This window comes from Proteus columbae, from assembly GCF_009914335.1.
Classification (GTDB): domain Bacteria; phylum Pseudomonadota; class Gammaproteobacteria; order Enterobacterales; family Enterobacteriaceae; genus Proteus.
On the sequence record NZ_CP043925.1, the window covers coordinates 2,587,495 to 2,645,165 of the forward strand.

General features: G+C 38.3%; 54 protein-coding genes and 1 tRNA gene (1 of these 55 running past the window's edge). 14 read left to right on the forward strand and 41 right to left on the reverse strand.

Translation table 11 applies throughout. The features are described from left to right. Positions 1-43: 43 nt before the first annotated feature. The 3 genes from F1325_RS12395 to hexA all read right to left on the reverse strand — a co-directional run bounded on the left by F1325_RS12395 (position 44) and on the right by hexA (position 2,905). Positions 44-718, reverse strand: coding sequence for a NuoB/complex I 20 kDa subunit family protein (locus F1325_RS12395; protein WP_004243697.1), 675 nt, complete (start codon positions 716-718; stop codon positions 44-46). Positions 719-735: 17 nt separating this feature from the next. After that, on the reverse strand, positions 736-1,188 hold the full coding sequence (locus F1325_RS12400) for an NADH-quinone oxidoreductase subunit A (RefSeq protein ID WP_036912633.1): 453 nt from the start codon (positions 1,186-1,188) through the stop codon (positions 736-738). 799 nt (positions 1,189-1,987) lie between these two features. Beyond that, positions 1,988-2,905: a transcriptional regulator HexA gene (gene hexA / locus F1325_RS12405; protein ID WP_109374122.1), complete on the reverse strand. Its 918-nt coding sequence runs from the start codon at positions 2,903-2,905 to the stop codon at positions 1,988-1,990. A gap of 860 nt (positions 2,906-3,765) precedes the next feature. Here hexA and F1325_RS12410 point away from each other — a divergent pair. Next, on the forward strand, positions 3,766-4,980 hold the full coding sequence (locus tag F1325_RS12410; RefSeq protein ID WP_109374121.1) for a pyridoxal phosphate-dependent aminotransferase: 1,215 nt from the start codon (positions 3,766-3,768) through the stop codon (positions 4,978-4,980). Positions 4,981-5,114: 134 nt separating this feature from the next. After that, entirely contained in the window at positions 5,115-5,696 is a 582-nt protein-coding gene (yfbR, locus tag F1325_RS12415) for a 5'-deoxynucleotidase (protein ID WP_160230527.1), read from the forward strand. A gap of 103 nt (positions 5,697-5,799) precedes the next feature. Here the strand turns inward: yfbR and F1325_RS12420 are convergent, their stop codons facing one another. The 5 genes from F1325_RS12420 to yfbV all read right to left on the reverse strand — a co-directional run bounded on the left by F1325_RS12420 (position 5,800) and on the right by yfbV (position 11,083). Continuing rightward, the gene (locus tag F1325_RS12420; protein WP_160230528.1) at positions 5,800-7,143 is read right to left on the reverse strand and encodes a hypothetical protein; all 1,344 of its coding nucleotides are present in this window, start codon (positions 7,141-7,143) and stop codon (positions 5,800-5,802) included. A gap of 195 nt (positions 7,144-7,338) precedes the next feature. Continuing rightward, positions 7,339-9,168: an SLC13 family permease gene (locus tag F1325_RS12425; RefSeq protein ID WP_160230529.1), complete on the reverse strand. Its 1,830-nt coding sequence runs from the start codon at positions 9,166-9,168 to the stop codon at positions 7,339-7,341. A gap of 109 nt (positions 9,169-9,277) precedes the next feature. Next, positions 9,278-9,940 carry a sugar phosphatase gene (locus F1325_RS12430; protein ID WP_109374117.1) on the reverse strand — a complete coding sequence of 221 codons (663 nt, stop codon included), beginning with the start codon at positions 9,938-9,940 and terminating at the stop codon, positions 9,278-9,280. Between the two features lie 53 nt (positions 9,941-9,993). Then, positions 9,994-10,488 carry a YfbU family protein gene (locus F1325_RS12435; RefSeq protein ID WP_088495118.1) on the reverse strand — a complete coding sequence of 165 codons (495 nt, stop codon included), beginning with the start codon at positions 10,486-10,488 and terminating at the stop codon, positions 9,994-9,996. Between the two features lie 139 nt (positions 10,489-10,627). Beyond that, positions 10,628-11,083 (reverse strand): terminus macrodomain insulation protein YfbV, encoded by a 456-nt coding sequence (yfbV, locus tag F1325_RS12440; protein ID WP_069367978.1) that lies wholly within the window; start codon positions 11,081-11,083, stop codon positions 10,628-10,630. 392 nt (positions 11,084-11,475) lie between these two features. Here yfbV and ackA point away from each other — a divergent pair, with 392 nt between their 5' ends. The 3 genes from ackA (at position 11,476) to F1325_RS12455 (ending at position 15,443) form a co-directional block, all read left to right on the forward strand. Further along, positions 11,476-12,678 (forward strand): acetate kinase, encoded by a 1,203-nt coding sequence (gene ackA / locus F1325_RS12445; RefSeq protein ID WP_160230530.1) that lies wholly within the window; start codon positions 11,476-11,478, stop codon positions 12,676-12,678. A 77-nt stretch (positions 12,679-12,755) separates the two neighbouring features. Continuing rightward, positions 12,756-14,900 carry a phosphate acetyltransferase gene (gene pta / locus F1325_RS12450; protein WP_109374115.1) on the forward strand — a complete coding sequence of 715 codons (2,145 nt, stop codon included), beginning with the start codon at positions 12,756-12,758 and terminating at the stop codon, positions 14,898-14,900. A 399-nt stretch (positions 14,901-15,299) separates the two neighbouring features. Then, entirely contained in the window at positions 15,300-15,443 is a 144-nt protein-coding gene (locus F1325_RS12455) for a Hok/Gef family protein (protein WP_099073797.1), read from the forward strand. Positions 15,444-15,515: 72 nt separating this feature from the next. Here F1325_RS12455 and alr read toward each other — a convergent pair whose 3' ends face one another. The 4 genes from alr to F1325_RS12475 form a co-directional block, all read right to left on the reverse strand. Further along, the gene (alr, locus tag F1325_RS12460) at positions 15,516-16,739 is read right to left on the reverse strand and encodes an alanine racemase (protein WP_160230531.1); all 1,224 of its coding nucleotides are present in this window, start codon (positions 16,737-16,739) and stop codon (positions 15,516-15,518) included. A 192-nt stretch (positions 16,740-16,931) separates the two neighbouring features. Then, on the reverse strand, positions 16,932-18,188 hold the full coding sequence (locus tag F1325_RS12465) for a PTS ascorbate transporter subunit IIC (RefSeq protein WP_160230532.1): 1,257 nt from the start codon (positions 18,186-18,188) through the stop codon (positions 16,932-16,934). A 10-nt stretch (positions 18,189-18,198) separates the two neighbouring features. Further along, a complete protein-coding gene (locus F1325_RS12470) occupies positions 18,199-18,486 on the reverse strand; it encodes a PTS sugar transporter subunit IIB (protein ID WP_069367973.1) in 288 nt (95 codons plus the stop codon). A gap of 29 nt (positions 18,487-18,515) precedes the next feature. Next, entirely contained in the window at positions 18,516-18,959 is a 444-nt protein-coding gene (locus F1325_RS12475) for a PTS sugar transporter subunit IIA (RefSeq protein WP_109374111.1), read from the reverse strand. Positions 18,960-19,186: 227 nt separating this feature from the next. Here F1325_RS12475 and F1325_RS12480 point away from each other — a divergent pair, with 227 nt between their 5' ends. Beyond that, positions 19,187-20,233 carry a LacI family DNA-binding transcriptional regulator gene (locus tag F1325_RS12480; protein WP_109374110.1) on the forward strand — a complete coding sequence of 349 codons (1,047 nt, stop codon included), beginning with the start codon at positions 19,187-19,189 and terminating at the stop codon, positions 20,231-20,233. Here the strand turns inward: F1325_RS12480 and yfcD are convergent. Next, the gene (gene yfcD, locus F1325_RS12485) at positions 20,230-20,772 is read right to left on the reverse strand and encodes an NUDIX hydrolase YfcD (RefSeq protein WP_099073791.1); all 543 of its coding nucleotides are present in this window, start codon (positions 20,770-20,772) and stop codon (positions 20,230-20,232) included. The genes F1325_RS12480 and yfcD overlap by 4 nt on opposite strands. Before the next feature lie 198 nt (positions 20,773-20,970). Here yfcD and F1325_RS12490 point away from each other — a divergent pair, with 198 nt between their 5' ends. Together F1325_RS12490 and F1325_RS12495 are read left to right on the forward strand one after the other, a co-directional pair. Continuing rightward, complete coding sequence (locus tag F1325_RS12490) at positions 20,971-21,585, forward strand: glutathione binding-like protein (protein WP_109374109.1); 615 nt, start codon at positions 20,971-20,973, stop codon at positions 21,583-21,585. 65 nt (positions 21,586-21,650) lie between these two features. Beyond that, positions 21,651-22,556 carry a TIGR01777 family oxidoreductase gene (locus tag F1325_RS12495; RefSeq protein WP_160230533.1) on the forward strand — a complete coding sequence of 302 codons (906 nt, stop codon included), beginning with the start codon at positions 21,651-21,653 and terminating at the stop codon, positions 22,554-22,556. A gap of 493 nt (positions 22,557-23,049) precedes the next feature. On the opposite strand, the gene F1325_RS12500 is transcribed toward F1325_RS12495, so the two are convergent. The 11 genes from F1325_RS12500 to F1325_RS12550 all read right to left on the reverse strand — a co-directional run bounded on the left by F1325_RS12500 (position 23,050) and on the right by F1325_RS12550 (position 33,782). Further along, a complete protein-coding gene (locus F1325_RS12500; protein WP_109370910.1) occupies positions 23,050-23,631 on the reverse strand; it encodes a UbiX family flavin prenyltransferase in 582 nt (193 codons plus the stop codon). Between the two features lie 119 nt (positions 23,632-23,750). Beyond that, the gene (purF, locus tag F1325_RS12505; RefSeq protein WP_160230534.1) at positions 23,751-25,268 is read right to left on the reverse strand and encodes an amidophosphoribosyltransferase; all 1,518 of its coding nucleotides are present in this window, start codon (positions 25,266-25,268) and stop codon (positions 23,751-23,753) included. Positions 25,269-25,298: 30 nt separating this feature from the next. Next, positions 25,299-25,790: a colicin V production protein gene (gene cvpA, locus F1325_RS12510; RefSeq protein ID WP_109370911.1), complete on the reverse strand. Its 492-nt coding sequence runs from the start codon at positions 25,788-25,790 to the stop codon at positions 25,299-25,301. Positions 25,791-25,975: 185 nt separating this feature from the next. Then, positions 25,976-26,629: a cell division protein DedD gene (gene dedD / locus F1325_RS12515; RefSeq protein WP_109370912.1), complete on the reverse strand. Its 654-nt coding sequence runs from the start codon at positions 26,627-26,629 to the stop codon at positions 25,976-25,978. Next, positions 26,619-27,917: a bifunctional tetrahydrofolate synthase/dihydrofolate synthase gene (gene folC, locus F1325_RS12520; protein ID WP_109370913.1), complete on the reverse strand. Its 1,299-nt coding sequence runs from the start codon at positions 27,915-27,917 to the stop codon at positions 26,619-26,621. Before folC ends, dedD begins: the two co-directional genes overlap by 11 nt. Next, on the reverse strand, positions 27,910-28,872 hold the full coding sequence (gene accD, locus F1325_RS12525; protein WP_109370914.1) for an acetyl-CoA carboxylase, carboxyltransferase subunit beta: 963 nt from the start codon (positions 28,870-28,872) through the stop codon (positions 27,910-27,912). Before accD ends, folC begins: the two co-directional genes overlap by 8 nt. Before the next feature lie 169 nt (positions 28,873-29,041). Continuing rightward, positions 29,042-29,743: a DedA family protein gene (locus tag F1325_RS12530; RefSeq protein WP_109370915.1), complete on the reverse strand. Its 702-nt coding sequence runs from the start codon at positions 29,741-29,743 to the stop codon at positions 29,042-29,044. A gap of 24 nt (positions 29,744-29,767) precedes the next feature. Then, positions 29,768-30,652: a tRNA pseudouridine(38-40) synthase TruA gene (gene truA, locus F1325_RS12535; RefSeq protein WP_244184985.1), complete on the reverse strand. Its 885-nt coding sequence runs from the start codon at positions 30,650-30,652 to the stop codon at positions 29,768-29,770. Next, positions 30,652-31,662, reverse strand: coding sequence for an aspartate-semialdehyde dehydrogenase (locus tag F1325_RS12540; protein WP_160230535.1), 1,011 nt, complete (start codon positions 31,660-31,662; stop codon positions 30,652-30,654). Before F1325_RS12540 ends, truA begins: the two co-directional genes overlap by 1 nt. 45 nt (positions 31,663-31,707) lie before the next feature. Further along, positions 31,708-32,850, reverse strand: a complete 1,143-nt coding sequence (gene pdxB, locus F1325_RS12545; RefSeq protein ID WP_109370917.1) for a 4-phosphoerythronate dehydrogenase PdxB — start codon at positions 32,848-32,850, stop codon at positions 31,708-31,710. Between the two features lie 149 nt (positions 32,851-32,999). Beyond that, on the reverse strand, positions 33,000-33,782 hold the full coding sequence (locus F1325_RS12550; protein WP_109370918.1) for an AraC family transcriptional regulator: 783 nt from the start codon (positions 33,780-33,782) through the stop codon (positions 33,000-33,002). 121 nt (positions 33,783-33,903) lie between these two features. Between F1325_RS12550 and F1325_RS12555 the strand changes: the two genes are divergently transcribed. Continuing rightward, positions 33,904-34,824, forward strand: coding sequence for a DMT family transporter (locus F1325_RS12555; protein ID WP_109370919.1), 921 nt, complete (start codon positions 33,904-33,906; stop codon positions 34,822-34,824). A 563-nt stretch (positions 34,825-35,387) separates the two neighbouring features. Here the strand turns inward: F1325_RS12555 and fabB are convergent. Beyond that, positions 35,388-36,599 carry a beta-ketoacyl-ACP synthase I gene (gene fabB / locus F1325_RS12560; RefSeq protein ID WP_109370920.1) on the reverse strand — a complete coding sequence of 404 codons (1,212 nt, stop codon included), beginning with the start codon at positions 36,597-36,599 and terminating at the stop codon, positions 35,388-35,390. Between the two features lie 205 nt (positions 36,600-36,804). Here fabB and mnmC point away from each other — a divergent pair, with 205 nt between their 5' ends. Then, positions 36,805-38,853, forward strand: coding sequence for a bifunctional tRNA (5-methylaminomethyl-2-thiouridine)(34)-methyltransferase MnmD/FAD-dependent 5-carboxymethylaminomethyl-2-thiouridine(34) oxidoreductase MnmC (mnmC, locus tag F1325_RS12565; protein ID WP_160230536.1), 2,049 nt, complete (start codon positions 36,805-36,807; stop codon positions 38,851-38,853). Between the two features lie 196 nt (positions 38,854-39,049). On the opposite strand, the gene F1325_RS12570 is transcribed toward mnmC, so the two are convergent. The 7 genes from F1325_RS12570 to prmB form a co-directional block, all read right to left on the reverse strand. Next, complete coding sequence (locus tag F1325_RS12570; protein ID WP_109370922.1) at positions 39,050-39,598, reverse strand: GNAT family N-acetyltransferase; 549 nt, start codon at positions 39,596-39,598, stop codon at positions 39,050-39,052. 108 nt (positions 39,599-39,706) lie between these two features. Further along, positions 39,707-40,603: a hypothetical protein gene (locus F1325_RS12575; RefSeq protein ID WP_160230537.1), complete on the reverse strand. Its 897-nt coding sequence runs from the start codon at positions 40,601-40,603 to the stop codon at positions 39,707-39,709. A gap of 328 nt (positions 40,604-40,931) precedes the next feature. Further along, a complete protein-coding gene (locus F1325_RS12580; RefSeq protein WP_109370924.1) occupies positions 40,932-41,204 on the reverse strand; it encodes a YfcL family protein in 273 nt (90 codons plus the stop codon). Positions 41,205-41,358: 154 nt separating this feature from the next. After that, positions 41,359-41,913 (reverse strand): elongation factor P hydroxylase, encoded by a 555-nt coding sequence (locus F1325_RS12585; RefSeq protein ID WP_088495095.1) that lies wholly within the window; start codon positions 41,911-41,913, stop codon positions 41,359-41,361. Between the two features lie 17 nt (positions 41,914-41,930). After that, positions 41,931-42,731: a sulfite exporter TauE/SafE family protein gene (locus F1325_RS12590; protein ID WP_109370925.1), complete on the reverse strand. Its 801-nt coding sequence runs from the start codon at positions 42,729-42,731 to the stop codon at positions 41,931-41,933. A 168-nt stretch (positions 42,732-42,899) separates the two neighbouring features. Further along, entirely contained in the window at positions 42,900-43,985 is a 1,086-nt protein-coding gene (gene aroC, locus F1325_RS12595; RefSeq protein ID WP_109370926.1) for a chorismate synthase, read from the reverse strand. Positions 43,986-44,117: 132 nt separating this feature from the next. Further along, positions 44,118-45,047: a 50S ribosomal protein L3 N(5)-glutamine methyltransferase gene (gene prmB / locus F1325_RS12600; protein WP_109370927.1), complete on the reverse strand. Its 930-nt coding sequence runs from the start codon at positions 45,045-45,047 to the stop codon at positions 44,118-44,120. A 589-nt stretch (positions 45,048-45,636) separates the two neighbouring features. Here prmB and smrB point away from each other — a divergent pair. Further along, on the forward strand, positions 45,637-46,179 hold the full coding sequence (smrB, locus tag F1325_RS12605; protein WP_109370928.1) for an endonuclease SmrB: 543 nt from the start codon (positions 45,637-45,639) through the stop codon (positions 46,177-46,179). Positions 46,180-46,267: 88 nt separating this feature from the next. Here smrB and sixA read toward each other — a convergent pair whose 3' ends face one another. The 4 genes from sixA to F1325_RS12625 form a co-directional block, all read right to left on the reverse strand. Then, positions 46,268-46,741 carry a phosphohistidine phosphatase SixA gene (gene sixA, locus F1325_RS12610; protein ID WP_160230538.1) on the reverse strand — a complete coding sequence of 158 codons (474 nt, stop codon included), beginning with the start codon at positions 46,739-46,741 and terminating at the stop codon, positions 46,268-46,270. Positions 46,742-47,128: 387 nt separating this feature from the next. Next, positions 47,129-49,285 carry a fatty acid oxidation complex subunit alpha FadJ gene (gene fadJ, locus F1325_RS12615; RefSeq protein WP_160230539.1) on the reverse strand — a complete coding sequence of 719 codons (2,157 nt, stop codon included), beginning with the start codon at positions 49,283-49,285 and terminating at the stop codon, positions 47,129-47,131. Next, positions 49,285-50,589, reverse strand: a complete 1,305-nt coding sequence (fadI, locus tag F1325_RS12620; protein WP_160230540.1) for an acetyl-CoA C-acyltransferase FadI — start codon at positions 50,587-50,589, stop codon at positions 49,285-49,287. Before fadI ends, fadJ begins: the two co-directional genes overlap by 1 nt. Positions 50,590-50,823: 234 nt before the next feature. Then, positions 50,824-51,120 carry a YfcZ/YiiS family protein gene (locus F1325_RS12625; protein ID WP_006533378.1) on the reverse strand — a complete coding sequence of 99 codons (297 nt, stop codon included), beginning with the start codon at positions 51,118-51,120 and terminating at the stop codon, positions 50,824-50,826. Between the two features lie 345 nt (positions 51,121-51,465). Here F1325_RS12625 and fadL point away from each other — a divergent pair, with 345 nt between their 5' ends. After that, complete coding sequence (gene fadL, locus F1325_RS12630; protein ID WP_109370933.1) at positions 51,466-52,821, forward strand: long-chain fatty acid transporter FadL; 1,356 nt, start codon at positions 51,466-51,468, stop codon at positions 52,819-52,821. A 78-nt stretch (positions 52,822-52,899) separates the two neighbouring features. Here the strand turns inward: fadL and mlaA are convergent, their stop codons facing one another. The 5 genes from mlaA to F1325_RS12655 all read right to left on the reverse strand — a co-directional run bounded on the left by mlaA (position 52,900) and on the right by F1325_RS12655 (position 55,791). Beyond that, positions 52,900-53,637, reverse strand: a complete 738-nt coding sequence (gene mlaA / locus F1325_RS12635; protein WP_109370934.1) for a phospholipid-binding lipoprotein MlaA — start codon at positions 53,635-53,637, stop codon at positions 52,900-52,902. Positions 53,638-53,845: 208 nt separating this feature from the next. Further along, positions 53,846-54,076, reverse strand: a complete 231-nt coding sequence (locus F1325_RS12640) for a hypothetical protein (RefSeq protein ID WP_160230541.1) — start codon at positions 54,074-54,076, stop codon at positions 53,846-53,848. A 188-nt stretch (positions 54,077-54,264) separates the two neighbouring features. Further along, entirely contained in the window at positions 54,265-54,624 is a 360-nt protein-coding gene (locus F1325_RS12645) for a dual specificity protein phosphatase family protein (protein ID WP_160230542.1), read from the reverse strand. A gap of 119 nt (positions 54,625-54,743) precedes the next feature. Beyond that, positions 54,744-54,818 (reverse strand) — tRNA-Arg (locus F1325_RS12650). A gap of 196 nt (positions 54,819-55,014) precedes the next feature. Further along, positions 55,015-55,791: an AraC family transcriptional regulator gene (locus F1325_RS12655; protein ID WP_160230543.1), complete on the reverse strand. Its 777-nt coding sequence runs from the start codon at positions 55,789-55,791 to the stop codon at positions 55,015-55,017. A gap of 104 nt (positions 55,792-55,895) precedes the next feature. On the opposite strand from F1325_RS12655, the gene F1325_RS12660 reads away from it, so the two are divergent. Both F1325_RS12660 and phsA read left to right on the forward strand, forming a co-directional pair. Then, the gene (locus F1325_RS12660; RefSeq protein ID WP_109370938.1) at positions 55,896-56,699 is read left to right on the forward strand and encodes a sulfite exporter TauE/SafE family protein; all 804 of its coding nucleotides are present in this window, start codon (positions 55,896-55,898) and stop codon (positions 56,697-56,699) included. Positions 56,700-57,587: 888 nt separating this feature from the next. Further along, positions 57,588-57,671: the start of a thiosulfate reductase PhsA gene (phsA, locus tag F1325_RS12665; protein WP_160230544.1), read on the forward strand. It continues 2,196 nt past the right edge of the window; 84 of the gene's 2,280 nt are visible here — the first part of the coding sequence; it begins with the start codon at positions 57,588-57,590; its stop codon lies beyond the right edge, outside the window.

Genomic DNA, 57,671 nt, shown 5'->3' on the forward strand with positions numbered 1-57,671 from the left:
TGATCGCAACACATTGCTCTGGTTACGTCTTAGGCAAAAGCCTTTAAATTTCGTCAGGAGTACGCAGGTTTTTCACTGCGATACGTTCACCGTGTTTTCTTTCTCGTTCTGATTGCATATTGGCACGGTAAACACCTTGGTCGCCGACAACCCATGATAATGGGCGACGTTCTTTACCAATGGACTCTTGTAATAACATCAGTGCTTGCATGTAAGCTTCAGGGCGTGGTGGACAGCCAGGAATATACACATCAACTGGAATGAACTTATCAACACCTTGCACTACTGAGTAGATGTCGTACATACCACCAGAGTTTGCACATGCCCCCATAGAGATAACCCATTTAGGCTCTAACATCTGATCGTATAAACGTTGAATAACGGGTGCCATCTTAGTAAAGCAAGTACCCGCAACCACCATAAAGTCAGCTTGACGAGGTGATGCACGTAATACTTCTGAACCAAAACGAGCCACGTCATGCACAGCCGTAAATGACGTCACCATTTCAACGTAACAACAGGAAAGACCAAAGTTATATGGCCATAAAGAGTTTTTCCGTCCCCAGTTCACAACATCATGCAACGCATGTTCCAGTTTTCCCATATACACGCTGCGATGAACGTGAGCATCTAATGGGTCACTGACAATTTCCTGTGATTGCAGGGGATAACGGTCATTCTCACCGTTCGGATCTATGCGGGTGAGCGTATAATCCATTTCTAATGCCTCGCTTATTACTGCTGCGGATGTTTGCCGCTGGTTAATCGAACATGGCTTTTACTCGCGGTTTCACGACGAGAGCGAACAGGCGTCCAATCTAATGCGCCTATACGAACCAAATAGAATAATCCAGCTAATAAAATAGCGATGAAGACTGACGCTTCAATAAAGCCTAACCAGCCAACTTCACGAACGGAAACAGCCCAGGCATAAAGAAACAGTGCTTCAACATCGAAAATAACGAAAAACATGGCAACTAAATAGAATTTAGCTGACATGCGCAGACGAGCGCTGCCAACAGAATCAAGACCAGATTCATAAGGAACATGCTTTGCCCTTGCCTGTGCGCGTCCGCCTAAATAGCGGGCACCCAACAACATGAGCGAACATAACCCCAATGCGCCTATGAGGAAGACAGCAAATGCCCAATGATGGGCGATAACTTCGGTGGTTGTAGACATACTCATTGCTTACTCATCAAAGGTGGTGTCAATTAACCAACTCTTATCCGGCGGTTTACACCACATTTCTAATTACGAAAAAAAAGGCGAATTAAACAGACTTGCTAATTAAAGAAATAATAACAGTCTATTTATACCTTTCTTATTTTTTGGAAAACTTTGCGACAAATCCCTCAGTTTTCCATCGCGATTTAACAAATTTAACACTCATTTTTAACACTCAATTACTGGCTAATGCTAAAACGTGTCAGTCAATCGACAAACTTTATGCTAACACGCTTAGTCTAACCGATAATTCGATTTTACTACACCAGTATCTCAGGAAAAACCTGACTCAATACAGGCAAATGTGCCTTATTTTCTTGATCAAACTCACAAAATAGTCGAAAAAATACTTAATCAGTTTAAAATTTATCCAAATTTTAACAAATTAACTTTCTAATATTGTGGAGGAGGTCAAATATCCGATTAGATTTACTTTTTTATTCTCTTAAAACCTAGACAATCTTTTTATTTGTTAACAAATCCTACAACTGATTAACCAAGGGGGAAGGTAAACATTTTTTTAACAAACAGTTAAGGTAGTTTTGGAATGAAATGTCACAAAGATAAATACATAAAACAACATAATTATTAACAAGGTGTTACTATTTCAAAAAATGGCAATAAAAAAACGGAAATAAACGCACTTAATTGCATCTATTCCCGTTTATCACTATTCATCACTATCCAGTTTTATTTGACTCTTTTTTAATCTTTAATTTTTGTGTTCTAACGCTAAAAATTCACACAATTATTAATGTGATTATTCAAGTTCAGTAGAGCTAATATCTTCAGATGCAGTGACGGTATAAGGTGTTTTCTTGTTTTCAATCGCATTGAATACCGTTAACACCGCTTCATTTTGTTCATCAGAGTTACGATACAACCAATACTGTGTTTCAGGTAAACGAGGTAATCCTTCGCTTTCGCCTAAAATACGTAAATCGGCATTTTGCATTTCAAGTGGACGTGCAGTAATACCCACTTCTGCATTAACTGCGGCACGAACAGCTGATAAAGAAGCTGCTTCATAAGCAATACGCCATTGGATCCCAGCATCATCTAACGTGTTTATCGCTAATTGACGGAATGGGTTCGTTTCATCCATTACAACTAAAGGAATAGGCTCATTCATTTGTAATTGAAAATCTGGCGCACAATGCCATAGCACTGGTGCAGTACGTAACGCTGTACGAGGATGATGACCAATACGTGCTGTTGTTAATGCTAAATCAATTTCATGATTATCTAGCATTGTTTCAATATATTGAGAACGCTTAATGCGAACATCAACAGCTAAACGTGGATACACTGATGCGATACGGTTTAATAAAAACGGTAATAAAGTATCAACAGAGTCATCAGAAGCACCAATACGTAGCTCCCCTTCTGCATCGCTATACGTTAATGATGCCGTTGCATCATCATTCGCACGCAGAATTTGACGAGCATAACCTAACAGTTGTAGGCCATGCTCTGTTAAAAGTTTATTACGACCATGGCGGGCGAAAAGCTCTCTACCTACCAATTGCTCTAAACGTTGCATCTGCTGACTCACAGCAGATTGGGTTCGACATACAGCAGCAGCGGCTGCTGCAAAAGTGTTCAAATCTGCTACAGCTACAAACGTTCTAAGCAGATCGAGGTCGAGATTCATTATCGGACGATTTGCATTAATCATTGTTTATTCTTCACTTATTTTTGATTTTTAAATTACATATACCTGGTGTTTTATATCAAAAGTCTAAAAAAGACTTCCGATTCAGACAGTACTCTACTCTGAAAAGGAGAGCAAAGACATACCGAATACTTTACATTTGTTTCTTATCGTTTACACCTCCTAGATGGAAAGGAATTGCATCTTTTTGTAACAAATTAAATTTTATTATCATTTCAAGCATTCACAAGAAAGAACTGTATACCGTCACCACAAGTTAGACTTAGATCATACTATATTGCTTTCTCATTCATAAATTTTAACATTTTGAAAATAATTTAAATTATCTTAACTATGCATTCGAATTTAAGTATCTTCCCCTATAAACTAAATTTAAGATTTAAATTTAATTTATACTTAAACTAATTGATTGCTATAGAATTAAATAGATTTAACCATATTATTTGAAAATTTAATATATTAAGCCAGATAATACAAATCCGATAAAATTATTCAATAATTGATTATGCAACATTTCATCTACCTGTGTATCACATCAACTTCTTTCTAATCACCACACTAAAAAGCCCTCTTTCAACAGAATAATAATCCAGATTATTTTTCAAAACTGAAACATAAATCTGACATAAGCAATATAATCAGTCATCAAAATAACATTCCAAGAATAAACTGACCTTTTACACCAAAAATTACCTAGCATCTTCAAAAGTTTGTAACGTAAGAGTAGAGTGATAGAACAGTTATTTGCTGGGACAGCCTTTTCATTTGTATCTTTCTATATGAATAGCAATCGGCGATAAATTTCGCTAAGTCGCCATAATCACAATAAAGATACGAGTCAGACCCTATTAGGTAAACGCGCTATGAATCAAATTAAAAAATCAAACAAACTCGAACATGTCTGTTACGACATTAGAGGTCCGGTTTTGCAAGAAGCAAAACGTCTGGAAGAAGAAGGTAACAAAGTTTTAAAACTCAATATTGGTAACCCAGCACCTTTTGGCTTTGAAGCACCTGATGAAATTTTAGTAGATGTGATCCGCAATCTACCAAGCTCTCAGGGTTATAGTGACTCCAAAGGTCTGTTTTCGGCGCGTAAAGCTATCATGCAGCATTATCAAGCTCGTGATATGCGTGATGTCACTGTTGAAGACATTTATATTGGTAATGGTGTTTCCGAGTTAATCGTACAGGCGATGCAAGCCTTATTGAATAATGGCGATGAAATGCTAGTGCCTGCGCCTGATTACCCATTATGGACAGCAGCAGTTTCTCTTTCGGGAGGAAATGCCGTTCACTATATGTGTGATGAGCAACAAGGTTGGTTCCCTGATTTAGATGATATCCGCAGTAAAATTACAAAAAATACCCGCGGCATTGTTATTATCAACCCAAACAATCCAACGGGTGCGGTATATAGCAAAGATATTCTGATGGAAATCGTTGAAATAGCTCGTCAGCATGATCTGATTATCTTTGCAGATGAGATCTACGATAAAATTCTCTATGATGATGCAGAGCATTACTCTATTGCCGCAATGGCACCAGATTTATTAACCGTCACTTTTAATGGTTTATCAAAAACCTACCGTGTTGCTGGTTTCCGTCAAGGTTGGATGGTATTAAACGGCCCTAAAAAACATGCTAAAAGCTATATTGAAGGCTTGAATATGTTAGCGTCTATGCGTTTATGCGCTAACGTTCCGATGCAACACGCCATTCAAACTGCATTAGGTGGTTATCAAAGTATTAGTGAATTTATCCTTCCGGGAGGTCGCTTATACGAACAACGTAATCGAGCTTGGGAGCTGATCAATCAAATTCCTGGTGTTTCTTGCGTTAAACCAATGGGTGCTCTTTATATGTTCCCTAAGATTGACTTAAATCGCTACAGTATTAAAGACGATCAGAAAATGATCCTCGATTTATTGTTGCAAGAAAAAGTGCTATTAGTACAAGGTACTGCCTTTAACTGGCCATACCCAGACCATTTCCGTATTGTGACTCTTCCGCGTGAAGATGACTTAGATATGGCAATTCAAAAATTTGGCCGTTTTATTGTGGGTTATCACCAATAAAACGCATCAAATTAAAATAAAACGCAGTATAACAGCCCGTTATATTGCGTTTTTTATTTTCTTTTTTATTGCCGTTTACATCTACTGATTATCCACTCACAATAATGTCTTCAATCACGCAATTGGGAGATATTATGAGTTACTTTTTTGCCCACCTTTCTCGCTTAAAACTCATTACTCGTTGGCCTTTAATGCGTAACATTCGCCAAGAAAACGTTTCTGAGCACAGTTTACAAGTGGCTTTTGTTGCCCATGCCTTAGCGGTGATTAAAAATCGTAAATTTAATGGCAATGTCAATGCCGAACGAATTGCATTACAAGCGATGTATCATGATGCAAGCGAAGTGATCACTGGCGATATGCCAACGCCTATTAAATATCACAATCCTCAAATTGCTCATGAATATAAAAAAATAGAAAAATACGCGCAGCAAAAACTAATTGAAATGTTACCCGAAGAATTACAAGATGACTTTCGCCCTCTTATTGATGAGCAATTACATAGCGAGGAAGAAACATTTATTGTAAAACAAGCAGACAGCTTGTGCGCCTATTTAAAATGTCTTGAAGAGTTAGCCGCTGGCAATAGTGAGTTTAATTTAGCGAAAAATCGGTTAGAAAAAACCCTAGCAGAAAGGCATAGCCCAGAAATGGACTATTTTATGAAGGTGTTTGTACCAGGGTTTAGTTTATCGCTGGATGAGATTAGTGAGTGAGCAATTAAGTAAACCATTTTTATAAAAAGGTGAGTGCTAACAATAATCACTCACCTTAAAAATTGAAACTGCACTTTAATTTTTATTGATTTAATAATATGAATCAATCTTCATTATTAACTTTGTTTTCGTCAGAAGACATATTCTTATCATCCATATCTGCTGTTTCTGTTCCATCTGCTATTTTTGTTGCTATTTCTGTTTCATTTTTTATTTTGTTTTCCTGTTCCATTTTCTTTACCAGTGCCGGTGCCACTTCATTTATCTTTTCCATTATCTTTATATTGTCTGCTAAAATCCTTACTGTATTAGATTCAAAACTGTTGATCAAACCTGCTGTTAATTTATTTAGTTTATCGACTTTGCTATTATCTTTACCAATAACTAAATTTCTTATTCCTTTCATACCTCTAATAAATACATTACTTCTATTAACACTTTTTACTTTCCCCATAGCAAGCCTTATTATATCATTTCTATTTATTTGAGTTTTTTTCTTATCATTTAATGTTTTGTTAATTGCCAAATTAACTTGCTCTAATCGCTGTTCTGGGTTTAATGAGGCAGCAAAAGTTAATCCTGTGTCTTTTATCATTTGTTTAAAAATGCTTTCGGCTTCCTCTAAACCAATATGAATTTCAGCATAATTAATATAATTTTCAGCAACGTTTTGGAAGATATCATGTATATTTAAATCACTTTCTTTTTTAACAATATTTTTATTTTTAAAATCATTAACAAGTTCAAAAAGATCTTCTATTTTTTTATCAAACTTATTTGACTCCATCGTTTTTAATATATTTTTCGCTCTATTTGTGATATTTAGTTTATTTTCTCTAGCTTCTATATACCCTTTGTATTTCTGCCTTAAATACTGCTTTACATCATAAGAAGAACTATTCTTATCATTATTTTCTAATATATGAAAAATTATTGCCTCATCTGCATTTTGTAATTCTAGTAAAATAGAAAAATCAGTCATTGCCTTTGCTGATTTATTATGAAATTCAGGTGCTAATGAGGTGAAATTATTATAATCTGATAATACCTTTCTAGCCAAAAGTTTATTATCATCATGATTATTAATCGGTTTAGTAAAAAAATCAGAATTGTCAGTGATAGCCCGACCTATCTGCGCTAAGTCATTGATAACACTTTGAGTTTCATTTTCATTAGGTTTATTCGGAAAAATAAGGTTTTTATTATTCACTCTTGTTGTTAATTTACCTTGAATATTTTTTTCTATTTTTAACTCTTTTATTTTACTAATTAATACTTTATTGATTTCTTCTGATTTAATCTTATTAAAAATAGCTTTACATTCCTCCGTAGTATTTTCTACGCCATTTATACCATTATTAATTTCATTAAATTCACCAGACTCATTAACTTCATCAATTTTATTTGAATGTGAAATAGGTGCATTACCATCTATTGAATTAAGCATTATATATTTCTCTCTTATTAAAATTATTTATTAACTCAAGAATATGACTATACTTTTTTTTCTAAAAAAGATTTTCAAAAAACACACATCCATAGATATGACGCATGCATCAAATAAAAAACCACCGTTCAATAAATAAAAAACGCTGTTTATTAATTAACAAACAGCGTTTCAGCAAAACAAAAGTATTAATATTTAGAATGGAAATAATAGCGGGATCAAGAAGACACTAATCAACATCACAATAATAGTAAATGGCACACCAATCTTAATAAAATCGGCAAACTTATATCCCCCTGGTTCAAGAATAAGCGTATTAACGGGTGATGAAACCGGTGTCATAAAGGCTGCGGATGCAGCAACACCAATCACCATGGCAAACGGTAATGGTGACACATTCATTTGATTCGCAGCAGCGATAGCAATTGGTGCCATTAATACCGCCGTTGCCGTATTGGAAATAAACAACCCAATTGATGCACAAAGTATAAATAAACACACCAACATCACTTGAGGACCAGCACTACCCGCAACATCCATTAAACCATTAACAATAAGCTCTATACCGCCTGTTTTTTGTAATGCGGCTGCAAAAGGCATCATACCAACAATTAAAATAATACTAGGCCAATGAATAGAGCGATAAGCACTTTCCATATCAATACAACGGAATTTACCCATTAATAAACAGGCAATAAGTGCTGCAATAAAATTAGGCACTTCATTCGTCACCATTAACGCCACCATTAATGCTAACGAAAACAGTGCATGGGGTGCTTGGGATGAAGCAGGGGCAACAGTTTCAATTTCTGCTGCTAAATTTAACACGATAAAGTTACGTGGTTTCGTCGAAAGAATACGGATTAATTTCCAATCACCAATCACCAATAACACATCACCAAGGCGTAATGGCTCATCGACAATTTTACCCGGTAAGGCACTTCCTTCACGACGAATAGCAACCACGTTTAGTCCATAACGGGTACGAAATTTAATTTCTCTTAATGATTTACCTAATAATTCGGAATCAGGATTCATGGATACTTCAGCAAGCCCTACATCACGAGATTGTTCAGAAAAATATTCACCTCGCAATACCATTGGCTCTAATAGCTGTTCACGGCAAAACTCACGTAAATCGACATCACTGGCTGACATATCAACCAATAAAACATCACGCTCTCTTAATTCAGTGCCACCGGTTGCACTAACCATAACACGCCGAAAGCGCCTCCAGCGTTCAATACCGACAACGTTTGCACCATAACGAGAACGTAAATGTAATTCATCAAGAGAATGACCGACTAGCGGAGAACCTTTACGAATGGCTAAACGACGAGCACGCCCAGCTAACTGATAATCACGAATAAGATCACGGAAAGTCCGACGATAAGCTTCTTTTTGCTTACCATTATCGTTATTTCCTAGCCATCGACGTACCACCAGCATATAGAGAATGCCTGCGAATAATACGGCGATACCAATAGGTGTAATGGAGAAAAACTGAAAACTCGGTAAACCTTCTCTGACTAATTCACTGTTAACAACCATATTAGGTGGTGTTGCCACTAAGGTCATTAATCCACTAATAAGTCCAGCAAAGCCTAACGGCATCATTAAACGACCTGGCGATGTTTTCATTCGAGCAGCAACACTCAATACAACAGGAATAAAGATGGCAACAACACCTGTTGAACTCATGAAAGCACCTAAACTTGCAACGCATATCATTAATAGCACAAGCATTTTAACTTCACTGCTACCCGCGACACGAACTAGCCAGTCACCCATTTGATAAGCCACACCGGTTCTCACTAACCCTTCGCCAATAACAAAAAGGGCAGCAATCAGTAATACGTTAGGATCGCTAAACCCTACCGTGGCTTCATTTAATGAGAGTGTACCGCTAAGAACGAATGCGATGATGACAAGTAAAGCGACCACATCCATGCGGATTTTGTTGGTCGTAAAAAGGACAATAGCTATCAATAGCAGGCTTAAAACCCATAATAATTCGCTATTCAAAATGGCCTCGATCAGCAATAAGTGAAAACAGTTTAAGACATCAATTCACTACATTGATAAGTAGACCATTTTTACAACAATAAATCTTCTAATATGATCAAAGAAAAGACTATCTTTTGTGCGTTATTATTACTTTTTCAGCTTGCTTATCGATTTGAATATCATTTAAAGAATCAATAATTAAGTGAATCTCATTACGGCGAGGGAGAGAAAGAGGGGCATGAACGGCAACAACTTGGCATCCCGCATCTAAACCAGAGTAGATCCCCGCAGCTGCATCTTCAAAAACCACACAATCTTGTGGTAATAATCCCAATTTTTTGGCACCTAAAAGATAAGGCTCAGGATTAGGTTTACCTTTACTAATACATTCCGCTGTAACCCAATGCTTAGGTTCTGGAATACCCGTAACAGATTGGCGTGTTGTTGCGATCGGAACCGTACCTGATGTGACAATCGCCCATGGAATATTTAAGTCATTAAGGCGATTAATTAACTCAATAGCCCCCGAAAGCGGGGCTAAACCTTCTATTTGTGTTGATTCTAATTTCTCTAACCAACGAAATGTCTCGGTTATCTCTTGTTCGGTGGCATTAGGCATAAAATGGCGAATCGACTCAATAGCAGGCTTTCCGTGGATGTAGTCATTAATCTCTTGTGTTGATACACCGACACGCTCACCAAATAACGCCCAACAATGTTCAACAACGGGTAATGAATCGACTAATGTTCCATCTAAATCAAACAGAAAACCTTTACATGTGATTGCCATATTTTATGCCTACTTTTACCTTATAGTGATGCGTTAACCATAATGTACTGCAATTACGCATTAAGTATTTGCTGGATTTCAACGGCGCTAAGGTGATATTGGCGAGGGCATGCTAACCAAACATTAAGCATTCTTTGGTATTTTTCCCACATTGGTGTTTGAGAGTTAAAACCATGACTGCCACTATCGAAATGCGTGTAACGCCCTTCTGTATTCACCATAAAACGCACATAGCTAAGATAGCGGGATTCTGTCGCCGCATCAAAGCCTATAAATGCGACACGTCGAGCATCTGGCATCTCTTGTTCTTTTAAGTTATCACGAGAAACTTGCAGTGCATGGTACATTTCCATGACGTTAATAATGGTACGGCAAGTCTCTTCTGACATTTCATCGAAGTCACGATCAAGTTCACGTAATTGTAATCCATAACCACGTTCAATAATTGTCTGATAGCGACGATAACGTTCAGCGTTATCAGGATCCATCATAGTCATCATTTTATACTGATTAGAGAGGATCAAGCGTTGTGCGTGTGTCATTTCCATCATTAATTCTCCAAAGAAATCATTGAGGAGAGCATGACATTAATCAAAAGTATTGAGTAGTGCTAACTACGCGTTTTTTGATCTCAACGGGGTAATTCAGATGACAATAATGACAAACGAGGAAGGTAGAACAAATGTTCTACACATCATCAAGAAAAGAACGATCCAGTTGCTTAAAAGCACGTTTTAATAAATGGGCTAAAGAAAGGTAAGTCGGTGTTTGCTCAACAGGTGCTAAAGCGATACCTGCTTCTTCAAATTTCTCACGAATTTCATAAAACCAGCGCAATAACGTAGCAGGAAGAGGCGTTGCTGCACGCTTGCCTAACCACCATAATCCTTGCATTGGCAAGCTACAAGCAAAGAGCGCGGTTGTAATTGCTGGCCCCAAATTACCACCCAATGCGATTTGCCATGTCATTGTAAAAATGGCGATAGGCGGCATATAACGAATACCAAAGCGAGTGGCTTTGACAATACGATTTTCAGGGAAAACAGGCGCTAACTGCTTTTCAACCGGCCAGGTTTTTAAATACTCGTTACCCAAACGAAGCTTCTTAAAAAAGCCGGGGGGAGTCACTGTCGGTTCGCTCATAATGACCTCAATCAATTTCTTCTGTAACTTTTAAAAAATATCTATAAAGAATAAAAATCTTTTAGTAGAATTAAGTATATTTTGTCTTTGTTGCCTTTACTCTGTATCCTGTGCCCATTCTAAAGGTTTGTGGCAATAAAGCGCTATATTTTGTTTGCCGGCGTGATTTTCAACCCTTTTCGACGATTTTAACGCGAAAAGTTAATGGGTGAATAAAAATCGTCCAATTAATGATTGGCAACTATAATTAGCATCAAGTTTTTTACTTTAAGCATGATGCGCGTCATTAATGTCATCATAGGAATGCGATAGGCTTTTATGATTGACGTTTTATTAACCACCGTCTTTATAATATAAAAGACACTACGACAACAAGATAAATAGGTAATTCCATGTCAAGTAAGCTGGTGCTGGTACTGAACTGCGGTAGTTCTTCTCTTAAATTTGCAATTATCAACCCAGAAAATGGTGAAGAATTCCTGTCGGGTTTGGCTGAATGCTTCAACCTTCCTGAAGCCCGCCTGAAGTGGAAAATGGATGGCCAGAAACACGAAGCTGCGTTAGGCGCAGGTGCTGCTCATAGCGAAGCATTAAACTTTATCGTAAATACTATTCTGGCTCAAAAACCAGAACTTTCTGCACAAATCGCGTCTATTGGTCACCGTATTGTTCATGGTGGCGAGAAATTCACTAAATCTGTCGTGATCACTGACGAAGTTATCAAAGGTATTGAAGCAGCTATCCCATTTGCACCATTGCATAACCCAGCTCACCTTATTGGTATTGAAGAAGCGCGTAAAGCATTCCCTCACTTAATTGAAAAAATGGTTGCTGTTTTTGACACGGCTTTCCATCAAACAATGCCAGAAGAAGCTTATTTGTATGCTCTGCCATACAGCTTATATAAAGATCACAGCATCCGTCGTTATGGTGCTCACGGAACTAGCCATTTCTTCGTTTCTCGTGAAGCCGCTAAAATGTTAAACAAACCTGTTGATGAACTGAACGTAATCACTTGCCATTTAGGTAATGGTGGTTCTGTTTCTGCTATCGTTAATGGTAAATGTGTTGATACTTCTATGGGGCTGACTCCATTAGAAGGTTTAGTCATGGGTACTCGTAGTGGTGATATCGATCCTGCTATCGTGTTCCATTTACATGATGCTTTAGGCATGAGCGTTGAAGACATCAACAAACTGCTGACTAAAGAATCTGGTCTATTAGGTTTAACAGAAGTCACTAGTGACTGCCGTTATGTTGAAGATAACTACGACACTAAAGCAGATGCTAAACGTGCAATGGACGTTTACTGCCATCGTTTAGCGAAATACATCGGTTCTTACTGTGCACTGATGGAAGGTCGTTTAGATGCTATTATCTTTACTGGTGGTATCGGTGAAAACGCAGCAATGGTACGTGAATTATCACTGAAAAAACTGGCTCTGTTAGGTTTTGAAGTTGATCATCAACGTAACTTAGATGCACGTTTCGGTAAATCAGGCACTATCACTACCGATAACAGCCGTCTTGCTGTTGTTATCCCAACTAACGAAGAGTTAGTTATCGCTCAGGACGCAAGTCGCCTGACCGCTTAAGTTCTTTGATGTACTGCCAGTGTAATACTGGCAGTACTGTTTTACATAACGAGCAACCGATATTTAAAGAGGTTTCCGTGTCCCGTACAATTATGCTAGTCCCAACTGATACACGCGTAGGTTTAACCAGCGTCAGCTTGGGTGTTATCCGTTCTATGGAACAAAAAGGCGTTAGCCTGAGCGTGTTCAAACCAATTGCACAACCTCGTGTAAAAGGCGCGTTAGATCAGACAACTGCGATTATCCGCTCTCACTCCACTATTCAATCATCAGAACCTTTAAACATGGATTATGTTGAGTCTCTACTCAGCTCAAACCAAAAAGATGTTTTGATGGAAGAAATTGTTGCTAGATACCATGAAAACACCGCTGATGCAGAAGTTATTCTCATCGAAGGTCTGGTACCTATGCGTAAGCACCCTTTTGCACAATCATTAAACTATGAAATTGCAAAAACATTAGGTGCTGAAATTGTTTTCGTTACTGCATTAGGTAACAACACTGTTGAACAGCTAAAAGAGCGTATCGAATTTGCGCGTGCTGAATTCGGCGGTGTAAAAAACCAAAATATCACAGGCGTTATTGTTAACAAACTAAATGCACCTGTTGATGATCAAGGCCGTACTCGCCCTGACTTATCTGAAATCTTTGATGATTCAAGTAAAGCGATTATCTCTAATGTCGATTTAAAAACCATCGAAAAAAATAGCCCACTGCCTTTACTGGGTTGCATTCCATGGAACTTCGATTTAATCGCCACTCGTGCAACCGATATGGCAAAACACTTAAATGCGACTATCGTCAATAAAGGCGATATTGAAACCCGTCGTATTAAGTCTGTTACTTTCTGTGCACGTAGTATTCCACACATGTTAGAGCATTTCCGTCCTGGTTCACTTTTAGTGACTTCAGCGGATCGCCCTGATGTATTAGTTTCAGCATGCCTTGCAGCAATGAATGGCGTTGAAATTGGTGCAATCCTACTAACAGGTGGTTACCAAATCGATGCACCAATCAAACAACTTTGTGAACGTGCATTTGAAACTGGCTTACCAATCTTTATGGTTAGTGCGAACACTTGGCAGACCTCTTTAAATCTGCAAAGCTTTAGCTTAGAAGTTCCTGCTGATGACCATGAACGTATTGAAAAAATTCAGAACTACGTTGCTCAACATATCAATACACAATGGATTGATTCACTGACAGCTAACTCTGAACGCCCTAACCGTCTATCACCACCAGCATTCCGTTATCAGTTAACAGAACTAGCACGTAAAGCGAAAAAACGTATCGTTTTACCTGAAGGTGATGAGCCACGTACTGTCAAAGCAGCAGCAATTTGTGCTGAACGTGGTATCGCAACTTGCGTACTGTTAGGCGATCCTGAAGAAATTCGTCGTGTAGCAACTGCACAAGGTGTTGAATTAGGTACAGGCATTGAGTTAGTCGATCCTAAAGAAGTCCGTGAAATCTATGTGCCTCGCTTAGTTGAACTGCGTAAAAGCAAAGGTATGACAGAGGTTGTTGCTCGTGAACAGTTAGAAGATAACGTTGTTCTTGGCACATTAATGCTGGAAAAAGGTGAAGTAGATGGCCTAGTTTCTGGTGCTGTTCATACTACCGCTAACACTATTCGCCCACCATTACAGTTAATCAAAACTGCACCAGGTAGCTCATTAGTGTCTTCTGTGTTCTTTATGCTGTTACCTGAACAAGTTTATGTTTATGGTGACTGTGCAATTAACCCAGATCCAACAGCAGAACAACTGGCTGAAATCGCAATTCAATCTGCAGATTCTGCAATTGCATTCGGTATCGACCCACGCGTTGCGATGATCTCTTATTCTACTGGTAACTCTGGTGCAGGTAGCGATGTAGAGAAAGTTCGTGAAGCGACACGTTTAGCACAAGAAAAACGCCCTGATCTGATGATTGATGGTCCTTTACAATACGACGCGGCTGTTATGGCTGACGTTGCTAAATCTAAAGCGCCAAATTCACCTGTTGCAGGTAAAGCGACTGTATTTATCTTCCCTGATCTGAACACCGGTAACACTACTTATAAAGCAGTACAACGTTCAGCTGACTTGGTTTCAATCGGACCAATGTTACAAGGTATGCGTAAACCAGTGAATGACCTTTCTCGTGGTGCATTAGTGGACGATATCGTCTACACCGTTGCGTTAACAGCAATTCAAGCAAGCCAACAAGAAAACGCATAATTACTGAAGTTCGCTTCAAATAAAAAAACGCCAGATGATTGATTTCATCTGGCGTTTTTTTATTCTACAGATTTTTAATTTACTAAAATTCGAAGCAGTGTCAACATCGATTCTGTCTCCTTTATAAAGGAGAGTCAAGAAAAATCTCGCATATACCTCCCCAATACAAATACAACTAACATATTGATTTTAATCGTTTATTTATATTGTTTTATTCAAAAAAAGATAGAAATGAGGTAGGTTTCTGTTAGTATGCAGGTGGGTGCTTGGATCATTTTGGTTCAAGCATTAGTGAGAGCCAAAAAGACGAAAGCCCCGAATTCTATTTTATTAAAATCCGAGGCAGTCTCAAACCAGACAACTTGATTCTGTCTCCTTTATAAAGGAGTGTCAAGAGAAATGGCTAAATTTGCCCTGATGGGGCTGATTGCTGTCTGTATGACAGCACTGTGTTTATCATTACTTAAACATGAAAGATTATGCTCTTTCAATATTCGTAGTGGTCACACAGTAGTTCAAGCGACTTTATCTTGCGATAAATAGCTTTGTGGGGGAACTTTCCCCCACAATTTCTCAAACAGGTTGTTGTGTTTTGTGGTTACCAAGCACCCTACTTTAATCCACTAATATCCGTTGATTGGTTGCACCCCATAAAATCGACATTTCCGTAAACAGTGCGCCACTAATATCTTCAACTTCTTCTGCCGTAATTTCGCTATTGCCTTGCTTACCAAAGAATACGACTTCATCCCCTGATTTGATATTTTTAAGATCTGTAATATCAACAATCACCGTATTCATTGACGTTTTACCTAAAACAGGGACACGTTGGCCACCAATTAAGGCATGTCCAGCATTACTAAAAACTCGACGATAGCCATCTGCATAACCAACAGGAATATTAGCTAATACCGAGTCACGTTTTAGTGTGTAAGTACGGTCATAACCAACAGTATTACCTTTAGGATAATAATTGATTGAAGCAATATTCGATTTAAACGTCATAACACGTTTGTAATCTGTACTTGCGATAGTATCGCCATAGAAAATTCCGCCCACACGCACCATATCTAGCCATGATTCAGGTACGGTAATTGTGGCGAACGTATTTGCCATATGCAGAGTGACATCTTTACGATTTAGCCCTGTAACATCCAATACTTTTTGTGATTGCTGTTTAAAACGAGCAAGATCTTCTCTTACTTTATCAGCATCTTCTTCAGGATAGTGAGACATAATGCCAACCACTTTAAGGTTAGCTAATTGAGCAATTTGCTTCGCCTCTTCAAGCCCTGCATTATTATTCACTTCTAATCCATTACGAGACATTCCACCTGAATTTAAAGCTAAATGAATAGGGATCACTCTATTTTGTTGTTTAGCAATGGCATCTAATTTTCTAGCCATATCTAAATTACCAATCAATTCCTCCACGTTATAGCTTGTTGCCTGAGCCATCTCTTGCTCTGTGGCATTACGTACACGCATTAAACGACCTTGGAATCCTAGATCACGAACTTCTTTTAGCTCTTGGTTATTCGTTACGCCAATACATTGCACATTATTTTCAATCATAACAGGTGCGACTAATGATAAATCATGACCATATGCATCGCCTTTTAAAACGGCACAAAGAGAGGATTTATCACCTAAAAGTGATTGTACTTTCTTCACATTAAAATCGAGCGCACTACGTGAGATTTCAATCCATGAGTTATTCACGATTGCAGGTTGAACCTGCGCCGTTCGAGTCACGGGTGGATTGTGATTAATCGGTTGTTGGCAAGCAGTGATAACAAAAAGTGGTAACAACGCAAGATATCGAATACCAAAAGACATCTTCTTTTTCCTTAGTGATTGTGATGTAAACCTATTTTTATAATTAATTAGGTACGAAAATATACACACAGTGAATATTCACTCAGGATAATAGCATTATTATTCATAAAATAAACATATTAATTCATATAAAAAAACGCCCCAATGAATTAATTTCAATGAGGCGTTTATCTATCTTAATTCTTAAAACAATCAGCGAACAATAATACCTAACAGAATACCAATAACACCAAAGTCTGCATCACTAAATGTAGTGTTAGCAATACCGATATCGCCAAGTACAGGCAAGAGGAATACAGGTAAGAAGGTAATTAATAAACCTTGAGCAAAGGCACCTAAAATAGCACCACGACGTCCACCGGTTGCATTACCAAAGACCCCCGCTGTTGCACCTACAAAGAAGTGAGGAACAACACCTGGGATGATCACCGTCCAATCTAAGGCATAAAGAATGAACATACCGATAACGCCAGCGGCAAAGCTACTTAAAAAGCCGACCAATACCGCATTAGGAGCATAAGGGAACACCACTGGACAATCTAAAGCGGGTTTTGCATTAGGGACTAACTTATCAGAAATACCTTTAAATGCTGGAACGATTTCAGCAATCACCATACGTACACCTTGCAGAATAATATAAACACCTGCTGCAAAGGTTATGGATTGCATCAATGAGAACATAAACCAGTTTTTGCCACCACTGACTTCACGAACGAAAGCATCGCCCGCAAATAAACAGGTAATGATAAAAATAATACCCATTGTAAAGGCGATGGCAACAGGCGTATCACGTAAAAATAGTAAACTTTTAGGCACATTCATCTCTTCGGTTGAATGCTCTTTATTACCAAATTTACTGCCGATAAAACCAGCAACAACATAAGAGATAGTCGAGAAGTGTCCTAATGCCACATCATCAGAACCGGTAATTTTTTTCATATAAGGATGAGCAATGGCAGGGAAAAACACCATTGAAATCCCAACAACTAATGAACCTACCGCAACTAATACTGTGCCTTCTAAGCCTGCTGTTGCCAAAATAACCGCCACCATCATCGACATAAATAATGTATGGTGACCGGTTAAGAAAATAAATTTCCATGGCGTTAAGCGTGCAATTAAGATATTGATCAACATGGCAAAAAACATAATTAATGCCATCTCTTTACCAAAGCTCTTTTGTGCAATAGAGACAATCGCCTCATTATTTGGCACAACGCCTTGAATACCAAATGCATGTTGGAAAATTGTTGAGAAATCACCCAGTGAGTTGATAACTAACCCTGCACCTGCGCCTAAAATAACAAAACCCATAATGGTTTTTACGGTGCCTTTAATACATTCTGTAACTGGTTTTTTTTGGGCAATTAAACCAATCAATGCGATCAAACCCACTAAAATAGCAGGCTCTGAAAGCACATCACTCATTAGAAAGCGGAAAAAGTCCATGATAGGCTCCTTATAACGCGCCTAATTCACGTAATGCGACTGAAAGCTTCTCTTTCATCGCCACTTTATCAATCATGTTATCCAGTGAAACAACTTTTCCATTTACCGCTTGTGAATTGAGTTGCTCTGCAATATCACGGGTGCCAACATAGATATCACTTGGAGTACCTTTTGCTGATCCCAGATCAACATGATCGACTTCTGCATTCACAGAAAGATCTTTTAGGATACTTTTGATGCTCATTTCCATCATTAAGCTACTACCTAAACCATTTCCACACACAACAGTAATTTTCATGATATTCCCCTCGGTAATTTAAATCGTCATTAATAATTGTTGATAACGGCTAATACATCCGCTTTGCTTTTCGCATTAAATAGCTTTTGAATATCTGCATCGTTATCAAAAAGTTCGGCTAATTTCACAATGGCATTAATATGACTATCGTTATCTGTTGCAGCCAAAACAATCAGTAATTTCACCGGATCGTTTTCATCAGCACCAAATTCAACACCTTGCTCAACAATCGTTAATGCAAGAGAAAGTTGATTAACACCATCTTCAGGACGAGCATGAGGCATCGCAATACCGGGGCCTAAAACATAATATGGCCCTATTTTTTCGTGTGATTTGTAAATTGCATCGATATAACGAGGTTCAATACAACCTTTATCAATCAATGGCTGACATGCCACTTTGACTGCATCTCTCCAATCGATAACGTTTGGAACCACTTGCACCACATCGGGCGTTAATAACGTTTTAAGCATACTTGCAACCTCGATAAGACTCTCTATGAGCTTCGTTATTAAGGATAGTAATCATTAATGGTAGCGCTATCTAGATAGATCATTCGTAATTGTGATAGCGCTATCATTTTAATGAAATGTTAATTGCAGAAAATGCCAACAATTGACACTGTATTGTTTCAGCATAATAGGAAGATTTCAGGTAGGATCTGCGGTTAATAAAATAGGCTAGGCAAGCATAATAACAAATGATCAAAACACGTAAGCGCCGAAATACAGGTCGCGTCACATTACAAGATGTCGCTAAACATGCAGGAGTCGGATCGATGACCGTCTCTCGTGCATTGCGAACCCCTGAATTAGTTTCTGATAAGTTACGAGAAAAAGTTAATCAAGCAGTAGAGGAACTTGGCTATATTCCTAATGCCTCGGCAGGTGCTTTAGCTTCAGCACAAAGTCATATTATTGCGGTACTGTTGCCCTCCTTCACAGATAGGGCCAGTGCAGATTTTATGCAATCTTTACAACAAATACTCAATCGCCATCAATATCAAATTTTAGTGGGTTGCTATGAGCACCAACCTCACAAAGCCAGTGATGTGATTAATATGCTGTTGCAAAGTAATCCTGCCGCATTAGTTGTCTTTGGTTCACAGCTTAGCCCAACTCATTTTTTGCATATCAGTAATGCCAATGTGCCTGTTGTCAGCGTTGCCAGCCAACCAGATGAACAAGCCGCTATTAGTATTGATTGTTCTTATGAGCAAGCGGCATATGATTTAACAAACCATTTAGTCACCCGAGGAAAGCGTTGTATTGGCTATATTGGTGCGTTACAAGGACAACGCCTGCACCACCAGCAAATAACCGGTTGGTCACGAGCGTTACTCAAAAATTATTTAAATGCTGAGCAAAGTGTCACTACACCTGATCCCGCATCTATGGCATACGGTCGACAAGCATTAACAGAGATTTTATTGCGCCAACCCGAACTAGATGCGGTCATTTGTAGCCATGAGAGTATTGCACTAGGTATGATTTTTGAGTGTCAACGTCGATTAATTAAGATCCCACAAGATCTGGCTATCGCTTGTTTAGAAGGCTCTGAAAATAGTGATCAGATATCCCCTTCTCTCACATCAATTCGTTTTGATTATCACAAAATGGGAAAAGAGGCAGGAAAACATCTGATAGCACTTTTACAACGTTTAAGAGACGAAGATGATAACGCTATATTCGAAGATACCGTTATCAACTATGCTTATCGATTTGAGTTAGGGCAAAGCACCCCTTAGTCCACAGTTTCTCTACTTTCTAGGCGTGTACTGTTGTTACGTGTTAACCAAAGAGAGAGGGCTTTTAATGAATCAGGCGTGAATTCATCACAGCGCTCAGTAATTTCAGAGGGAGTTAACCAACACACTTCCTCAATTTCTTCTGCTTGCAGTGCGAAGGGTCCATGAGAAACACAGCTAAACAAGCTTCCCCATACACGGCAACTTTCATCATCATAATAAAATTGACCATGCTCAGCAAAAGGGACTCCAGCAATACCTAACTCTTCTTCTGCTTCACGACGCGCACTTTCAAGTAAATTCTCACCTTGCTGAACCACACCACCCGCAGTAGCATCTAACCAACCAGGATAAAAATCTTTTATTTCAGTTCGACGCTGCGCCAAGATTTTCCCCATTCCATCATGAACAACGATATAAGTTGCTCTATGTCTTAGATTTTCAGCTCGCATTTGTTGACGTGTTGCTTGTGCAACGACTTCATTTTTATCATCAACAATATCAACCCATTCAACCAATGCCGTCTTTTCTTGTTCCATCCTCAACAAACCTTTTTTAACCGATACTAAACGATCGTAATTTTTATCCTGAATATACCAAAATCACTATTTTTCACCACTACAATAATCATACGTGACTTGTTTTATCCATCTTGCGCTTTTTTGCTTTTTATGATGTTAAAAGGCAGACTGTGATTATATTGTCTATTTAGTGCCTACTTTATTTTGGAGCTTTTAATGATTGACTTATATTATGCAGATACCCCAAATGGCCAAAAAATAACGCTTTTTCTTGAAGAAACTGGCATACCTTATCAGTTACATCGCATCGATATTAGTAAAGGCGATCAATTTAAACCTGAGTTTTTAGCAATTTCACCCAATAATAAAATTCCCGCGATTGTAGATAATTCACCTATTGATGGTGGTGAGCCTATCTCTATTTTTGAATCAGGTGCTATTCTTATCTATCTAGCTGAAAAAAGTGGCAAATTGCTCAGTCAAAATTTACGAGAAAAAACAACACAACTACAATGGCTGTTTTGGCAAGTGGGGGGATTTGGCCCAATGTTGGGACAAAATCATCACTTCACCCGTTATGCCACAGAAAAAGTCCCTTATGCGATTAAACGTTATACTGAAGAAACACAGCGTTTATATAGTGTATTAGAGAAAAGGTTAGCGCAGTCACCTTACCTTGGGGGCAAAGAGTACAGCATTGCGGATATCGCCACATATACATGGGCTCGTCTGCACGATCACCACAATATTGATTTAGCAAATTATCCCGCAATTGATAAATGGCTAAACAACATTAACCAACGCCCAGCTACGAAAAAACTCTTTAGCTAATATAAGCAATTCATATATCAGGATGATATTTATTCTTTTCAAGCAAGTAGATCAGGAGGATTGTGATGAAAATACTTATCACAGGTGGTACAGGATTAATTGGCAAAGCATTAGTTTGTGAGCTTGCGCTCGCCAATAATGATATTACGGTGCTTTCTCGTTCGCCTCAAAAAGTTTATTCGCATTTTTGTAATGAAATCACCTGCTGGACTCAACTCAACGATAAACAAAATCTTAATGAGTTTGATGCCGTTATTAATCTTGCTGGAGAACCTATTGCTGATAACCGTTGGACTCCCTCTCAAAAGCAAAAACTGGTTAATAGCCGTTGTCATTTAACCCAGAAATTGGTTGATTTGATTAAAGCTAGCGATTCTCCTCCAACAGTTTTCATTTCTGGCTCTGCAGTAGGTTTTTATGGCGACCAAGGTGATACACGAGTTACAGAAGAGACGCCAGCAAATCCTGAGTTTACACATGAACTCTGTGCAAAATGGGAACGTATTGCGCTTGAAGCTCAAACACCATTAACACGAGTTTGCTTGTTGCGTACAGGGATTGTACTTTCAACTCTCGGTGGTGCACTGCCTAAAATGAGCAAACCTTTCAAATTAGGATTAGGTGGCAAATTAGGAAGCGGAAAACAGTATATGCCGTGGATACATATCGATGATATGGTCAGTGCGATTGTTTTCTTGCTTAAGACCCAAGATGCTAAAGGCGCTTTTAACTTAACAGCACCTAACCCAGTACAAAATAAAGAGTTTACTCGCCTATTAGGAAAAGCTTTTAATCGCCCAGCATTAATGATGGTTCCCGAAAGTGTATTGCGTCTAGTGATGGGAGAAAGCGCGGCATTAGTATTAGGTGGACAACAAGCCATTCCTGAAAAATTACTCAATGCAGGCTTTGAATTTCGTTATCCACAATTAGAAGAGGCATTAAAAGATATTATTAGCACTGGAAAATAATCTCTTTTAATTCGGATTAGGTATTCTACCAAATAAACGCAGTCAACAACGCTACAACTTGAAGTATGACGAGTAAATACTCTAAATAATTCAAGATGCGGCTAGGCGACAAGTGAATCTATTCCTTGAAAAAACGCCTAGGAGCATACAATAGTATGTGACTAGTGCGAATAAACGCAGTCAACAACGCTATACCTTGAAGTATGGCGAGTAAATACTCTAAATAATTCAAGATACAGCTAGGCGACAAGTGAATGAGTCGCTAGGAGCATACATCAGTATGTGACTAGTGCGAATAAACGCAGTCAACAACGCTATACCTTGAAGTATGGCGAGTAAATACTCTAAATAATTCAAGATGCAGCTAGGCGACAAGTGAATGAGTCGCTAGGAGCATACATCAGTATGTGACTAGTGCGAATAAACGCAGTCAACAACGCTGCAACTTGAAGAATGACGAGTAACGCTGCAACTTGAATTATGACGAGTATACTTAGCGAGTGGGCTTATCGCCCTCCCACCTTTGAAATAAATCATCAGGTAAATCAATCTCAAACTGATCAAGTACACGATTTACTGTTTGATTAACAATATCATCAATTGTTTTAGGCTGAAAATAGAAGGCAGGTACTGGTGGCATAATCACTGCACCTAACTCAGCAGCCTGTGTCATTAATCGCAAATGACCCAAATGCAGTGGCGTTTCACGCACACATAATACTAACTTACGCCCTTCTTTTAATACCACATCCGCAGCGCGAGTGACTAAGGTATCTGCATAGCTATGAACAATACCTGACAGGCTTTTAATTGAGCAGGGTAATATGACCATTCCATTGACACGAAACGATCCTGAAGAGATAGATGCGCCAATATCGCGATCGTCATAAATCACATCCGCTAAAGCATGAATATCTTTTAGCGAATAATCAGTTTCTAATGAAATCGTACGGCGTGCAGCTTGGCTAATCACTAAATGTGTTTCAACTGACGGCACAGATTTTAGTATCTCTAATAAACGTATGCCGTAAATTGCACCACTGGCACCTGTTAGCCCAACTATCAGCTTTTTCATTATAATCCTCAGAATATATACCTTTGTTAATCATTATGATGATTAACCCTCAAAAAACAAGCGTCGATGCAGAACACACTAGCATCGACGCTTTATAAGGAAGGTATCTTACCGAAAAATCAGCCTTCGTTATAGATTTCCAAATTTTCTATTTCATTCTGATCACGAATTTTATGTTCATCATCACGACGTAGATTTTCTAAATAATCCAAGTAATCTTGATCGATATCTTTCGTAATATAAACACCGTCAAATACAGAACATTCAAACTGATTAATATCAGGATTCTCTTCTTGTACTGCGGCGATTAAATCAGTGAGATCTTGGAAAATAAGTCCATCAGCACCAATTAATTTACGAATTTCATCCACTTCACGTCCATGAGCAATAAGCTCATTGGCATTTGGCATATCAATACCATACACATTAGGGAAGCGAACTTCTGGCGCTGCTGAGGCAAAATAGACTTTCTTCGCACCCGCTTCTCTTGCGAGTTCGACAATTTGCTCTGACGTTGTGCCACGGACAATCGAGTCATCAATCAACAGAACATTTTTATCACGAAACTCTGCGCGATTTGCATTCAGTTTACGTCTAACTGACTTACGACGCTCTTGCTGACCCGGCATAATAAAGGTACGACCAACATAGCGATTTTTTACAAAGCCTTGGCGATAAGGTTTATTGAGAATATGCGCAATTTCTAAGGCAATATCACAAGATGTTTCAGGGATTGGGATCACAACATCAATGTGTAAATCATCCCATTCTTTGGCAATTTTAGCGCCTAATTTCTGCCCCATACGTAAACGCGCATTATAAACCGAAATTTTATCGATAAAGGAATCAGGACGAGCAAAGTAAACATACTCAAACAAACAAGGCATTAACTGCGGATTTTCAGCACATTGGCGAGTAAAGAGTTGCCCTTGCTCTGTGATATAAACCGCTTCACCCGGTGCAACATCACGTAAAAATTCAAAACCTAAAGTATCAAGCGCAACACTTTCAGATGCGACCATGTATTCATAGCGACCATCTTCTAAGGTACGTTTACCCAATACTAAAGGGCGAATACCAAAGGGATCACGAAAAGCCAGTAAGCCATGACCGATGATCAAAGCAACACAAGCATAAGCCCCGCGGAGTTTTTTATGCATTGCCGCAACGGCTGCAAAAATATTATCAGGCTCAAGCGGGAAATGGTCAAAACGGTCTAATTCGTATGCCAATACATTGAGCAGGATTTCAGAATCAGAGGTGGTATTGATATGGCGACGTGCTGTTTCAAATAATTGGCGACGTAATAAATGCGCATTGGTTAAATTACCATTGTGCGCCAACGTAATACCAAAAGGTGAATTCACATAAAAAGGCTGCGCTTCTGATGCACTAGAACTACCCGCAGTTGGATAACGGACATGCCCTATCCCGATAGTACCTTTTAAACGCAACATATGACGAGTTTCGAACACATCTTTAACCAGTCCGTTCGCTTTGCGAAGACGGAAACCGTTGTTGCCGTCTATTGTTGCAATGCCTGCTGCATCTTGACCTCGGTGTTGTAACACCGTTAACGCATCATAAATTGATTGGTTTACTGGATTAGCTCCAGCGATACCGACAATACCGCACATGAATAGATCCTCATCAGCCAGACGGAGAGGTTATATTCTCTCCGACACGAAACTTGACGCATTTTGCAGGTAGTCAAAGAACCACCTAATAATATGGTTGAATTGAGGAATAAGCTCAGAACGTTGCCAATCAGCGCTATCTGCCATAGGCGTAAATGCGCCTAAAACAAAAAGTAATGCTGAAACTATCAGCACGCCTCTTAAAGCCCCGAAACAGATCCCCAAGACACGATCTGTACCTGATAACCCTGTGCGTTGAACAAGAGAGCTAATCACATAATTCACAACAGCACCGACAATCAGTGTCGCAATAAATAACGTGACTATTGCAATCCCGTTACGAACCAGCTCATCTTCAAACCGGGTAAAATAGACGGCAAGATAAGGATAAAACTGACTAGCAACAAAGAAACCACAACCCCAGGTGATGAGTGACAATGCTTCACGAACAAAGCCACGGATCAGGCTGACTAATGCGGAAAAACCAATAATGGCAATGATGGCGTAATCTATCCAGACCATAAATTCTTTATCCAATAATGATGCTCCGCATTAATACGGAAGCATTCTAACAGAAAACGAAAACGTTTGCGTAATGCTAATTTTCGCTAATTTCAAAATAATTTACGGCGATATGAAAAATCATAATCGCCGCAATAAGTTAACGCTTTGTTACATCACTCATCTGATGACTCGTTTAGAAAAAATTAAGGCTTATATGCCCTTACCTCACCTTGTAAGCCCGTAAGCTCTTTTAAATGAGGCAAAATAGCCTGTAATTCTGACTTAGATGCACTAGGACCAATGTAAATTCGAGTCACTTGTCCAGCAACAGGGCGTGCGGGTACGGTATATACCGGATAACCTGAGAAATGCATTTTCGCAATAATTTCTTCTACCTTCGCCGCATTTTTCAACGCACCTAATTGAACAACCCAAGCCTCGCCTTTCGGTGGCTGAGTTTCTTGTACGGGTGGTGCTGGTGGTTGTACTGGTGGCGTAACCACAGCCTGAGGCTCTGGTATAGGCGTTGGCTGTTGTGGTGGTTGTACCGGTGGTGTAACAGGTACAACAGCAGGTGGTTCAGGTGTTGTAACAGCAGGTTGCTCGACACCTGTCACTGCTTCAGAAAGCATACCTTCAGATGCGCCTTCTGATGGAGTAGAAGGCACTGAAGTTTGCTCTATCGGGGCGATAGATTCTATTTCTTGCTCATCACCTGGTTTGGGTACTAAAGGAATAGAGGCGAACTGGTCTTCGTTATATTTCTTATCGCCGTCGAGCAGTGCAGGTAAAAAAATGACCCCTACTGCCACCAATACAACGGCACCGACTAAGCGATTTTGAAATTTACTTGCCACCCACACTCTCCTTTTCCAAAAGTTCCATCACATGCGCGACTGTATGAAATGAGCCACAAACCACAACAATATCGTTAGGAGCAGCATCGGACATTGCTTGTTGCCATGCATTTTCAACACTATCGAATACCATTGGTTTCTCGAGATGTTGAGCTAACACATCCGCAGAAGCACCACGAAATTCATTAAGTGGAGCTACATACCAATGATCAGCCAATGGTGTTAAGCACGCTAAAGTGCCTGCGATATCTTTATCACCCAGCATACCAACAACAATACGCACTTGAGTATCAGATTTTTGTGGTAATTGTGATAACTTTTCCGCTAAATATCCTGCTGCATGAGGATTATGTGCCACATCAAAGATAACCAAAGGATGTTGAGAAATTACCTGAAAACGACCTGGTAATTGTGCACGAGACATACCGTCGACAATACTTTGCTGTGTTATTGCTTGGCTGACTTTGTCATCAGATTTAAGCAAGCAACGAATAACCCCCATCGCTGTCGCCGCATTGGCTAGCGGAATATTAGGGATTGGCAGCGCATCAAATTCACAATCAGCACAACGCCACTGCCAGTGATCGCCTTCAATAACAAAAGACCAATCTGTTCCACGACGGAAAAGCTTGGCTTGTTTTTCATTGGCAACTTGTGCAATGGAATGAGGCATATCTGGCTCACCCACAACAGCATAATGATTGGCTCGGAAAATACCGGCTTTCTCGTGACCAATATGCTCTCTATCTGCGCCTAACCAATCAGTATGATCGAGGGCAATACTTGTGATAGCAGCAATATCGGCATCAACGATATTTGTAGCATCTAACCGACCGCCTAATCCTACTTCAAGAATAACAACATCAAGTTGTGCTTGTTGAAATAACTTCAGCGCAGCCAGAGTGCCATATTCAAAAAAAGTGAGCGAGATATCGCCTCTAGCTTGTTCAATTTCTGCAAAAACATCACAAAAAGCATTTTCGGAGAGTTCTTTGCCTTGGATACGAACGCGTTCTGTATAACGAACAAGATGAGGGGAGCTATAAACGCCGACTTTCAATCCTGATGCTATCAAGATTGACTCTAGCATATGACAGGTTGTGCCTTTTCCATTTGTGCCTGAGACAGTGATTACCTTAGGCGCAGGACGTAACACGTTTAATATTTTTCCTACCTTGCCGACTCGCTCTAACCCCATATCAATGGCGCTAGAGTGTAAATGTTCAAGATAAGAAAGCCACACCGACAAAGGCGATGTGGCTTTAGGAGCAGTTATGATATTAGACATCTTCTTTTTTATTCGTTTCGATGTTAATTTCTGGCTCGTTGTCTGTAGATTCAATTTCATCAGCAATCATTTCTTCACCGATGATTTCATCTTCATCTTCTACTAAATCATATTGAGTCAGCTTAGCCAGTAATTCAGCCAGCTCATCACGCATTTGAGGACGACGAATAATCATATCAATCGCCCCTTTTTCTAACAGGAACTCACTACGTTGGAAACCAGCAGGCAGTTTTTCACGTACTGTTTGTTCAATAACGCGGGGACCTGCAAAGCCAATCAATGCTTTAGGTTCAGCAACATTAATATCACCTAACATCGCTAAACTTGCAGAAACACCACCCATTGTAGGGTCAGTCATAACTGAAATATAAGGTAAACCACGCTCTTGCATTTTTGCTAATGCTGCACTGGTTTTGGCCATTTGCATTAATGACATCAGCGCTTCCTGCATACGAGCGCCACCACTTGCAGAGAAGCAAACTAATGGGCAGTTATCTTCGAGTGCTTGTTCAACCGCACGAACAAAACGCGCCCCAACAACAGAAGCCATTGAACCGCCCATAAACGCAAATTCAAAGGATGCAGCAACAACTGGCATCTTTTTCAGCGTTCCTTTCATCACGATTAATGCGTCTTTTTCTTGCGTTTGCTTTTGAGCAGCGCTAATTCTGTCTTTGTATTTTTTAGAGTCGCGGAATTTCAGAATATCTTTAGGTTCTAATTCGCTACCTAATTCTGTTGTACTTCCTGTATCAAGGAAAGTCTCAAGGCGACGGCGCGCTGAAATGCGCATATGGTGATCACATTTAGGGCAAACCTCTAAATTGCGCTCTAATTCTGCGCGATAGAGTACCTGCCCACAGCTGTCACATTTAGTCCAAACCCCTTCAGGGATATTGGCTTTACGTGAACTTGTGATAGTGCTTTTGTTTAGAATTTTTTCAATCCAGCTCATTAATGGACCTTTTCGTCTGAATCTGACCTTCGCCAGTAAAATTATTGTTAGCGTATCAACCACAATACACTGGCTGTGTGGTTAGCAAAGTTTATGATGATACCGCTTACTGAATTTCAGCGCATCTCTTTATTATGGCTATTCTACGGCAAAAACTGATGATAACTGCTCAAACCTCTTTGTTATCACTTTCTTTCTTTGCTTTTGCACTCGCTCTACGATGGCGTAAGATCTCAATAACGCCCGGTAAAATAGAAATAACAATAATGGCAACAATTAGCAATTTTAAGTTCTTTTGAACTATATCTAAGTCACCAAAAAAGTATCCTGCATAAGTAAATAGCAGTACCCATGCAATTGCCCCAGTAACATTATAAAAGGCAAAGTGACGATATGACATTTTACCCATTCCTGCAACGAATGGCGCAAAAGTTCGGATAATCGGCACGAATCTTGCCAAAATTATTGCTTTACCACCATGCTTTTCATAAAAAGCATGGGTTTTATCTAGATATTCACGACGGAAAATCTTTGAATCAGGCTTACTAAACAGTTTTTCACCAAAAAGTCGTCCAATAGAATAGTTAACGGCATCACCTAAAATGGCGGCACAAAGTAGCAGTAAAACAATAATATGAACATTCACATCATTAGTTTCTAATGAAGCTAAAGCGCCAGCAACGAATAATAAGGAGTCTCCGGGTAAGAAAGGCGTTACTACCAACCCTGTTTCACAGAAAACAATAAGAAACAAAATGGCATAAACCCATGTACCATATTGTGCGACAAGCTCTGCTAAATGTGCATCAATATGTAAAATGAAATCAATTAGAAATTTAATTAAATCAACAAATTGCGTTAATATTTCCATAAATCCTCAGAAAACTGGGTGTTTTTATGATTGAGATATCTCAATAGGGTTATCCGCTAAAAATAGTGGACCCATTGCAGGTTTTGGTAATTCAAATTGCTCAGGATAATCCACAGATACCAAGTACAGTCCATTTGCTTTGGCTGTTGCAGCCGCTTTGGTTCTGTCTTTTAAGGCTAATAGTTCAGCCATCCAAGTAATATCCTGATTGCCACACCCTATTTCTAGAAGACTGCCAACAATATTTCTCACCATATGATGAACAAACGCATTCGCTTTAATATCCACGACAACATAGTCACCATATCGAGAAACATTGACATGCATAACATTACGCCATGGCGTTCGAGATTGACATTGGACAGCTCTAAAAGAGGTAAAATCATTTTCACCCAGTAGACATTGTGCTGCTTGATGCATGCGTTCAGCGTCTAAAGGATAATGAAAATGTGTCACTCCTGATGACAAGATAGCGGGACGATAGCGATGATTAAAAATCACATAGCGATAACGTCTTGCTGTTGCACTAAAGCGAGCATGAAAATCGTCAGAAACCGTTTTTACCCAACGTACTGCAATATCCGCAGGCAAATGGGTATTCACTCCCATAGTCCAAGCGGGATCTTTGCGATGTGCCGTTGTTTCAAAATGGACAACTTGCCCCGTTGCGTGCACACCAGCATCTGTCCTTCCAGCACAAAAAACCGATATAGGCTCATTAGCCACTTGTGAAAGTGCTTTTTCTAGCCGTTCTTGTACACTACGCACTTCATTTTGGCGTTGCCAGCCATAATAGCGACTACCATCATATTCAACGCCTAAAGCAATTTTGATTGTTGTGCTTTCAGAGGCAACCGCTGACTCAGTCAAGGGCTGTTCTGTCACTTCAGCACTCACTTGCACATTCATTAGTAAAACTGCTCCTGCATTAATTGCTCTGCTACTTCAACAGCCATTAATGCCCCGCCAAAGCGCACGTTATCTGCTACTGACCAAAATTGTAAGGCTTCTGGCATACCATAATCATTACGGAAGCAACCTAAATTCAAGCTCACATTGCCTGAAGCATCAGTCACTTGTGTTGGAAAATCATTTTCATCACTGATATTCAGATCTTCATTTTCTTGTAATGTCTCACGCGCTTCATCACTCCCCATTGGACGAGATGTTTCTAATTGCACGGATTGCGCATTACCATAAAAAACGGGTGCTTGTAATGTGGTGATAGAAATAGGCAAACCTTCGTCTTGCAAAATTTTACGAATTTGATCAACCATGCGACGCTCTTCTTGTATAGAGCCTTCGTCATCAACCATTAAAGGTAAAATATTAAATGCTAATTGCTTATTAAAACGACCTAATTCAGGAGGAATACCGTTAAGTAAACGGGCACTTTGCCCTGCCAGTTCATCTACGGCTTGTTTTCCAAAACGAGAAACAGACATTAAGTTTGTCACGCTAAGGCGTGTTAAACCCGCAGATTCTGTTAATGGGTTAATGGCGCGTAATAATTGGCTTACCATGCTATCAGCTATTGAAACAATATTACGAGTACGGTATTCCGCTAGCATTGCACTGTTCACGCCAGGAACAACCAATGGTATATCCCAATCCATTGCAAAAATGCCACTACAATCAATAACAATACAGCCAGCATCAGCCGCTTGTTGTGCATATTGCGCACTGATTTCTGTTGGTGCGGCAAAGAAAGCTAATTGAATATCAGCCCACTCGATATTGTGAATATCTTGAACCGCAACACTTTTGCTGTTTACACGCACCGATTTTCCAATGCTATCTTCACTTGCGATTGCAGTTAATTCACCAATGGGAAATTCACGCTCTTGTAGCAGTTCTAAAATCGCTTCACCGACAGCGCCTGTTGCACCAACAACTGCAATATTCCAACCTTCTCCCATAAGATATCCTCCAATAACATAAATTTTTAAAAATAATATTTTGCTTTATTTGTGTGTAGTACTTTTATATGTAGCACTAAAGCCAATTGCATTTAATATATCAACCGTAGTTTGATTGTCACAAATGACATGGAGTGAAGACCACTCACGACGAACAGGATAAAATTTGCGTAATTTATCAAACTCCCCTTTTATTCCTGCTACTTTTCGTAATGGAGCATCATCACGACGCACATCATAAACAAGGTGAATAAGTTGTTTTAAAAGTGTTTGTGTTAACTCACCTTGTACTGAAATGGTGGAAATAGTAGGTGCAGGTAACAGAGTTGATAATTCAACTTTTTGAGGTTGTCCAATAAAATCACAATAAGCTTCAAAAACTTGAGTTGTACCACGCGCCTTACCTTCTAAGGTGTAACCCGCAATATGTGGTGTTGCGATATCAACTTTATTTAATAACTCAATAGAGAGATCTGGCTCTGGCTCCCAAACATCCAACACAACGCGTAAGGATTTACCTTTCTCAAGTACAGACAATAATGCTTGATTATCAACAACCTCGCCACGGCTCGCATTAATTAAAATACGACCTTCAGGTAATTTTTCGAGGTTGCTCTCATTAATTAAATGATAACTTTTGTATAAGCCTGATTTATTGAGAGGTGTATGGAAAGTTAGAATATCTGCTTTTTCTAACAATGTTTCCAAGGGATGAAACTCTTCATCATCACCATTATCCGCTCTTGGTGGATCGCAAAGTAAAACATTTACACCCAATGCGCGAAGGCGTGTTGCTAATCGACCGCCCACATTTCCCACACCAACAATACCAACGACTTTATCGGTCAATTGAAAGTTATCTTGCTCTGCTAACATCATCAGAGCAGAAAATACATATTCAACAACCGCGATAGCATTACAACCTGGGGCTGATGAAAAACCAATTTGTTGCTGTTTTAACCATGCAATATCTACATGATCGAAACCCGCAGTCGCGGTTCCAACAAATTTTACTGGCTTGCCTGATAATAAGGATTCATTGACTTTAGTAATTGATCTCACCATTAAGGCATCAGAATCATTAAGCTCATCAGTAGGTAATGGGCGACCAGAAACAGCTTTTACCTCACCTAATTGGCGGAAAAGTTGTTCCGCATAAGGCATATTTTCATCAACCAGAATTTTCACGGTGTTATCTCACTGATTTGGTATTTATGTGTGTAAACAATCAATCGAAAAACAAAATTAAGCGATCTATTTTGCCACTTATTCACAGTAAAGCCTATTATTGACAGTAAAATCCGCCTAGATTTTAAGTAAATATATGAAAAGAAGGCTTAACAATTGGGTAATCGACGAAAACGTTCTGGTGTTGTGCCAGCATATTGTTGAAACATCGCAATAAATGAGGATGAAGAGCTATATCCCACATCAAATGCTATTTCATTCACACTTTTCCCTTGTTCTAATAAAGAAATTGCATGTAAAAAGCGTAGGCGCTTACGCCATTCACTAAATGACATGCCTAATTCTTGTTGGCAACGACGAGAGAGTGTTCTTTCTGAGGTATAACGCTTTTTAGCCCATTCTTCTAACGAGGTATTATCCGCTGGGTCCTGCTCTAATACAGAAAGTATGGGAGCAAGTAATTTATCTTTAGAAGACGGTAAATAAGTATGATGTATTGGCGAAACTTTAAGTTGATCAATCAGTACTTGAGCTAAACGAAAATCTTCTTCTGTTTGTGGTTTACACACACCACGATGAAAAAAGTCGGAAAATATGGTTGAAAAAATAGCACTTAATTGAATCAAACAAGGTTTATCTAATAATCCATCACACCAACTTGGCGCGATATCTAGCACCTTAAAAGAGAGTGTTTTTTTATTGTAACTAGCATGCCCTACATTTTTGGGTATCCATACACTAAATTCTGGTGGCGCTAAAAACCGCTGTCCTCCAGCTTCTAAATCCATGACACCAGAAATCACATAAAGTAACTGACCAAAATCATGTTGATGATAAACAAACTCTGTTTCAGCTAATAGTTGCTCATCACGAAATCGAACTGTATCTGGATCAGACAATAACCATTGCATTTTTTGTTGTTCAATTGTCATCTTTATGTTGATCTCTTGTCATGTTGTCTTTATTGGCCTATCTATTGTCTGGTTTTCATTATATATATCTAATCAGACAGACTTACAATAGCGACCTGGTTTAAAAATAGATGTGAGAACAATGAAAAACGCAATTTTTCCGCTTTTAGCGGTGTTAATCTGGTCCATTAATGCAGTCGTCAATAAAGCAGCCGCGTCTGTTATCGATCCTGCTGCAATCTCTTTTTATCGTTGGTTCCTCGCCTTTTTAATTATGACACCTTTTTTGGTCATGCCAGTTTGGCATCATCGTAAAACCGTCAAACAATATTGGTGGAAATTATTTATTCTTGGTGCATTAGGGATGGTGATGTACCAAAGTTTAGCTTATTATGCGGCACACTATGTTAGCGCAACATTTATGGGGATTCTGAACTCTCTCATCCCATTATTAACCGTTATTATTAGCATTTTTGTTTTACGTGTTGTACCTACGGTAGGTATTGTTTTAGGCACAGTGCTTTCAATTAGTGGCTTAGTTTGGCTAATTAGCCGTGGCGAACCCTCTCAATTGCTTTCTCAAGGTTTGGGTTATGGTGAGCTGATGATGTTTATTGCTTCGGCGTCATACGCCCTTTACGGTGTATTAACAAAACGATGGTCAATTGCACTACCTAACTGGCAATCACTTTATGTGCAAATTGGATTTGGTGTTCTGTTATTATTGCCAAACTTCTTTCTTGCCGAAAGTGTTGCGTTAACAAAAGATAATATTGGATTAGTTATCTTTGCAGGTATCGGAGCTTCTATTCTTGCACCTTATCTGTGGATTTTAGGTGTGATGAAATTAGGTGCAAATACGACCTCTATTTTTATGAACCTAATGCCATTATTTACTGCAATGATTGCTATCGCGCTTCTCGGTGAAGAAATGCATAGTTATCACTTAGTGGGTGGTGGTATTGTGTTACTAGGTGTGCTCTTAGTGCAACAACTTAGAACACCACTGAATTTCCGACGTCAGTCTGCTCAGAAAAAAGCAGATTGTCATCAGGAGATGTGAGTCAATGTCAAAAAGACAACAATAAAAAAATGCCGGCTAAATTCTTAGCCGGTCACATTCATATGCTAGGTTTAATAAATAAAACTGACACAAGAAATCAAAGTATAAAATATAAAGTAATACAAGTATCCGAGGCAAACATTACCAACTTTTATATTAAATAGCTCCTACTTATTTGTAATAAAATAACCCAGATCAATTTTTTTGCACTCTTTTTGTCTTATTCAACTTTTCCATTCACCTAACTCCATATAAAACAAAATAATTAATGATTTTGGATAGAATTAAATTAAACGATTGAAATAAAATGAAGCTAATTTATTTTTCTCAATATAAACAATACATTAACAAATTTTGTCTATTTTATTAGAATAATAAAATGAGTAACTATTAGGAAAGGTATTTTTAAACGTTATTTATATAATCTTTTTTTAATGATTTTTATTCGAAAAATATCTTTATTAGAATAATAAATTATTTTTCATAATAAATTTCAAATAAAAAAGCAGACTCCATTAAAATGAAGTCTGCTTTTTTTAATAAGTAAATATAAGTATATCTAACTATTTTTTATATTTGCTCATGACTAATGAAGCATTTGTACCACCAAAACCAAAGCTATTTGACATTACAGTCTCCAGCTTCTGTTCTGTTGGTTGAGTAATGATGTTCATCCCCATTGCTTTATCGTCTAATTCTTCGATATTGATGCTTGGTGCAATAAATCCATGCTCTAACATCAGTAGGCTATAAATTGCTTCATGCACACCAGCAGCACCTAATGAGTGACCAGTCATTGCTTTTGTTGCTGAGATAGCTGGAGTATGCGAGCCAAACACTTCCGTGATAGCTTCAAGCTCTTTTAGATCACCAACTGGCGTTGAAGTACCGTGTGTATTGATATAATCAACTTTATCAATACCTTGCATCGCCATTTGCATACAACGCACAGCACCTTCACCTGAAGGAGCAACCATGTCTGCACCGTCAGATGTTGCACCATAACCTACGATTTCACCATAGATGTGTGCACCACGCGCTAATGCGTGTTCTAATTCTTCAACAACCACAATACCGCCACCGCCTGCGATAACAAAACCATCACGATTTTTATCGTAAGTACGAGAAGCTTTGGTTGGGGTTTCGTTATATTTAGTTGAAAGTGCACCCATGGCGTCAAATTCGCAGGTCATTTCCCAACTTAACTCTTCACCACCACCAGCAAATACAACATCTTGTTTGCCTAACTGGATCAGCTCAACAGCGTGACCAATACAGTGTGCTGATGTTGAACAAGCAGAACTGATTGAATAGTTAACGCCTTTAATTTTGAAAGGTGTTGCTAAACAAGCTGAAACACCTGATGCCATTGCACGAGTTACCATATAAGGACCTACGCCACGTAGGCCTTTAGCTCTCATGCCATCAGAACCTTGTACTTGGTTACGTGGAGAACCTCCACCAGAGCCAACGACTAAGCCAGAACGAATATTAGAAACTTGGTCTTCTGTCAGACCTGAATCAGCTATCGCCTCTTGCATAGATAAATAGGCATAAACCGATGCGTCGCTCATAAAACGGCGGATTTTACGGTCAATAAGACCTTCAGTATCAAGCTTAACGTTGCCCCAAATGTGGCTACGAAGCCCCATCTCTTTAAATTCTTCTGAGAAAGTTATCCCGGAACGACCTTCCTTTAAAGAATCCAGCACTTCTTTCTGGTTATTACCAATGCTCGAAACAATACCCAGACCCGTGATCACTGCGCGCTTCATTCATACCTCTTTACAATAATAGTTGTAGCTGCGGGATTTCTGACTAGCACTTTAGCGTACAGTTGTACGCCGAACAAGTCCGATCAGGATCTTTTTTACAAAAATACAGATAACCTAATAAAACGCTTTCCCCTTTAAGGCTGGCACAAGCTACCTAACAGCGCTAAGATGTTGGATAATTTTTTCGAGAAATACAGGCAGTTCCGTGAATAATAGCCCGATAAATACTGCGTCTTTAAGTTGGAATGAACTTGGTACGCCTATCTCTGAACAATTTGGCGATATTTACTTTTCAAACCAAGACGGTCTAGAAGAAACTCGACATGTGTTCTTACATGGAAATCATTTTCCATCACGTTTTGGTACACATGTACGCTCTGAATGTGTTATCGCAGAAACAGGATTTGGTACTGGCCTTAATTTTTTAACACTATGGCAAGCTTTCGAGCAATTTAGACAAACGTCTCCTAATTCTCGTTTAAAACGCCTTCATTATGTAAGTTTCGAAAAATTCCCTCTGACTAAAAGTGATTTACGAGCCGCACATCGCCATTGGCCTGAACTCGAAAAATATTCACAAGCGCTTTGTTCTCAATGGCCATTAGCCATTGCAGGTTGCCACCGCATTATTCTTGCTGATGGAACAATCACATTGGATTTATGGTTTGGTGATATCAACACCTTGTTACCCCAAACTCGCCAAGCGCTACATAACAAAGTGGATGCATGGTTCTTAGACGGTTTTGCTCCTTCTAAAAATCCACAAATGTGGAGTGAAACTCTCTTTCAATCGATGGCTGATTCAATGAGAGAAAACGGTACATTTGCAACATTCACCGCCGCAGGGATCGTCAAACGAGGTTTGCAAAGTGCTGGTTTTGAGATAAATAAAATCAAAGGATTTGGTCAAAAAAGAGAGATGCTGACAGGTGTTTTTCCACATACTCCATCCCCTGAGTTTCTCCCTTACTATGCAAGGCCAAGTGCAACCAAAGCACAGAATATTGCAATTATAGGTGGCGGTATTGCCAGCACATTTACGGCACTTTCGTGCCTAAGAAGAGGCGCCAATGTCACCTTATATTGTGAAGATAAACAACCTGCAACTAATGCCTCAGGCAATCGACAAGGTGTGTTATATCCTTTACTTAATGGCAAATCCGATGAACTAGAACAATTTTTCACAACCGCATTTCTATTTGCTCATCGCACTTATGACAATTTGAGTAAAGCAGGTATTCCTTTTTCACATCAATGGTCTGGTGTCGCACAGATTATTTATAACGAGAAAGTTCGTAAAAAAGCACAGAGAATTATGGATAATTCTATACCTTTTGCTCAAATAGCATGTTATCTCGATGAAAATGAAATCAATAAACTCAGCGGAGTAGATGTTAATTGTGATGCATTGTTTTACCCACAAGCGGGATGGCTTTCACCGACTGAGCTCACGATCAATACATTAAAATACGCTGAACAATTAGGTTTAACGTTGCGATTTAATCATCAAGTCACTCAAATAAGTGCGCAGAAAGCATCTTGGTGCTTAGATATTGTTCATCACGATGGAGTGAGTGCGACACAATTTCAATCACAATATGATTGCGTTATTTTGGCAAATGGACACCGAATCACAGACTTTACTCAAAGTGCAAAATTACCCATTAGCGCAGTTAGAGGTCAAGTTAGCCATATTCCAACAACAAAGGCATTATCAAAACTAAAAACGGTACTTTGTTATGATGGCTATTTTACGCCTGTTGATCACCAAGATAATTTGCATTGTGTAGGAGCAAGCTTTCGTCGCGATCGATTAGATTTAGCTATTTCGACTCAAGAGCAAGAAAATAACCAAGCTCATCTTATACAGTGTTTAGCAAAAGCCCCTTGGGTTAAAGAAGTTGATTTTAGCCGAAATGAAGCGCGAATTGGGATTCGTTGCACTATTCGCGATCACCTACCGTTATTAGGCGAAGTACCTGATTTCGAAAAATTGCGCGTGGCATACACGCACTTAGATAGATTTAAGCGTAGAAGACAAATACCCGCTTTAGCTCCTGCTTATCATCAACTTTATATTATCAGTGCGTTGGGCTCTCGTGGATTATGTTCAGCGCCTTTATCAGCTGAAATTCTGGCAAGTCAAATTTTTGATGAACCTTTTCCGGTTGAAGATGATGTATTGAATGCCTTACACCCTAATCGTTTTTGGGTAAGAGCATTACTACGAGGAAAACCGATTGAAGTGAAATAGCCAAGGTGATAAGTAGTATTGAAGCACTTAATTGAAATGATTATTAATAATAAAAGAAAATATTTTAGCCAAATAACTCATATCATACCTCCAAACGCCATAAATGTAGCTACAATGTAGCTACATTTAATGACGAATATATTACCTTTCTATCTTATATACCATTAGCTAAAAAACGTTTCTTTGTATAAAAAAACTAAACCTCAAATTTCATGGCACAGCGCGTTTCTTTTACAAAACCCCCGCTTTCAACTTCATTATTTAAGATTTCTTGCAAAGAATGAGGAATTTCGCTTTCTGACAAAATAGAAAAACCTAAGCGTTGATAATACGGCGCATTCCAAGGAACATGGCGAAATGTCGTCAACGTAACGGCACTAAATTGATGTGCCTTTGCTTCATCTTTTACTTTTTGAATAAGTAATTTACCAATACCTCTATTTTGCCAAGCTTCACTCACTGACAACTCATGAATAAATAAACTTTCAGGTAATGGCATCGTCATAATAAAACCAACTGGTTCATTTTCACTATTAACAGCCACCCAATGCCCTTTATGATTAATAAAGGCTAAATGTTTTTCAACACTTTGTACGCCACTCTCACTTATCCAACTTAAATCTTCTAAAGTACTAAAGAGTTGCCCTGCTGATTGCTCGATAGCAGGTAATTTAATTGCATCATCAATTTGTGTGGGGCGAAGAGTAATATCGTTATTTTTTATTTCGTTTTGTGTTGTTGTCATCTCTTTTCCAGCTCAGGTGTTTTTATACTTTTATGCTTAATTTATTAAAAAGCCATCCCGTTGGATGGCTTATGTTAAAGCTAAAATAATTTCTTATTTTTTAAATCGTTAATCTTTAGGTAATATGCCATAAGATTTAAATTTACCACTCTCTTCCATAAACTGATTATAATACTTGTTGTCTTCTACAGAGTCTTTCACGGCTCTATTAGCATACGCGCTAGAGACAGCCAGTGTCGCCTTATAAAGTTTATCTTTTAATGTGTTATGGATCTTCGGATCTTCACTTTCTTGAATTTGATTTAATAATGAAACTAGCTCTTCTGCTTCAGCTTGAATATCAGGATCAGTAAATTCTGCTGTCGGTAACATATAGTCTAAATCAAGATTAACAGAATCGTTATATTCATCTTCTTGAGTAAACGGAGCTAAATCTTTACCGTATTCCGCTGAAATATATTTAATAAATTCAGGTTTATCAAAGCATTTGTTTTTTATGCTACCGTCATTATTTTTATTGCGAGTGCGAATTTCATTAGGAAATGGCTCGCCTAAGGCATAAGTACACTGAAAAACATTACCATCAATTAATGTGGCATTAGTACTACGCACTGGAAGTTCAAATTCATAGCCATTAATAATAACTGGGTAATCGACAGGTTTAAATTGATCTGTTTTTCCCTTTACTGCATAAACTTCAGAAAGGGTGTAATACATAAAATTATCAGGATTTAATATGCCACCATTATTATTATCATAAACCATAAATCGAGCATCATTACCGGCACTATCTTTTAAATTATGCTCACCAGGTGACAGCGTTATGTAGCCATTTTTACCCGGCTCTACCTGATATTCTTTATCATCGACGCTAAAACTAATGACTTTTTCACTTGGATTACTGTAATAAAACTTATTTTTTTTATTATCTAAATCAAATTGATCACAAGCAGATAAAAATAAAACAGCGCTAGTCAGTAGTCCTATTTTAAAGAAATTTTTCATCGTATCGTTATCCTTATCATAAATATTCTATGCAAATCATTTGCATCCCGAGAAACATTCCTAAAAAACATTTAAAAGTAATTTTACAGAAATGGCAAGGAGTTACAAAAGATAGCACTATTATGCTTAATCAATGAGAGATACATCGACTTTGAAAAATCAAATAAAAACAATTGATAAATAGTAAGGATCAATTTTTGTATAAAAACCAATCTAATTCAACAGTAAATATCTTAAATATAACTTAGAGGCTGTGATCTTAATAAGATTTTAAGAAAGAAAAAAACAACCGATTTATGCCGGTTGTTCTCTTAGTAGACATGCCGAATTAATTAATTGAGTTAACTAAATCATGCCATGTAGACAAAACTAACGCTTGATCTGGAGGTGAAAGCTCGCCTGCTTTTATCGCCTTTTGAATGCTCTCTTCTACACGCGTTCTTAACGCTTCTAACTGTGTGTTATTTTCTTGCTCAAGTTCAGCAATAGCCAGTGTAATATGGCCTTGCAAATACCCGCCTGCAAATAACTCATCGTCAGAGGCATGTTCAACACGGCTATCAATTTTATCTAATAAGTACGCTTCATACTCAGAAAGCATTATTTATCCTCAATATATAATGTTGCTACTTTTTTATATTTACCTTGTATTAGCAAAGCATAAATACGTATGTTCTAGCAACCTTACTACTTCAGACTCCACCCTATTGGGTAAAACCTTCACAGTGGATAGGCGATAGTTATTCTCGCAATCCTTAATTAACTAAAGGATTTTCCTGATAAGGAAACATCTCTTCCGTTAGCTCTGGGGTATTGTAAAACAAATGTAACGCATTAATAAATAGCTGTGCACGAGGTGGCGTGTTTTTATCTCGTAAATAAGCGAGTACTTGTTCTCTAACTTTATTTCTAAATTCATAGCGATCAGGTTCAAAGTTACCTTCTAAATTGTCACAACTGACATTAAAAGGATAACCAGCAGCTTGGCAAAATAACCAATCCAATGCTTGAGGTTTGATTTCTACAACTTCAAACTGTCCTTGAGTGGTTTCATCTCGTCCATCTGGGCAATACCAGTAACCATAATCAACTTGTTGACGACGAGCCTCTCCGGCGATACACCAATGTGATATTTCATGTAATGCACTAGCATAAAAACCATGAGCAAAAATAATTTGGTGATAAGGTGTCTCTTCATTTGCAGGCAAATAAATCGGCTCATCATCCCCTTTAACTAAACGGGTTTGGAAACTTTCGCTAAAACATTGATTAAAGATATCAATTAACTGTTGATAATGATGTGCTGACATTTAAAAACCATCTATTCCTAATTAAAAAGTGCAGAAAACCAAAGTGCAATAGTATCACCATGATTGTCATGTATGAGTTTGATGCTCATCAAAAAGGAGATAATGACCAGCATAGGTCTTATTAATTTTTGCCCTTTTGTTAATACTAAACCTGCACCTAAGCGAGCACCAATAAACTGCCCACAAAGCATAACTAAACCAATAGTCCAAATAACCTGCCCACCAATAATAAAAAACAGTAAAGAGCCAAAGTTAGAGGTGAAGTTAAGTAACTTAGCATGAGCCGTCGCTTTTGAGAGATTATACCCAAGTAACATGACATAACCTAAAGCGAAAAAAGAGCCTGTTCCTGGTCCAAAAATACCATCATAAAAACCGACACCACCACCAAGCACTGCACCAAATGTATAGTAGCCAATACGTTGTTTACTGTCTTGAGCGCCTATTGATGGAGTAAGAAGAAAATAGAGACCAATAGCTATGGTAAGAATAGGAAGCGCTTGTTTAAGGATTTCTGGATTAATAAACTGCACCAACATGGCACCAGAAACCGCACCAATAAAAGTCATTAAAATTGCAAATCGCTGCGCTTTTAAATCAATAACTTTTCGACGTATAAAATAGAGCGTAGCTGAAAACGAGCCACCTACCGATTGCAGTTTATTCGTTGCTAGAGCTTGAACAGGCGGAACCCCTGCTGATAACAAAGCTGGAATAGTGATTAACCCACCACCACCAGCAATCGAATCAATAAAACCTGCGATTAAAGCAACAAAGAAGAGAAGAAGGTAGATGCCATCTGAAAAGAGCCAATCCATTTATCTATCCGAATTATTAGGAATGAAGGACGTGCTGCTGTGTTTATCTCATTTATTTAAAAAAGCCACAGCAACACTATCTGAGCATAATAAAATTAGGCGCTCACACCTTTAAAGCTAACATCAAACTTACAACAGTTTATCGACTACGTTATTGACGTAGAATGATTACCATTGCATTAACGGAGGTACAACGTCACCACATTGACCACGTTGGCGCAATGCATGATCGAGCAACACAATTGCCATCATTGCCTCTGCAATCGGAATAGCGCGTATTCCCACACAAGGATCATGACGACCTTTGGTTATCATATCGACTTCTTCGCCATCACGATTTATCGTTTTACCAGCAATAGTAATGCTAGATGTTGGTTTTAAAGCGATATGAGCAACAATTGGCTGACCACTGCTAATTCCACCTAAAATGCCACCTGCATGGTTGCTAGTGAAACCATTCTTAGTGATTTCATCTCTATTTTCAGTGCCTTTTAATGTCACAACACCGAAACCATCACCAATTTCAATTCCTTTAACAGCATTGATACTCATTAATGCGTGTGCTAAGTCTGCATCTAGTCTGTCAAAAACTGGCTCTCCAAATCCTGCTGGCACACCCTCCGCAACCACAGTCACTTTTGCACCAATCGAGTTGCCTTCTTTTTTAAGCGCACGCATATATTCATCAAGTGCTTCTAAACGAGAAGGATCTGGGCAGAAAAATGGATTGGTTTCAACGATAGACCAATCAACAAGATCACAAGTAATTGGGCCTAGCTGAGAAAGATAGCCTTTTACTTCAATACCCATTTTCTCTTTTAGGTATTTTTTTGCGATTGCACCAGCAGCAACACGCATTGCGGTTTCTCGTGCAGAAGAGCGCCCACCGCCACGATAATCACGCAAACCATATTTTTGCTCGTAGGTATAATCGGCATGACCAGGACGAAAAACATCTTTGATTTCACTGTAATCTTGAGAACGTTGATCTGTGTTTTCAATCAGTAAACCAATGCTTGTTCCTGTTGTAACACCATTAAATACACCTGATAAAATGCGCACTTGGTCGGGTTCACGGCGCTGAGTGGTATAACGTGATGTTCCGGGTCTACGTCTATCTAAATCAACTTGTAAGTCAGCTTCTGTTAAAAGCAATCCAGGAGGTACACCATCAACAATGCAACCTAATGCAATACCATGAGACTCACCAAAAGTCGTGACTCTGAATAATTGTCCGATACTGTTTCCTGCCATCCCTTTATTCCTATCTTTTACTGTGTGATGTTATCAATATGTTATTTGCAATAAATAACAATCTACCGTCTCATTGCTGTTACATCAACGTTTATCAGTAGAACGTGTTGATCTTTTCTGCTTATTTTAAAGTCAGCACACTCTAGAAAAACACGCTGAATGTTCGACGAGCTGTTCACGAGTCAGCATAAAGACACCGAGTCCACCATTTTCAAACTCAAGCCATGTAAATGGAACTTCTGGGAATTGCTCAATAAGATGAACCATACTATTACCCACTTCACAGACTAAAATGCCATTCTCACTCAGATATTCAGGGGCTTTCAGTAAAATTTGTCTCGTAATATCTAGGCCATCAATACCCGAAGCTAATGCTAATTCAGGTTCAACTTGGTATTCATCAGGTAAATCACCCATATCTTCGACGTCGACATACGGAGGATTTGTCACAATAATATCGTAAGGCGTTGGAACAATGGCGTTAAATAGATCTGATTGCATTGGATAAACACGATGCACTAAACCATGATTTTCAATGTTAAATTCAGCCACTTCCAGAGCATCTTCAGAAATATCAACCGCATCGACTTCAGCATCTTCAAACTCATGAGCACAAGCAATCGCAATACAGCCACTTCCAGTACATAAGTCGAGAATGCGTGTTGGCTCTTGCTGAATTAAACCATCAAAATGGTTATTGATTAATTCACCAATAGGAGAGCGAGGGATAAGCACACGTTCATCAACATAAAATTCGTGACCACAGAACCAAGCGCTATGAGTTAAATAAGGGACTGGGATTTTTTGCTCAATTCGGCTTTCGATAAGCGTAATGATTTCCATCTTTTCAGAAGTTGTTAACTTGGTTGATAACAGTGCATCTGGAATATCTAAAGGAAGTGCAATGGTTGGTAATACAAGCTGTAATGCTTCATCCCATGCGTTATCTGTGCCATGCCCATAATAAATATCAGATGAATTAAACTGACTCATAGCCCAACGTAACATATCTAGGATAGTGCTTAGATCAGCAACCGCTTCCTCTTTTAGTGTTATATCCAAAACTGTTGTCCTCTGAAGAAATAGAAAGTCTGTAGTTTGCCATGAAGATGGCGATAAATCAGCGGGAAACCATAAAAAAACATCACTACTCTATTATTCTCTTTGCCATAACCATAGACTTACTATGGTTTTAAACTTCAATCAGCTAATCAAAAGCAAAATTTACGATCTACTCATAAATAAAGATTAGTGTTTTATACTTTTAATTTAACTTTTATTAGCAAGTTAATGGAATTGAACCATACTTAGTACATGAAAGAATTAACTGTGTACTAAAATGCGCCTATGGATTTTTTCATTCGATATGCAGTCATTTTAAAGCAAATAGCTAATTTTAAAGACTATTTTTGATATCAATTTATCGTTTTTTATCGCAACCTGAAGATATAACAACGTTTTATGTTCCACAGATATCATGAGTAGAGCAACTTGTTAACCAGCCTATATTTGCTAACTATGTGACTATTTCGGCAGGGTAAATTCCCTGCCTTTTTTTATGCTAAATTTATAGCCTATATTTTTTATCTCTAACACTATTTCATGTACTATTGCCTGATAAAGACAGTAACACTATGAAGAATCGTAAAAAATGAATAAAAAATTTTCATTGCCACCTTCTGAAATTGAGTTATTTCAGGAGATGATAAAAGGCACTAAGAAATTAGCTCAAGATAAAATACTTCATTCACCAAAACGTAAAAAAGTGACACACTACGCTGTTGAACGTTTACAACAAGAGCAAGTTGACGCCTCTTATTATTTTTCAGATGAATTTCAACCTAACTTAGCCACAGAAGGCCCAATGCGCTATTTAAGAGAAGGCGCTAATGCTTATGAATTAAAAAAGCTACGTCGTGGTGATTATGTACCTGAGTTTTTTCTAGATTTGCATGGATTAACACAACTAATTGCAAAACAAGAGATTGGTGCATTAATTGCGGCATGTAGACGAGAGCATGTTTATTGTGCCTGTATTATGCATGGTCATGGCAAACATATTTTAAAACAACAAACGCCACTTTGGTTAGCACAACACCCTGATGTAATCGCTTTTCATCAAGCTCCAAAAGAATGGGGAGGCGATGCTGCATTATTAGTCTTAGTGGAAAACGACGATATCGCTCGCCGCTAAACCCAAAAAATTCTATCGCATTAACCCTTAAATCACCTATCAGGTGAAATAAGGTGTTAATTACTTACTTAGATAATTGATTTAAATTTCATTTCAATGTTGAGGGTGACACTTGCCATAGCAACTCCCCTGCTCCTTTTGATAAGTCAAAATCAACACAAGCAATGGTTGATGTTGAAAACATAGGAGCACACACAGCTGGGCAGAGTTCAGCGACAACATAGCCAACTAAAGGTAAGTGAGAAATAACAAGAATATTTTTATATCCTGTATCTCCCAAGGCACGTAAGTAATGTGCAACATGTGAAGGATTACCACCGGGGATAAGTCCATCATCTATTTCTATTTTACTAGGTAGCGCTAAATCTGCTTTTATGGCATTCAATGTCTGTTGAGCACGTAAATAAGGACTAACTAAAACATAATCGATTGTATGTCCCTGCGTTGTCATCCATTCAGCCATTTTTATTGATTCACTTTTCCCACGTTCAGTCAGTGGTCTTAGTGCATCGCTAGCAGCATCAAGCGCCGCTTCTCCGTGGCGCATAATAAAAATTTGCATAGTAAATTATTAAACCTATTTTATTTTTGTAATTACTGGTATTTACACTTGTAAGATACTTAATTTAATTCAGTTTAAATCAATATGTTCCCATATAAAATCGTCAATACCCTAATTGCAATAGCATTATTAATCTTTTTAAGATCATGCCCTTGGTTTACAAATTAACATCATTTTCAGAATTTTATTTTAAAAAACTTTGTTTTTAAATTTATTTTCAAATAACTATTTTGCCATATCTGGCTATAATTAACACTTTCGACCTCTTTTTCCATTAAAAATTCACCAATTATTAATCTGACGCAAAAAGTACAAGAAAAAAGGCGCCTAAGCGCCTCAATCAAAACAAATGTCACAAAAGGAAAAAGCAATGGTAAAGAGATGATATTAATCGTAAAAACGTTCATTTCGTTTAGCCATTTCCACTAAACGCTCACAAGGGCGATATTTTTCTCCATATTTATCGGCAAGTTGGTTAAGTTTTTCTTCCACCTTTGTTGTTCCCATACTGTCCATATAACGGAATGGGCCACCAAAAAAAGGAGGAAAACCGATACCAAATACAGCACCAATATCACCATCTCGTGGTTGCTTTATAATATTCTCATCTAAACAACGAACCGCTTCATTTAACATCAATAATAAACAGCGTTCCGTAATTTCAGAGGAAGATAGTTGGTTTTTAGGCTTAATTTGTAATAGTCGATATATGGCTGGATCAGGTTGTTTTTTATTTTTACTGAATGAGAAAGGTAATGCATGTTTTGCATAAAGATAAAAACCTCGTCCATTTTTACGACCTTTTCTATCATCAGCAATAATGGCATCCACAGCAGGAGGAGAGGCAAATCTTTCACCAAATGCATTCACTAATATTGGCGTTATTTTTGTGCCAATATCAATACCCACTTCATCCAATAACTGAATAGGCCCTACGGGGAAGCCAAACTGAACAAGTGCTTTATCAATATTCTCAATAGGCTCCCCCTGTACTAAGCATGTCAATGCTTCACTGATATAAGGAGCAAGAATACGGTTAACATAGAATCCAGGTTTATCACCAACAACGATTGCAACTTTGCCCTGTTTTTTAGCAAAAGCGACAGTTGTAGCAATCGTTTTTTCATCAGTGTTTTCATGTGGAATAACTTCAACCAAAGGCATTTTTTCTACTGGACTAAAATAGTGAAGCCCGATCACTTTTTCTGGGTATTTTGCTGTTTCTGCAATTTTATGAATAGGAAGCGAAGAGGTATTTGAAGCAAAAATAATTTTACCTTTCCCCACGCCTTCAATATCTGCGACCATCTTCTGTTTTAAAGCAAGATCTTCAAAAACTGCTTCAACAATAATATTTGATTGATGAAAACCGCTGTAATCCAAGGAGCCCGAGAGCAGCCCCATTTGGCGCTGACGTTCACGTGCAGATAATCTTTTTTTACTCACTTTGGCTGAAAGCGCTTTCCAACTATAATTAAGTGCCTGAGCAATTCCCTTATCACTGATATCTTTAATTCTTGCTGGCAAATTACCTTTTGTCGCCGTGACAAAGGCAATACCACCGCCCATTAATCCACCACCTAAAATACCGATATGATGCAAATTATCTGGTTTTTCGGATGATCCTGTCTCATTCTTAAGTGCCGTAGAAGCAAAAAAGAGATGTCTTAATGCAAATGAAACTGGCGTCATAGCAAGTTCACCAAACGCATTTGCCTCTTCTTTAAACCCTGCTTGAATATCTTTTTCAAGACCACGTTCTATAACATGAAGAATACGCTCTGCTGCTGGATAGTGGCCTTTTGTCTTTGCTAATGTACGTTTTTTCGCTTGCCCAAAAAGAATATTTCTACCTAGCGTTGTATTAGCCCAGAAACGATCCATCACTGAATGTTTTTTCTGTTCTTTTTTACCCAATAAAATCCATTTAGCAGCAACTTCTAATAGAATATCTTGTGAGACAACATCATTTACAAGACCTAATTTTAAGGCTCGCTTCGCATTAACTTGTCTCCCCGTTAAGATCATATCTAACGCAGATGTCACACCAATAAGACGTGGTAAGCGTTGAGTACCACCAGAGCCAGGCAGCAATCCAAGTTGCACTTCAGGAAGCCCTAAACGCGTTTTGCTATTATCAGAACAAATTCTCCCATGACAGGCTAAGGCCAATTCAAGCCCTCCGCCAAGGCATGCGCCATTGATAGCGGCCACAACGGGCAATGGGTAGTTTTCAAGTTGAGTAAAAAGATCCTGTCCTGCTTTTGCTAATGCACTCGCTTCTTCTTTAGTTTTACAACCCGCAATCATGGAGATATCCGCACCCGCAATAAAACTGTCTGTTTTACCTGAGGTGATAATTAATCCTTTTACACCAGAATGTTGCTGAGCTTGCTTTAAAACATCTTGAAATTGCTGCACAAATTCTGCTTTTAACGTGTTTACTTTTTCACCAACAACATCAATGGTGATAACACCCACTTTGTCATTACGAACTGAGAACTGAAAAACAGATGATTTTTCTAGTGTTGTTTGTTGTTCCATTATTCCACCTCCAAAATCATCGCTGCACCCAATCCACCCGCAGCACAAGCTGTAGTTAACCCAAAACCGCCACCTCGACGTTTAAGTTCCTGTAGTGTTTGTGTGACCATTCTTGCGCCAGTCGCAGCAAAGGGATGCCCATAAGCAATAGAACCACCTAGCACATTAAATTTATCCATATCCACTTCTCCAATCGCCTTGGATAATCCTAGTTGCTCTTTAGCAAACCGTTCACTAGCAAACAACGTCAAATTACTGAGTGTTTGTGCGGCAAAAGCTTCATGCATATCAATTAACGTGAGATCACTCAAAGAAAGACCTGCGCGAGAAAGCGCAAGTGGTGTGGCATATGATGGCCCCAATAGCATATCTTTCCAGACATCTGTCGCGGTAAAAGCATAACTGCGTAAATAACCTAAAGGTTGATAACCAAGACTTTTTGCAACTGATTCTTTCATCATTAATACCGCGGCTGCGCCATCCGTTAATGGCGTACTGTTTGCGGCGGTGACACTACCATGTCGACGATCAAATGCCGGTTTTAGTTTGGCGTAAGAATCAAGAACAGAGTTTTTACGGATATTATTATCTTGATGAAAACCTTCTTTGTAAGGCGGAAAAAAAGCGGTCATCACTTCATCATTTAGTTTTCCCATCTCCCATGCTTTAGTTGCTAATTGATGGGAACGATGTGCTAATTCATCTTGAGCAACTCTAGAAATATGATAAGTCTTTGCCATTTGCTCTGCGGTGTCTCCCATGCGTAATCCTGTTGAATACTCAGCAACGGCAGGCGCTACAGGGAGCAAATCTCGAAATCGTAATTGGCTTAAATAACTTAATCGTTGACCTAATGATTTAGCCTTATTAAGACTTAATAAAACATCTGCAAGCTTTTTACTAACACCGATAGGCAAAACTGAAGACGAATCTGCGCCACCAGCAATACCGACAGAGACATGTCCTGCCATCATACTTTCTGCAACATTAGCAATCGCCTGAAAGCTTGTTGCACATGCTCTTGTTACACTATAAGCATCAGTTTTTACACTTAATCCTGCACCGAGCACAATTTCTCTAGCAATATTAGGTGCTTCTGGCATTTGAACCACTTGTCCGAAAACAAGTTGATCAATAATTTCGGGAGGAATTTCATTGCGAGTCACTAATTCTTGAACCACTGAACGCCCTAATTCAACCGCAGGTATTCCTCGATACGCAGTCGCTTGTTTAGCAAAAGGTAAACGTAGCCCGCTGACAATGGCGATGCGATCTTTCATAGCACTGTTCGTTGATGACTTCATAACGGCTCCTGACAAAATGATTTCCTAACACCAAAGAGGTCTGACCTGATAATAGTGTTAACAAAAATTTCACTTTTCAGAAACGTCATTTTACGAGAAGTGGGAGTTAGCGCTCAATATTTCGATGAAATGTCTGAAACTTAACAATAATGATAGAAAAGATAATGGTGTGATCGAGAGATATAAAAAAGGCTGTTGAATTTCAACAGCCTTAAATCTATTAATTTCAGAGGATTAACGTAATCCTAACTGGAAAATTAGGTTTTCTGCTTCACAAGAGAATGTAAAATCAGCGGTTAGTTGAACACCACCATCAACATCAGCAAATTGTTGATTAATTTTGCAAGGTTCTGAAGCGATAGATTGTGCTTTTGCACTGAGTTGATCTAACATTGCTTGCGCTTGTACTTTATCAGCGAAGACATGCTGATATGACGCTGTGCAATTCTTATTGTCAATAATAGTACCCACATCTACACAACAGCAAGCAGCGGTTTCTTCTGCACTACAACGATTAATTGCGTCTGCCATTTTAGTCTCCCAACGAAAGAAATGTTAATTATCTATCATAATCATAAAAAAATAAAATAAACTGCTTTAGCTCAAATTTTATTACAATTTTACAAAAATAATTGATTTTTCTGTTTATTTAACAATCAAAAACATCTTTATCGGGATATTTTGTGAAAAATATGTTAACCAAATCCCAATTATTGAATCAAAATAGAAATATTTGTAAAACATACTTGCAACATTTAGGGTAATCAACTTTATACTTAATCAACTGGTCTGATTTGTCATAACGACAACCGCACCTAAAATCCAGCGCTTCTAATCAGAAGTTACTAACTTAAAAAAATTATGAGGGTTTAGGTCATGAACCGTAAAAACCTGTTTACTCGCACAGCACTAGCTGCCATTGTAGGAGCAATCTCCTCTCAAGCAGGCGCTGCCGGTTTTCAGTTAAATGAATATTCAACTTCAGCACTAGGGCGTGCATTTTCAGGAGAAGGCGTTATTGCCGATGACGCAAGCGTAGGTAGCCGAAACCCAGCTGCACTGACTATGTTTGATCGCCCCGAATTTTCTGTCGGTGCTATCCTTATTAACCCAGGCGTTGATGTTAAAGGTAAATCACCTCTTACAGGTACTGATACCACTGCAAAAGATATCGCACCAAGTGCATTAGTACCTAATATCCACTTTGTAGCCCCCATCAATGATAAATGGGCCATTGGCGCATCAGGTACAACAAACTTTGGTTTAGCGACAGATTTCCCTAACGATTATCCTGCAGGACTTATCGGCGGTAAAACTGATCTGAAAACCATGAACTTAAACTTAAGTGCAGGTTACCGTGTAAATAACCAATTTAGCGTAGGTTTAGGGTTAAATGCTCTTTACGCTGATGCGGAAATTACTCGTCATGTTGGTGAAGCAGGTAAAGTGTTAGGTGGTGCATTATCTCAAAAACCTGGCATGGGACAATTAGGTAGTTATTTATCAAGTTTATCTCCTAGCGATCGCTTTGCTCAGTTAAAAGGTGATGCATGGGGCTTTGGCTGGAACGCAGGTCTATTATACGAATTTGATGAAGGTAACCGCATTAGCTTCACTTATCGCTCTAAAGTAAAAGTGAAATTTAAAGACGGCGAATATCAAAGTGATTTACGCCCTATTCCACAACTCGAAGGAATGGGAATTGTCGGCACTAACGGTGAAACCATTAAAGGCAAACTTGATCTTAACCTACCTGAAATTTGGGAATTTGCAGCTTACCACCGCGTCGCACCAAAATGGGCTGTTCACTATAACTTCGCTTACACCAGTTGGAGTGCGTTCGAAGAGTTAAGAGCAACGCGTAAGAGTGATGGTCAACAACTGTTTAAGAAAGAAGAAGGCTTCCGTGATGCATGGCGTGTGGCTTTAGGTACAACCTATTATCACGATGATAACTGGACATTCCGTACTGGTATTGCCTTTGATGATAGCCCAGTTCCTGCTGATAAACGTTCTATTTCCATTCCAGACCAAGATCGCTTCTGGTTAAGTGCAGGTACAACTTATGCATTTAATAAAGATATGTCTGTTGACGTGGGCTTAGCGTATATGCACGGTAAAAAAGTCACAATCAAAGAGAAATTATCTGAAGATTTACCATTGCCTGCTTATGAATTTGAATCATCAGGTAAAGCATGGTTATACGGTATGAACTTTAACTACCGTTTTTAATTTTCACTGTATTTTTTATACAAAAAATGGTCTTTTTTAAGACCATTTTTCATTTATACATAAAACTAACAACAAAGGTTAGTCAATGGAATCTAAGTCATCTTCGATAGCTTTCGCATTAGGGTTTTCTTTTACTGTACCCGCTTGGAAGTCATTACTTTGGAAATAGGCTTCACGCATCATTAGATAAGGATCAGACGAGTTTTGTAAAATTGCATCAGAGTCGAGCAATTGTGCTCGTGTTTCAATGCCTTCTAATGCCCATTTACCCGCCGACATCCAAAATGTTAAATAGCTCAGCATAGGATACGTTAAATCAGCCCAATCACCACCTTCTTCACGGACAGTAAAGCTACCATAGCCCGGTACAACAACATAAGGGCCGTAATCCATACCATAATGCCCTAATGTGCTACCAAATCGCATTGGGACTTCTTTTTCCATCGTCTCTTTAGACATGCCAGCAACATCTATTAAACCACCCATACCAAAAACGGTATTAATCCAGAAACGACCAAAATGTTTTGCACCCTTTTCAAAGTCACCACGCAATACGCTGTTTACCATACTTGCAGGCTCTTCTAAATTACCTAAAAAGTTAGATAAGCCATTTCTTGCTGGTGGTGGCACATAATCACGCCAAACAACGGCAACAGGACGTAAGATATAGGGGTCTAAAACATAGTAGTTAAAATCAAACATCTGGCGGTTAAACCCTTCTAATGGGTCAGAGCGCCCCTCCCCATTATTAGGGGTACTTGCACATCCTGAAAGTAAGGCGACTGAAAGAGCAACACCGCACAGGCGATACTTCATAATGTTCTCCGCTAATTATCTTATGATGAGCAGCATCATAGTTCGCATATTCATAAACTCTAGACATAATACTGTCAATGCATGATAAGTGGTACTTTTATTAGGTTTTGATCTTATAAGATAATTCGGGTTTTGTGATTACCTTATCGAGCGGATTTAAAATATTAGCCCAATATTATTAGGCTAATATAAAAATACATGATGTGATTTAATTATATTCTTTTATCGCTAATAGCTCTTCTGGATCTAGGTATGAAAAATGCTTTTTTAGTGAAGGCTTACCAGAAATATGCAAATCATCTTTAACCACTAACGTGCCATTTTCAGTATAAAAATTCACTAAATACTCAAGATTTTCGTCAGTAACAGCTTGGTTTGCATCGGTTATTAATTGCGTTAGCAATTGGGTATGTTGTTCCAATTCTTCAGTAGTGAACATTTTCCTCTCCTTATCTTTAAGCCAGATAAGGAATTTAAATAAAAAAACCGCTCATCAGGAGAGTTCTTAAATACAATCAATTCCCACCACTAAGTGATGGTAATAATAATTGCTGGAAAAGTTGTATAATATGACATAAAAATAAACCTTATAAATAGACTAAATAAAATCTAGCAGTAATTTATTTTTTAAACAAAAAATACAGGATCAGACATGCTATTTATTTTACACAATACCTCAATAATGTCCTTATCAGTAATTCTATTAGCGTTCATTTTTACTTGGAAGGTTTCTAATTGTGTACCTTTTACATCATCACTATGATATTCGCGTAAGTTAATAATCGTTTTGATGCCTTGGGCTTCTAACCATTTCATTTCACCCGGTGTTGGCTGTCCTGAACGATAAACTTTTCCTGAAACTTGATGGAAATTTTCAGGAGGTACAAGAATATCAATTGACCTAGAGTTACACCCCGCCAGTAGAAAAAAATAAGTAATAAATAAAAATTTCAGATATCGAATATCATTAATTGATTTTATGTCCATATAAAAATCTAAATTTATTATTGGTGATTGAACGAAGAAGTAAAACAAGGGTGATAATAGCGTGAACTGATAAACACAGCTCTAGGAATAATATCTAAATTTACAGGATGGGTAATAGATGGCGTTCCCTACAGGAATCGAACCTGTAACTAGCCCTTAGGAGGGGCTTGTTATATCCATTTAACTAAGGGAACATACGTAATAAAATTAAGTACAACTTATGGACGGGCTATATTTTACCCCCCTCACTCTCTATTAATCAAGTTTTAACGCACTGATATTGGAAGGAATTTTTTTGTTTCTTTTTTGAACAATGTAATTTGGCTTAAAAACCATCTGATAAATATCAGCATCAATGATTATGGCTTGTTCTTATATATGTCTGTTCTATTAAAACTCTTTCAGTTGTTTTAAAAACAATTTCGGTGAATATCCCATCTCTTTATTAAACATCGCACTAAAGGCACTCGGATTTTCATAACCCAGTTCTAAAGCAACTTCAGTAACTGAATCACCTCTCTTTAAAGCGGTTAACGCATACATTAAACACGCTTTTTGACGCCAGTCTCGAAAAGAAAGACCCGTTTCTTTATGAAAAAGACGGGTAAAAGTACGTAGGCTCTTATTTAATTTTTCAGCCCACATTTCTGGTGTCGTGCGAATATTAGGTTGTGACATAAATTCAGTACACAATTCATCTAATAAAGCATGTTGCGGTAATGGTGTAAAATAAGGCAATGGCTTAGCATGAGCTAATTCATGACAAAGCAAAGTCAATAATGCGCTATCTCGTCCACCTAAATCATAAAGTAAAGGAAGTTCATTGGCCGAAAGTAATAGCTGATGAAGCAGAGGGGAAACTTGTAAAACCTCACAATATTCTGAGTGACGGGGAATTTTATTAGGCTCAATATAGAGACTATAAGTACTACTCCCCAACATCAGCACTTGATGTACCTTTTCTGCTAGGATCCACACGCCACTGTAAGGTAATACAATCCATTGACCATCTTCTGTTTTAACTTTCATTACCCCATTAGGGGCATATAAAAATTGAGCTCGTCGATGATGGTGAGCTTCAAGTAATGTGTCATAAGGATAATCAGAGCCTAATGCTAAAATATCACGAGGAAGGTTATCCACACTGTTGATATCGATATTACGCATAATATTTAAATTGTCCTAAATTCGTATAAACTTGTCATTATCGCGTGGGTAAGCCATCATTTTATTCTATATTGTTAATCTCCTGACTCAACAGGAGATTTGAAATGACACTCTGGCTGATTTCTTTTGGTTTAATTTCAGGCATCACAACATGGTTATTTGGCTTTGGCGGTGGCTTTGTCACTGTTCCCTTACTCTATACACTGATTCTTACACTCTGGGGAATAGACAGTTTACCTGCTGAACATGCTATGCAAATCGCGGTTGCTACCTCTGCATTAATTATGTTGTTTTCTGCAACAGTCACAACCATTAAACACCATAAGGCAAAAAGGCTTGATTGGAATATCATGTCCATTCTGTTTATTGGTATTGCTTTTGGTGGGATCTTAGGTGCTCTTCTCGCCTTAACGGTTAAAGGTGTGTGGATCAAATGGATCTTTATTGGTTATCTTTTTGTCACTATATTAGACTGCTATTTTCGCCCTGGTTTTATGGCTCCTACTCACAACTCAAAAAAAGTGACCAAAGCAAAAGAAAGCATTAATGGCACAGTAATTGGTATTATTGCCGCTTTTCTAGGGGTTGGTGGAAGTGTGATGACAGTACCTTTATTGCGCCGTAGAGGAACACCAATGGCACAATCCGCAGCAATCGCCAATGCATTAACCTTACCTTTAGCACTCACTGCAACATTCACTTATGTCGCCCTCTCTTTTACGTCACCTTTAAATAGTGAATCTGGTTTTATTGGTTATATTTGGCTAAAAGCTGCACTTATTCTGATTTGTAGCACTTGGGTTGGCTTGAAGATCTCTGAACGCTTTTTATCTCGTATTCCCGACAAATGGCATGCAAGAGTTTATCCTCTGTTACTGAGTCTTGTTTTAATTGTCATGCTGTTTTAAATCCTTTCTTCTATTTCTATATAGAAGAGACGAAGGCAATAAACAACGAAAAAACAATAATGGCTACACATAAAATAGTGGCAAATGGTGGTTTTGAACGTTCAAAAAATCGCCATTTTTTTAACATTTCACCCTATCTTTTTCCTACGCACCTTCACTTAGCATTAATGATATTAAGACACATAAAACAAAAAATATCTCTTTTTGACAATCACGATACAGTTCCATAACTATTAATATCATTAATTAATATTTAAACATAATGAACAATAATTTATAAATTGTCTCGTATTTAGCACCAGTCTGTTCACGTTTTACTGAGCCTTTTTTGTACCATTAATCACCAATTTATTTTTCTTTTTTATTTGTATTTATCATCAAAATAATAAGTTAGCTGTTTTTCAAAAGAAGATAATTTAAGAAGAAACTGGATTTAAACAACATAAAAAATATTATTTATTCTCATTTTTAAATAACAAATTAATTACAATATAACGAATCACCGATATATAAATTATTATATATCGATAGACTTTTTTGTCAAATTTTAATTATTATTAATCATATATTTTAAATACACTTTAATAAAATAGATTGATACCATAAACCAGTGAATTTAAAAGAACAATCTGTAACTGTTATATCCCTTAAAATCTCCTATTTCTTCTCCAAACTTTTATAATAGTATCCAATGAAAGAAAATAATTATCATTTGATTTTGTCTATTTTAGTTAAATTATTTAGTGACATTTATTAACGTCTTATTCTCTATTATTTATTATTTACAACCAAGTCATCACTTATGGATTAATAAAATGGAGACGCCTTCAAATATTTATTTAACCGTCTGTATATAATATTTAGCTATAAGAAGAAACTGGAGGTTATATGAGTATTAGTCGTCGTTCTTTTATTAAGGGGATGGGAATAGGATGTGTGGGTTGTACCGTGAGTAGTTTGCCACCGGGTGCA

Coding starts and splice junctions, on each gene's coding strand:
- F1325_RS12470 (WP_069367973.1), bottom strand. CDS start 18,486: ATGAAAATTACTGTTGTGTGTGGAAATGGTTTAGGTAGTAGCTTAATG.
- fadI (WP_160230540.1), bottom strand. CDS start 50,589: ATGAAGTCATCAACGAACAGTGCTATGAAAGATCGCATCGCCATTGTC.
- F1325_RS12435 (WP_088495118.1), bottom strand. CDS start 10,488: ATGGAAATGACACACGCACAACGCTTGATCCTCTCTAATCAGTATAAA.
- yfcD (WP_099073791.1), bottom strand. CDS start 20,772: ATGGAACAAGAAAAGACGGCATTGGTTGAATGGGTTGATATTGTTGAT.
- F1325_RS12540 (WP_160230535.1), bottom strand. CDS start 31,662: ATGGGAGAAGGTTGGAATATTGCAGTTGTTGGTGCAACAGGCGCTGTC.
- alr (WP_160230531.1), bottom strand. CDS start 16,739: ATGTCTTTTGGTATTCGATATCTTGCGTTGTTACCACTTTTTGTTATC.
- F1325_RS12500 (WP_109370910.1), bottom strand. CDS start 23,631: ATGAAAAAGCTGATAGTTGGGCTAACAGGTGCCAGTGGTGCAATTTAC.
- fadL (WP_109370933.1), top strand. CDS start 51,466: ATGAACCGTAAAAACCTGTTTACTCGCACAGCACTAGCTGCCATTGTA.
- F1325_RS12625 (WP_006533378.1), bottom strand. CDS start 51,120: ATGGCAGACGCAATTAATCGTTGTAGTGCAGAAGAAACCGCTGCTTGC.
- F1325_RS12645 (WP_160230542.1), bottom strand. CDS start 54,624: ATGGACATAAAATCAATTAATGATATTCGATATCTGAAATTTTTATTT.
- F1325_RS12490 (WP_109374109.1), top strand. CDS start 20,971: ATGATTGACTTATATTATGCAGATACCCCAAATGGCCAAAAAATAACG.
- F1325_RS12555 (WP_109370919.1), top strand. CDS start 33,904: ATGAAAAACGCAATTTTTCCGCTTTTAGCGGTGTTAATCTGGTCCATT.
- F1325_RS12455 (WP_099073797.1), top strand. CDS start 15,300: ATGGCTAAATTTGCCCTGATGGGGCTGATTGCTGTCTGTATGACAGCA.
- ackA (WP_160230530.1), top strand. CDS start 11,476: ATGTCAAGTAAGCTGGTGCTGGTACTGAACTGCGGTAGTTCTTCTCTT.
- F1325_RS12575 (WP_160230537.1), bottom strand. CDS start 40,603: ATGAAAAATTTCTTTAAAATAGGACTACTGACTAGCGCTGTTTTATTT.
- F1325_RS12395 (WP_004243697.1), bottom strand. CDS start 718: ATGGATTATACGCTCACCCGCATAGATCCGAACGGTGAGAATGACCGT.
- F1325_RS12430 (WP_109374117.1), bottom strand. CDS start 9,940: ATGGCAATCACATGTAAAGGTTTTCTGTTTGATTTAGATGGAACATTA.
- F1325_RS12410 (WP_109374121.1), top strand. CDS start 3,766: ATGAATCAAATTAAAAAATCAAACAAACTCGAACATGTCTGTTACGAC.
- F1325_RS12465 (WP_160230532.1), bottom strand. CDS start 18,188: ATGGACTTTTTCCGCTTTCTAATGAGTGATGTGCTTTCAGAGCCTGCT.
- F1325_RS12660 (WP_109370938.1), top strand. CDS start 55,896: ATGACACTCTGGCTGATTTCTTTTGGTTTAATTTCAGGCATCACAACA.
- mlaA (WP_109370934.1), bottom strand. CDS start 53,637: ATGAAGTATCGCCTGTGCGGTGTTGCTCTTTCAGTCGCCTTACTTTCA.
- F1325_RS12550 (WP_109370918.1), bottom strand. CDS start 33,782: ATGACAATTGAACAACAAAAAATGCAATGGTTATTGTCTGATCCAGAT.
- fabB (WP_109370920.1), bottom strand. CDS start 36,599: ATGAAGCGCGCAGTGATCACGGGTCTGGGTATTGTTTCGAGCATTGGT.
- accD (WP_109370914.1), bottom strand. CDS start 28,872: ATGAGCTGGATTGAAAAAATTCTAAACAAAAGCACTATCACAAGTTCA.
- aroC (WP_109370926.1), bottom strand. CDS start 43,985: ATGGCAGGAAACAGTATCGGACAATTATTCAGAGTCACGACTTTTGGT.
- F1325_RS12590 (WP_109370925.1), bottom strand. CDS start 42,731: ATGGATTGGCTCTTTTCAGATGGCATCTACCTTCTTCTCTTCTTTGTT.
- F1325_RS12480 (WP_109374110.1), top strand. CDS start 19,187: ATGATCAAAACACGTAAGCGCCGAAATACAGGTCGCGTCACATTACAA.
- F1325_RS12640 (WP_160230541.1), bottom strand. CDS start 54,076: ATGTTCACTACTGAAGAATTGGAACAACATACCCAATTGCTAACGCAA.
- purF (WP_160230534.1), bottom strand. CDS start 25,268: ATGTGCGGTATTGTCGGTATCGCTGGAGCTAATCCAGTAAACCAATCA.
- truA (WP_244184985.1), bottom strand. CDS start 30,652: ATGAATGTGCAAGTGAGTGCTGAAGTGACAGAACAGCCCTTGACTGAG.
- hexA (WP_109374122.1), bottom strand. CDS start 2,905: ATGATTAATGCAAATCGTCCGATAATGAATCTCGACCTCGATCTGCTT.
- fadJ (WP_160230539.1), bottom strand. CDS start 49,285: ATGGAACAACAAACAACACTAGAAAAATCATCTGTTTTTCAGTTCTCA.
- F1325_RS12570 (WP_109370922.1), bottom strand. CDS start 39,598: ATGACAACAACACAAAACGAAATAAAAAATAACGATATTACTCTTCGC.
- F1325_RS12580 (WP_109370924.1), bottom strand. CDS start 41,204: ATGCTTTCTGAGTATGAAGCGTACTTATTAGATAAAATTGATAGCCGT.
- F1325_RS12475 (WP_109374111.1), bottom strand. CDS start 18,959: ATGCTTAAAACGTTATTAACGCCCGATGTGGTGCAAGTGGTTCCAAAC.
- cvpA (WP_109370911.1), bottom strand. CDS start 25,790: ATGGTCTGGATAGATTACGCCATCATTGCCATTATTGGTTTTTCCGCA.
- F1325_RS12585 (WP_088495095.1), bottom strand. CDS start 41,913: ATGTCAGCACATCATTATCAACAGTTAATTGATATCTTTAATCAATGT.
- sixA (WP_160230538.1), bottom strand. CDS start 46,741: ATGCAAATTTTTATTATGCGCCACGGAGAAGCGGCGCTTGATGCTGCT.
- F1325_RS12400 (WP_036912633.1), bottom strand. CDS start 1,188: ATGAGTATGTCTACAACCACCGAAGTTATCGCCCATCATTGGGCATTT.
- F1325_RS12420 (WP_160230528.1), bottom strand. CDS start 7,143: ATGCTTAATTCAATAGATGGTAATGCACCTATTTCACATTCAAATAAA.
- F1325_RS12530 (WP_109370915.1), bottom strand. CDS start 29,743: ATGGAAATATTAACGCAATTTGTTGATTTAATTAAATTTCTAATTGAT.
- F1325_RS12495 (WP_160230533.1), top strand. CDS start 21,651: ATGAAAATACTTATCACAGGTGGTACAGGATTAATTGGCAAAGCATTA.
- folC (WP_109370913.1), bottom strand. CDS start 27,917: ATGTCTAATATCATAACTGCTCCTAAAGCCACATCGCCTTTGTCGGTG.
- yfbR (WP_160230527.1), top strand. CDS start 5,115: ATGAGTTACTTTTTTGCCCACCTTTCTCGCTTAAAACTCATTACTCGT.
- smrB (WP_109370928.1), top strand. CDS start 45,637: ATGAATAAAAAATTTTCATTGCCACCTTCTGAAATTGAGTTATTTCAG.
- yfbV (WP_069367978.1), bottom strand. CDS start 11,083: ATGAGCGAACCGACAGTGACTCCCCCCGGCTTTTTTAAGAAGCTTCGT.
- F1325_RS12655 (WP_160230543.1), bottom strand. CDS start 55,791: ATGCGTAATATCGATATCAACAGTGTGGATAACCTTCCTCGTGATATT.